This is a genomic window from Pseudorhodoferax aquiterrae (genome assembly GCF_014652235.1).
Classification (GTDB): Bacteria; Pseudomonadota; Gammaproteobacteria; order Burkholderiales; family Burkholderiaceae_C; genus Pseudorhodoferax; species Pseudorhodoferax aquiterrae.
In genome coordinates this window covers 1-56167 of record NZ_BMYK01000031.1, presented here as the reverse complement: position 1 = coordinate 56167, position 56167 = coordinate 1, and the positions used below count along the sequence as shown (strand labels likewise).

Here is a 56167-nt window from a genome sequence, read left to right as displayed (position 1 = left end):
GGCCGCGATCAGCCTGCTCGCCCTGCAGCACGGCTTCATGCCCGGTGGCCTGAACCGCCGGCAGCCCGACCCGGAACTGCACGTGCCCTACCTGGACCACAACCGCAATGCACCGCTGCGCCGCGTGCTGAGCAACTCCTTCGGCTTCGGCGGCACCAACGCCAGCCTGGTGCTTGGAAAGGACCGTGCATGAACCCGCTCTACGTCGAGGGCATCGGCCTGCTGGGCCCGGGCCTGCCGGACTGGGCCACGGCGCAAGCCGTGCTGCGCGGTGAGGCCGCCCATGCCTTTGCACCGACCCAACTGGTGCCGCCCGCGCGCCTGCCGCCGGCCGAACGCCGGCGCGCCGGGCCCGTGATGCGCCTGGCCATGGCCGTGGCCGATGCCGCCATCGCCCAGGCCGGCTCCGACCCGTCCACGCTTGCCACGGTGTTCACCTCCTCGGGCGGTGAAGGCGCGAACTGCCATTCGCTGTGCGAGGCGCTGGCCGTGCCCAACCCACTGATCTCGCCCACGCGCTTCACGAACTCGGTGCACAACGCCGCGGCCGGCTACTGGCACATCGCCGTGGCCAGCCGGGCCAGCTCCACCAGCCTGTGCGCCCACGACGGCAGCTTCGCCGCCGGCCTGCTCGAGGCCGCGGCCACGCAGCAGGCCGAGGCCCGGCCGCTGCTGCTGGTGGCCTACGACCTGCCCTATCCCGAGCCGCTGAACAGCAAGCGGCCGATTCCCGAGAACTTCGGTGTGGCGCTGCTGCTCGCACCCGAGCGCAGTGCCGCCAGCCTGGGCCAGCTGCGCGTGCGCCCGGTCGCGCCGGACGGCGGCCCGAGCGCGTGTGCCGACGCTTCGCTGGAAAGCCTGCGCTGCGCCATCCCCGCGGCTGCCGCGCTGCCGCTGCTCGAGGCGCTGGCCCGACAGTCCTCGGCCACGCTGCGTCTGCATTACCTGGACGATCTGGCCTTGCAGGTCGAGGTGGCGCCGTGTTAGATGCGGCCGGCATCGCGCGGCTGATCCCGCACAGCGGCCGCATGTGCCTGCTGGCGCGGCTGGAGCGCTGGGACGCGCACACCATCGTCTGCAGCGCCAGCAGCCACCGCGACGCCGACAACCCGCTGCGCACGGCCTCGGGCCTGCTCGCGCCCTGCGCGATCGAGTATGCGGCCCAGGCCATGGCCCTGCACGGCGCGCTGATCGGCCAGCAGGCCGACGACGCGGCAGACGCGGCCCGCCCGGGCTTCCTCGCCAGCGCGCGCGGCGTGCAGTTCCACCGGCTGCGGCTGGACGATCTGGCCGGCGCGCTGACCATCGAAGCGCAGCGCCAGGCCGGCGACGCGCAGCAGATCCTCTACCACTTCCGCGTGCAGCACGCGGGCCAGCCCGTGGCCGAAGGCCGGGCCGCCGTCGTGCTGAACACGCCGCTCGCTGCATGAACACTCCCACCCGAAAACGTGCCCTCGTGACCGGCGCCAGCGGCGGCCTCGGCCGCGCCATCGCGCTGCAGCTCGCGCGCGATGGCCACCACGTCATCGTCCACGCCAACCGGCGTCTGGCCGCGGCCCAGGCCCTGGCCGAGGAGATCGTTGCGGCCGGCGGCAGCGCCGAGGCCGTGGCCTTCGACGTGACGGACGCGCAGGCCAGCGCCGCGGCCTGCTCCCAGCTGCTCGCGGCCGGGCCGGTGCAGATCCTCGTCAACAACGCCGGCCTGCACGACGACGCGGCCTTCCCGGCGCTGCGGCCCACACAGTGGCAGCAGGTCATCGACGTCTCGCTGAACGGCTTCTTCCACGTCACGCAGCCGCTCACCATGCCCATGGTGCGCACGCGCTGGGGCCGCATCGTCAACATTTCGTCGATGTCGGCCGTGGCCGGCAACCGCGGCCAGGTCAACTACGCGGCGGCCAAGGGCGCGCTGAACAGCGCCACCAAGTCGCTGGCGCTGGAGCTGGCCAGCCGCGGCATCACGGTCAACGCGGTGGCGCCCGGCATCATCGACACGGGTATGGCGCAGGACTTCGACAAGGCCACCATCGAGCGCATCGTGCCCATGAAGCGGGCCGGCACGGGCGAGGAAGTCGCGGCGCTGGTCGGTTTCCTGGCCTCGGACGCGGCCGGCTACATCAGCGGCCAGGTCATTTCCATCAACGGAGGGATGGTCTGAACATGCACCACGACGTCGTGATCCTGGGCGGCGGGCTGGCCGGCCTGACACTGGCCCTGCAGCTGCGCCGCCGCATGCAGCACCTCAATGTGCTGGTGCTGGAGCGCCGCACCCACCCCTTGCCCGAGGCCGCGCACAAGGTCGGCGAATCCTCGGTCGAGATCCAGGCCCACTACCTGTCGCAGGTGCTGGGCCTGAAGGACTACCTCGCAGAGCGCCAGCTCAAGAAGTTCGGCTTTCGCTTCTTCTGGAGCGATGGCGCGCCCGACCTCACCGAAGTCACCGAGCTGGGCGCCAGCACCTTCCTGCCCACGCAGAGCTACCAGCTCGACCGCGGCATGCTGGAGAACGACCTCGCGCAGATGGTGCAGGCCGCCGGCGTGCAGCACCGCGACGGCGCACTGGTGCGCGACTTCACGCTGGGCCGCAAGGGCGAGCGGCATGCGGTGCGCTTCGACCATGGCGGCCAGGCGCACGAAGCCACGGCCGACTGGCTCGTGGACGCGAGCGGCCGCGCCGGCCTCCTCAAGCGTCGGCTCGATCTGGCCCAGACCAACGACCACGCGGCCCACGCCGTCTGGTTCCGCATCGACCGGCGCATCGACGTGGCCGCCTGGACGCAGGACGCCGAATGGCTGGCGCGCTGCAATCCGCCGAACCGCTGGCTCTCCACCAACCACCTGGTCGGCGCGGGTTACTGGGTCTGGCTGATCCCGCTGGCCTCGGGCTCGCATTCGGTGGGCATCGTGGCCGACCCGGCACTGCATCCGCTGGAGGGCATGAACAGCTTCGACAAGGCCATGGACTGGCTGCGCGTGCACCAGCCGCAGCTGCACGCCGACCTGGACACCAAGCGCGACGGCCTGCAGGACTTCGCGTTCTTCAAGCGCTTCTCCTACGGTTGCAAGAAGGTCTGGAGCGGCAGCGACCGCTGGGCGCTGACGGGCGAGGCCGGGCTGTTCCTGGACCCCTTCTACTCGCCGGGCGGCGACTTCATCGCCATCTCCAACAGCTTCGTGACCGAGCTCGTCGCGCAGGACCGCGCCAAAGCACCCGTGGGCATGCTGGCCCCCTTGTACGAGCGCATCTACTTCTCGCTGTACGAGGCCATGCTGCCGATCTACACGGGCCAGTACCCGCTGTTCGCCAGCGCCGAGGTGATGCCGCTCAAGGTGCTGTGGGACTACACCTTCTACTGGGGTGTGATGTGCCAGCTGTTCTTCCAGGGCAAGCTGGTGGAGGTGCAGACCATGGCGCGGTTGCAGGACGACCTGGCCTGGTCGCACCGCCTGAACGTGGCCGTGCAGCACTTCCTGCGGGCCTGGGGTGCCGTGGACGGCGGTGCACGGCCGCGCCGCATGCTGGACCAGGCCAAGCTCGCATGGTTCGCCGAAATGAACCGTGGCCTCGCCGACCGGCTGGACCAGGCCGCCTTCGATGCGCGGCTGCAGGCCAACCTGCAGCTGCTGCACCAGCTCGCCGAGCAGCTCATAGACCGCGCGCTGCGCCAGCACCCAGGCCTGCCGGCCGAGCCCCTGCGCGCCGTGATGGCGCAGCGGCCGGCCGCGCCTGCGGCGCAGAACCTCCTGTTTCCGAACCTCAGTCCCGCGTGAACAGCAGCACCGCATTGGTGCCGCCGAACGCGAAGGAGTTGCTGATCGCGGCCGCCAGCTGCGGCGCTGCCGCGCCCTCGGCAGGCACCAGCGGCACGCGGCATTCCGGATCCGGCGCGCTGCAATGGGCGTTGGGCGGCAGCCGGCGCTGCGCCAGCGCCTGCACCGTGACCACGGCCTCCAGCGCGCCGGCCGCGCCCAGCAGGTGGCCGTGCAAGGCCTTGGTGGAACTGACGGCCAGACCGGGGAGTGCATCGCCGAACACCTGGGCCAGCGCCTCGCATTCGACGAGATCGCCGGCCTTGGTGGCCGTGCCATGCGCGTTGCAGTAGCCCACGTCGCGCGGTGCCAGGTCGGCGCGGCGCAGTGCGGCATTCAAGGCGCGGGCCTGGCCGGCCGCGTCGGGTTTGGTGAGGTGAGCCGCGTCGCTGCTGATGCCCCAGCCGGCCAGCCGGGCGTGGATGCGCGCGCCGCGCGCGCGGGCACGTTCGGCCGACTCGAGCACCACGAAGGCCGCGCCCTCGCCCAGCGCGAAGCCGCTGCGGTCGGCCGCGAAGGGCCGCACGCTGGTGGCCGCCATGCCCTCGTCGAAGGCGGCCAGCGTGTGCATGGCCTGCCAGGCCAGCACCACGCCAGGCACGATCAGGGCCTCGCTGCCACCGGCGATCGCCACGTCGAGATCGCCGCGCTGCACGGCGGCGGCGGCCTCGGCGATGGCCACGGCGGACGAGGCGCAGGCCACGGAATAGGTCAGCACCGGCCCCAACACCTTGTGGCGCATCGCCACATGGGCGGCCGGCGCGTTGGGCATGAAGGCCGGGATGGTCAGCGGCGGCACGCGGCCTCCGCCGCGGTAGGCGGCCTCCAGCGCGGCGGCGCCGCCCATGCCGCAACCGGCATAGACGCCCAGGCGTTCCGGGGCCACATCGCCCGGCACGCCGGCGTCGCGCAGCGCCAGGTCGGCGGCGGCCACGGCCAGCTGGCTCACGCGGTCCACGCCGGTCAGCTGCATCTTGGTGAACCACTGCAGCGGGTCGAAGGCGACGGTGGCGGCACAGGCCGGCTTGGGCAGTTCGGGGAACACGGGCGCGATGGCCGAGCGGCCCTGCAGCAGGGCTTCGAACATGGCGGCGGCGTCCGAGCCATGGGGCGAGACCACGCCCAGGCCGGTGACGGCGACCGCCTGCATGCTCACGCGGCGGCCTGCTTGGCGGCGACGAGCTGGTCGACCAGGGCCGCGAATTCGGCCAGGGTGTCGATGCTGGTGTTGTCGTCCGGCACGGAGATGTGGAACTGGTCCTCCACCGCGAACACGAACTCGACCAGGGCCAGCGAATCGAAGCCCGACTCGCGCATCGAGGTTTCGGGCGTCAGGGTGGCGGCGTCGATGCCGAACTTGCTGTGGATCAGCTCCTGGAGAGCGGGCAGGGAACTCATGGTGGACGGTGTTCTACGGGCGGGGCGCATGATAGCCCGGCCTCGGGCGCCAGCGCAGCGAGGCCAGCGCGACCGCCAGCCCCAGGGCTGCGCCGCCCAGCACGTCCAGCGCCACGTGCTGGCGCACGGCCATGGTCGACCAGGCGATGAGCAGCGCCCAGACCCCGTTGGCCAGTCGCAGCGCAAGCGGCGCACCGGTCTCGCGCAGCACGGCGTGCAGCCGGATGCCCGTGAACACGGCCGAGGCCACGTGCATGGACGGGCTGGCGTTGCCGGCGGCGTCCACGCCTTCGAGCAGCGCAAAGCCCGGGTGGCCGCTGCGATCCAGCGTCAGCGGCGGCACCGCGGTCGGCCAGAAGTAGAAGATGAGCAGGCCGCCGCCCATGAGCACCACGGTCCACAGCCCGTAGACCAGCAGCTGCGCGAAGCCGCGCTGCAGCCCGGGCGCGATGCCGATGTAGAACCACAGCGACAGGTAGGGCCACAGCATGAGGGGCTGGAACGGCACCAGCGCGTCGACCCAGGTCAGCGGCATCACGGTGACCGGGTGCACCGGATTGCGCAGCAGCGCGAAATAGCCCACGAAAAAGGCCGTGGTCCACAGCGCGGTGCCGAGCAGCTTGAGCCAGAACAGCTCGCGCGCGCGGGACCAGAGCTCGGCCCGCCAGCCGGGGCGCGTGGGGCCGTGCATCAGGCTTGGAACGGCGGGCGCCGCGTGGCACGGCGCCAGGCCAGGAGCGGCAGGCGCAGCACGAACTCGAGCATGAGCCGAAAGTGCATCCAGCTCAGCAAGGCGTTGTCGCGGCCGTAGCGGAAGTGCGAGACGCCGCCCTCCTCGGCCGTCAGGTACTTGACGGGCGCGTCCAGGTTGACGGGCTTGACGCCACGCCAGGCCAGGCGCACGACGGCCTCGGTGTCGAAGTCGAAACGGCGCATCCAGGGCTGGCGCCGCATCAGGGCCACGAGCTCGGCGATCGGGTAGACGCGAAAGCCGTACAGCGAGTCGGCGATGCCGGCGCCCAGCGTCTCCAGGTTGGTCCACCAGTTCGACACGCGCCGGCCGCGCACGCGCAGCAGCGGTGCCGAGGCGTCGAACACGGGCCGGCCCAGCACCATGGTCTCGGGCCGCGCGAGCGAGGCCTGCATGAAGGCCGGGATCAGCGCGGCCGGGTGCTGGCCGTCCGAATCCATGGTCAGCGCATGCGTGAAGCCGGCCGCCTGCGCGCGCTCCAGCCCGTGCAGCAGCGCCGCGCCCTTGCCCACGTTGGCCGGCAGCGCGATGACCACGAGGCCCGGGTCCTGCGCGGCCATGGCCTGCAGGCCGGCCGGCGTGCCGTCCGTGCTGCCGTCGGTCACGACCCAGACCGGGTTCCACTGCGCGCGCGCGGCGGCCACGGTCTCGTAGACCTTGGGGCCGGTGTTGTAGCTGGGGATCAGCAGCACATGGGTGCGCGATGGCGTTGTCATGGGCGCAGTTCTTCGGCGAAGTAGTGTTCCAGCCGCTGGAGCAGCCCGGCATGGTCGGCCTCGGGTGCGAAGCGCTCGCCGAGCCGCACCCTGAAGCCCATCGGGAACTGCGGCGCACGCCAGATCGGCCAGCCCTTGCGCAGGTAGTCGGTATCGGTCTCGATGAACACGGTCTGGATCGGCACCTGCGCCATGTGCGCCATCAGCGTGATGCCGGGGCGGAACGGGTTGATCGGCGGGGCCACCGTGCGCGTGCCCTCGGGGAACAGCACGAGCTGGCCGCCGGCACGCAGGTTCTCCACCGCGCTGCGGATCATGCCGCGCGGCGGATCGTTGCGGATGTAGCGCGCCATGCGGGCGCCGGCGCCGAGGAAGGGGTTGCGCATGAGACTGGCGCGCATGATGCAGATGCCGCGTGGCACGCGTGCGACGATCAGCAGCGCGTCCAGCATGCAGGGGTGGTTGGCCGCGATGATCAGACCCTCGTCGCGCGACAGCGCGTCCAGCGCCCGGTAGTCGATGCGCATGAGGCCCAGCCACTGCGCGCAGGTCCAGAAGCCGCGGTAGACCGAGGAGATCGCCGCGCGGCCGACCACCGTGCCCTGCGCGCGCGGCAGCAGCGGATAGAGCAGCATGCACACCAGGTTCCATGTCAGCGACATGGCGCCCAGGTGCGCGAGCAGCAGGTAGAACAGCGTGCATTGCCAGAGCCGGCGCAGCATGCTCATGCCGCCCCGCCCGCCTGCGGCCACAGCGACGCCCGGAGAATTCTCGACACTGGCCAGCTCAGCCCCTTCCCGCCACCCACGCGGATGGGGCGGCCAGGATCCACCGCACGCCGGGCATGGCGTCGGTGCGTCGTTTGTTGGGATGGGTCAATGCGAGTCTCCGGAGGGACGGTGGGCTCCCGGCCCGAAGCGCGTGATTCTCCACGGTTTTTCGCGGTGCCTTCGGGGGCCCGGCGCGGCCGGTCTGCTACCAAACGTCACCCCCTGCGCTGCCGCTCCTGGGAATAATGGCGCGATGCATCACACAGGACAGGCGCCTTCCGCGTTGGCGCCGCACGCACCCTTGCGTGCGTATTACGCAGACGAGTCCGAACGCGACCGCTATCTGCGCCGCATCTTCGACGCCACCGCGTCCGACTACGACCGCATCGAACGCCTGCTGGCACTGGGCACCGGCCCCTGGTACCGGCGCACGGCCTTGCAGCGTGCCGGCCTGGGCAGCGGCGCGCAGGTGCTGGACGTGGGCATCGGTACCGGCCTGGTCGCGCGCGAGGCGCTGCGCTTGATCGGCCTGGAGGGCCGCCTGGTCGGCGTGGACCCCAGCCCCGGCATGATGGGCGAGGTGCGCCTGCCCCAGGTGGAACTGCTGCAGGGCCGCGCCGAGGCCCTGCCCCGGCCCGATGCCAGCCACGACTTCCTGAGCATGGGCTATGCGCTGCGCCACATCGCCGACGTGCACGCGGCCTTCGCCGAGTTCCACCGCGTGCTGCGCCCGGGCGGGCGGCTGCTGGTGCTGGAGATCACACGGCCCGAACACCGCGTGGGCCGTGCGCTGCTGCGGGCCTACATGCGCGCCTTCGTGCCGCTGGTCGCGCGCGTTGTCGGTCGCCGGCGCGACACCGCCGAACTGTGGCGCTACTACTGGGACACCATCGATGCCTGCATCCCGCCGGCCTCGGTACTGGCCGCGCTGCGCGAGGCCGGCTTCGAGCAGGTGCAGCGGCACACGGAGCTCGGGGTGTTCTCCGAGTACACGGCGCGCAAGCCGGGCTGAAGCGGCGCCAATGACAAAGGGCGTCCAGCAGCTCTGCCGGACGCCCTTGGCCGTCTTGGATGGTCGGAGCGAAAGGATTCGAACCTTCGACCCTCTGGTCCCAAACCAGATGCGCTACCAGACTGCGCTACGCTCCGAAGGGCGGCATTCTAACCTCGGCACCGGGCCGTTTTTGCCGCAGGAGACAAACAACATGAGCATCCGCATCGTTCGCCTCGGTTCGCCACGCGCGGCCGACGAAGGCCTGCGCATCGGCACGGTCCGCCGTCCGCCGCGCGGCGTGCCCAAGGCCGAGTTCGCCACACAGAACTGGTACGACTGCTGGTACCCCAACCTCGCGCCCAGCGCCGAGACCATGGCCCTGGGCCAGGCGGCCCAGGCATCCGGCGACGCCAAGGCCTGGGCCGGCTTTCGCAAGCAGTACCTGCGCGAGATGAACACCCCCGAGGCCAGCCGCAACCTGGACCTGCTGGCCGCGCTGTCGCATGGCGCCAACCTGTCGGTGGGCTGCTACTGCGAACACGAGGAACGCTGCCACCGCTCGCTGCTGCGCGAACTGCTCGCCGCGCGCGGCGCCGCCATCGCTTGAAAACATCACGCCATGATAGAGTTGCGGGTTTTCCGGATGCGCCGCCCGCGTCGCCATCGCGTTTGAATTCCTCCCCGCTCCTCGCGCGCCTGAAAGCGCTGGCCCACGGCTTGTGGACCACCGGCCTGGTGGCTGGCGGCCGCGTGAGTTCGCGCGAGATCGGCCGCGCCGCGCTCGGCAGCGCCGTAGGGATCCTCGTCGCCTCGCTGGTCGCGCATGCGCTGGCGCCGGGCCTGCCCGCGCTGGGGCTGATCGCGCCCATGGGCGCCACGGCCGTGCTGGTGTTCGCGGTGCCGGCCAGCCCGCTGGCCCAGCCCTGGTCGGCCGTGGCGGGCAACACCGTGTCGGCCCTGGTCGGCGCACTGTGCGCGCGCTACGCCGGCGACCTGGGCCTGGCCGCGCCGCTGGCCGTGGGCCTGGCCATCGCCGCCATGTTCGCCTTGCGCTGCCTGCATCCGCCCGGTGGTGCCACGGCCTTGCTCGCGGCGCTGTCGGGCGTGGAACCCGGCTTCGCGCTGTCGCCCGTGCTCATGGACACGCTGGTCATCGTGCTGGTCGGCGTGGCCTACAACCGGCTGACGGGGCGGGCCTACCCGCACACCGTGCCCCCGCGTCCGGCGGCCGCCACGGCTGCGCCGGCCCGCTTCTCGGCGGCCGATCTGGACGCCGCGCTGGCCCACTACGACCAGGTGCTGGACATCAGCCGGCAGGACCTGGAGCAACTGCTGCAGTTCGCCGAGGCCGCGGCTTACGAGCGCAAGTTCGGCGAGCTGCGCTGCCGCGACGTGATGTCCACGCCGCCGCTGACCGTGCCCTTCGGCTGCACGCTGGACGAGGCCTGGCGCCTCATGCGCGAACGCCGCATCAAGGCCTTGCCCGTGGTCGACCGGGCCCAGCGCATCGTCGGCATCGTGACCGTGGCCGACTTCATGAAGCATGCGGACTTCACGTCCATCGAGGGCCTGGGCGCGCGGCTGCGCAGCCTGATCCGCGCCAGCGGCCTCACGCACGACGACAAGCCGCACGTGGTGGGCCAGATCATGACGCGCCAGGTGCGCATCGCCAGCGCCGACCGCTACATCAGCGAGCTGCTGCCGCTGTTCTCCGAGGCCGGCCACCACCACATTCCGGTGCTGGACGAAGAGCGGCGCGTGGTAGGCGTGATCACGCAGTCGGACCTGATCCGCGCGCTGCACCGCACCGTGCGGGTCGGCTGAGCCGCTGTGCGCGGCTATGCTTCGCGCATGCAATTGAAGATCCTCGTCGGCACCGTGACCGGCAACGCCTTGTCCGTGGCCCAGGCCATCGAACTGTCCTGTACCGACCTGGTGGCCGACATCGCCGTGCTGCCCATGGACGGGCTGGACATCGGCGTGTTCGACGAGGACGCGCTGTTCCTGGTCTGCACCTCCACCACCGGCGCGGGCGACCTGCCCGACAACGCCCAGGCGCTGTACGCCTCGCTGCTGAACGAGCCGCGCTACCTGGGTTCGGTGCGCTACGGCCTCATCGCGCTCGGCGACGCGGGCGCCCATGCCGCCACCTTCGTCGAAGGCGGGCTGAAGTTCGATGCCGCGCTGCAGGACCTGGGTGCCAAGCGCATCGGCGAGGTCTTCACGCACGACGCCAGTGGCGCCGAGGATGCCGAGACCGCCGGCGTCCAGTGGTGCCGCGCCTGGCTGGCGCAAGCTCTGTCCTGAGACGCCCAACCATGACCCTCTCCACCTACCTGCTCTACCTGGCCGCCGTGCTGCTGCTGGTCGTGACGCCTGGTCCCACCATGCTCATGTGCATGACGCGCGCGCTGCACCACGGTCCGCGTGCAGCGATGACCAGCGTGGCCGGGTCGGTGACGGCCGTGCTGTGCGTGATGCTGCTGTCGGCCATGGGCCTGGGCGCGCTGCTGGCCTCCTCGGAGACGGCCTTCACGGTCGCCAAGACGTTGGGCGCGGCCTACCTGGTCTGGCTGGGCATCAAGACGCTGCGCAGTCCGGCGCCCGCACTGCAGGTCGACGCCGCCGCACTCCCGTCGCGCCGCTCGTTCTATCTGCAGGGCTTTCTGGTCGGCGCCAGCAATCCCAAGGCCGTGCTGTTCTTCGCAGCCTTCTTCCCGCAGTTCCTGGACCCGGCCGCGCCCATGCTGCCGCAGTTCGCGCTGCTGGCACTGAGCTTCATGGCGCTGGAGTTCGGCGTGTTGACGGCCTGCGCGCTCGGCGTGGCCCGGCTCGCGCCCTGGCTGGTGCGCAGCGGCCCGGCGCGCTGGATCAACCGCGTCTGCGGCAGCCTGTTCGCGCTGATGGGTGGTCTGCTGCTGTTCGCGCGGCGCGGCGCCTGAAGTCACTGGGGCACCCTTCGGCCTACGGCCTGTCCCGCCAGGCGGGAGCGAGCTTGCTTGGGGCGGCCCGGCGCGGCGCTCAATCCAGCGCGTGCATGCGCCCCTGCGCATCGCGCCGCCAGCGCGCGAACGGCGGCAGCGCGGCCAGCAGCCGGCGGCCGAAGGCGGTGGACACGAGGCGCCGGTCGTAGCAGTGGATGCTGCACTGATCGTCCTCGGTGCGGATGGCACGGCCGGCCCATTGCGCCAGCCGCATCGCCGTGGCCGGCAACACGAGTTCGACGAAGGCGTCGCGGCCGTTGGCGCGCAGCCAGGCCGCGCGCGTCTCGCCGACCGGATCGTCGGGCGAGGCGAACGGCAGCTTGGTGATGAACAGCTGCTCGCACTGCGCGCCGGGCAGGTCCATGCCCTCGCCGAAGGACTGCAGGCCGAACACGATGGACGGCCCGCCCGCCGCCACGGCCGCGCGGTGGCGCTCCAGCAGCACGGTGCGCGGCAGCTCGCCCTGCACCAGCACCAGCGCGCGCAGCGCCGGCGCCAGCGCGGCCACGGCCTGGCGCATCTGCTCGCGCGAGGTGAACAGCACCAGCGCGCCACGCCGCACCTCGGCCAGGTCGGCCTGCAGCAGACCCACCATCTCGGGCGTGAAGCGGGCCGCGTCCTTGGGGTCGGCGCGCGTCTCCGCCACGATGAAGCGGCCCTGGCGCGGGTAGTCGAAGGGGCTGGGGACGGCCAGCGTGGCCACGGCCTCGTCGCCGGCCAGGCCGGCCTCGCGCAGGAAGAAGTCGAAGGCATCGCCCGCGCGCAGCGTGGCCGAACTCAGGACCACGGCGCGCGCGCCGCTCCACAGCTGGGCGCGCAGGCTGCCGCCCGGCAGCACGTGGCTGGCATGGGCGCGCACGCGCGGGCCGCGCACGCCGCCGCCGTGCAGGCTGAACCACTTGGCGACCGGAGCGGCGGTATCCACCGGCTCCTGCAGCAGCAGCTGGGCTGTGGCATGCACCTGCTCCAGCCGCGGCGTGAGCATGCCCAACTGGGCGTAGAGCACGGACAGGCGGCGCGCCTCGTCGGGCAGGTCGCGGATCTGCGCGCGCAAGGCCTTGGCCACGCCCGACAGCGCCGCCATAAAGCTGTCGGCCATGGCGCTGACCAGTTCCAGGGGCTCGACCAGCACCTGCGGCAGCTGGCTGTCAGGCACGCGCACGCGGCTGCCGTCCGGGCCCTCGCGGGCCTGCGCGAACTCGGCCGCGTAGACGTCCAGCACCAGGCGCTGCAGGTCGTGCAGGCTCTGCTGCAGCTGGGCGGCCTGGCGCGGCGCGTCGGCCGCCTCGGGCACCAGCATCAGGCCGCCGATGCGCTTGCAGCGCGCGCCCAGGGTCTCGATCCAGGCCGTGGCCGCCAGATCCATGCTGCAGGCGAAACGCTCCAGCGCCACCGCGGGCAGATGGTGGGCTTCGTCGAGCACGAGCAGGCTGTTGTCCAGTGCCGGCAGATTGCGCCCGCCCAGCGAGGCCAGCAGCAGGTCGTGGTTGACGACGATGACCTGGGCGCCGACCAGCTCGCGGCGCTTTTCGAAGTAGGTGCAGCCGTTGAAGGCCGGGCAGTGCTTGCCGGTGCAGGAACTGGCCTCGGCCGCCACCGGCCACCAGGCCTCGGGCGCGGGCGGCTGGGCCAGGTTGTCGCGGTCGCCGTCCCAGTCGCGGCCCAGGCTCTTGGACAGTGCGCCGTAGAACTGCAGGCGCGCCTGCCGCTCGGCATCCGAGCCGGGCGGCAGGCCGTTGCCGTCGTCGCCCCCCTCGTCGGCGAACAGGTCGTCCTCGCCACCGCCCTCCTCGCCCGCCAGGCGCGCGAGCTTGAGCTTGCAGACATAGCGGCCGCGGCCCTTGGCCAGCGCGAAGCGGAAGGGCTCGTCCATGGCCGCCGCCAATGCCGGCAGGTCCTTGAGCACCAGCTGTTCCTGCAGCGCCACGGTGGCCGTGGAAATCAGCACGCGGGTCTTGCGCGCCAGCGCCAGCGCGATGGCGGGCGCTGCGTAGGCCAGCGACTTGCCCACGCCCGTGCCGGCCTCGACCACGGCGATGGCGCGTTCAGGCTCCTCGCCCTCCTCGACCTGGCCCAGTTCGCCGGCCGCGAAGGTGCGGGCCACGCATTCGGCCATCTGGCGCTGGCCGGCACGCGCGCGCAGGCCGGTGGCCCGCGCGAGCACGCGGTCGAACGCCGCCAACGCGTCCTGCGCCAACCTGGCGGGTGCGGGAATGGGAGGATCTGTCAGGGGAGGCACGGACGGGGACTGCACAAGCGCTGCGCCGCCGCCAGGGGCTGCGGCCACAGGCGCGGGTCGCAAGTGTAGGGGGTACCCGACCCACGGTCGGTACGGACCTCGGCGCCGAGCCGCCGCACGCACCGCATCCCGTCCGCAAGTCCGCTTTTCGCAAGCCGGAATTTCAGCTGTTTTGCGGATAAAGTGCGCCGCAAGTTTTGCACCGGGTCAACCCGTTCGCAGCCGGTGCCCTGCTGAGAACGTGTGAACGAACCGCTCACACCCACGCGAGGCCCCCGATGAGCAGCCGTTTCCATCATGATCGTTGCGCCCGGGGCCTCGCCCTTCGGGCCGGGGCGCGCCAGGCCGCATGCGGGCGTTGCGGTCCTTGCCCGGGCACGAGCCCGGGCGGCGGCCCGCGCCTTCGCCTGCGGCCCGCCGCACCCCGTCGTGGGCGCGATCGGTTCATTCACACGTTCTGAGAGGAACCCGACGGTGGTAGACAGGCTGGTCCGGATGCCCACGCGTCCGCTGTGGCAGACCGCGGTGTGGACCGCCGTGGGCGCGCTGCTGATCGGCCTGGCCCTGTTCGCGGCGACCTGGGCCAGCCTGGACGCGGCCCGGCGCAGCGACCTGGCCCGTGCAAGGGATGCCGCCGACAACGTGGCCCATGCGCTCGGCATCGAGATCGCTTCCGAATTGCGCCTGGTGGAGAACGCGCTGACCAGCGTCGCCCTGGACTACCGGCACCAGACCGACACCCGTCCTGCGGCCGAGCGTCTGCGTGCCGCCGTCGCGGAGCAGCACGCGCTGGTGCCGTTCGCGAGCGCCCTGCGCGCCACGGATGCGGCAGGTGCCGTGGTGGTCGGCCTGCCGCAGGGCAGCGCGCCGGTCTTCGTGGGCGACCGCGACTACTTCGTGCAGGCGCGTGCTGCACCGGGCGCCATCGTCTCCGAGCCGGTGTTCAGCCGGCTCACGCAGGAATGGGGCATCGTCGTGGCATTGCGGCTGCAGTCCCGGTCCGGGGAGTTCGGTGGTGTGGTCTACGCGGTCCTGCTGGCCAGCCATTTCCAGCGCCTGTTCGCCCAGATGTCGGTCGGCGAAAGCGGCGCCATCTCGCTGCGCACGGACACGCTGGCTCTGGCAGCGCGCTACTCGGCCGCCGAGCCGCACTCCACACGCGGCCTGGGCGGGCGTGAGGTGTCAGCGGAACTGCAGCGTGCCTTCGCCCAGCGCCGCGAGGCCGGCTGGTACATCACGCCCACCGCGCTCGACCAGGTCGAGCGCATCACGGTCTACCGCCGGGTCGCGGGCTACCCCCTGACCGTGCTGGTCGGCCTGGGGACGGAGAACTACCTCGCGCCATGGGCCAGCAGCGCGCGGCGGCACTGGAGCATCGCCGGTGCCACCTTCGGCCTGGTGGTCGCGGTGTTCGGCTTCATGCTGCTGCAGCACCGCCGCCAAGCGGCGATCACCACCTACGCCTCGCGTCTGGCGCGCCAGCAGAGCCTGATCCTGGACAACGACATGATCGGCATGGTGCGCGCCCAGGACCGCCGGATCCTGTGGGCCAACCGCGCGGTGGAGCGCCTGCTCGGCCATGCGCCCGCCGGCCTGACCGGCCAGTCCACGCGCATCCTGTACCCCAGCGACGCCGCCTTCGAGGAGACCTGGCGCGCGGCCGAGCCCGCGCTGCGGCGCGACGGACGCTTTCGCACCCAGCTCAAGCTCGCGACCCGCACCGGCGGCGCACTGTGGGTCGATCTGAGCGGCGCGGCCCTCAACGACACCGAATCGATCTGGATGATCGTGGACATCGACGCGCTCAAGCACAGCGAGGAGCAGGCCCAGCACCTGGCCCTGCACGATGCACTGACCGGCCTGGCCAACCGGCGTCTGTTCGAGGACCACTTGCGGCGCAGCGCGGCCCAGGCCCGCCGGTCGGGCCAGGCCTTCGCGGTCTGCTACATGGACCTGGACGGCTTCAAGCCCGTCAACGACAGGCACGGCCACGAGGCCGGCGACGCGGTCTTGCGCGCGGTGGGCCTGCGCCTGCACAACGAACTGCGCGCCAACGACACCGTGGCCCGCCTGGGCGGTGACGAATTCGCCTGGATCCTCTCGGGCGTCACCGACGCGCAGGACGTGCGTCCGGTGCTGCAGCGTTGCATGGAAGCCGTGGAACGGCCCATCGCGCTCGAGGACGGGACACCGGTCACGGTGGGCTGCAGCATCGGCGTGGCGCTGAGCGCCGTGCTCGGCACGGACGAACAGGAACTCCTGGCCGCGGCCGACGCCGCCATGTACGAAGCCAAGGAGGCCGGGCGTCGGCGCTGTGCCTTCGCCGCCACGGGCATGGGACCGGAACGGCCCTGATGCGTCTTGTTCGCCGGCGCTGCACCAGCGCTGAAGCATCAGAGCTGCTCCTCCCCGACGAACAGCGAACTGAACCAGTTCCAGAGCTCGGCGATCCAGTTGGTCCCCGGGTTGTCGTGGTGCACGGTGAAGCCGCCGTCCTCGCGCGGCTCCAGCCACTCCACGCGGCCGCTGTCGGACAGCCGCAGCCGGTAGGCCGACTGGAAGCCGCGCGCCGGGATCAGCCGGCGGAATTCGCGCACGACCTCCGCGCTCTCGACCACCAAACCGATCTCGGTGTTGATGCGGGCCGAACGGCTGTCCAGGTTCATCGATCCGACGAAGATGCGGTCGTCGTCCACCACCGAGATCTTGGCGTGCAGCCGCGAGATCGAGGTGCCGAAGGCACCCAGGTGCGTGGTGTTGCCGCGGTGCGGCGCCACCTCGTAGAGCTCGAAGCCGAGCTTGAGCAGGTCGTCTCGGTAGCGCGCATAGCCCAGGTAGACCAGCGGCTCGTCGGTGGAACTCAGCGAGTTGGTGTAGATCGTCACGCGGATGCCGTTGCCCACCGCGCGGCCCAGGCGCTGCATGCCCAGCCGCCCGGGAATGAAGTACGGGGAGATGATGAGCAGCTGCGAGCGCGCCGAGTCCATGAGGTCCAGCACATGCTGCGTCACGCTGCCCGCGAGCCGCGCGTCGGCGTCGAGGCGCGTGATCTTGTCGGGGTCGTCGACGAGCACGCTGGCCTTGGCGAACATCAGGTCCAGCCGGCCCTCGGCGAGTTGCCGGTGCACGGGTGTCTTGCCCAGCACGTCGTGCGGACGCACTTCGAGCGGCGGCGCCTCGGGCCCGACGATGGCGTCGAAGCGCCGGCGCGCCTCCTCGGGCGCCAGCAGCGGTGGCACCACCTGCTCGATCGGCCAGACATGGGCGCTGTTCCAGTACAGGTCGAACGCGGCGGACTGTTCGCGCACCACGGGTCCGGTGGCCAGCACGTCGGCGTCGATGAAGTTCGCCGTCTCGCTCTGCATGAAGTACTCGTCGCCGATATTGCGCCCGCCCGCGACCGACATGCTGTTGTCGGCGATGAACAGCTTGTTGTGCATGCGGTGGTTGATGCGCGAGAAGACCGATGCGGAGCCGATGAAGCGGCCCACGAAGCTGCCCTTGCGCTCTGGCAGCGGGTTGAACAGACGGACCTCGACGTTGGGGTGGGCGGCCAGCGTGCCGAACAGTTCGTCCTGCCCCGCCGTGTAGAAGTCGTCCACGAGCAGGCGCACGCGCACGCCGCGCGCCGCCGCATCGCGCAGCGCGCGGAGCAACCGGAAGCCCACGCTGTCGCTCTGCAACTGGTAGTACTGCAGGTCCAGCGACTTCTCGGCGCTGGCCGCCAGCGCCAGCCGCGCATCGAGCGAGAACGGGCCTTCCGGCAGCATGCGCAGGCCGGACTTGCCCATGGCCTGCGCCGGTGTGCTGGCCGCCGCCACCCGCGCCAGCTGCGTGGCGCCCACCTCGGTCAGCGCGTGCGTCGGCGGCGGTGCCTGGCGCGCCGGCAGCACCGCACAGCCTGTGAGCCAGGCCACGCACCAGGCGAGCAGGCAGGCCAGCAGCAGCGATCTTGGGGTGGTCATGGTTCGGCTGCGCAGAAGGGGGCGGTGAGCATCCTAGCTTGACCGCGGTCAAGCGAACAAGCGCGCTACAACAGCCCGCGCAGCTCCCGCGCCGCCTCCAGCATGGCCGGCAGCAGTTCGCGCTCCATGGCCTCGCGCCCGGTGCGCGCGGGCGAGGCCACCACGTTGAGCGCGGCCACGGTGCGGCCCTGCATGTTGCGCAGCGGCACGGCCAGCGCGTGCACGGCAAGTTCGTGCTCCTCGATGGCCACGCAGTAGTCCTGGCGGCGCACCTCGTCGATGAGTTCGCGAAAGCGCCTGGCCTCGGTCACCGTGTGCACGGTCAGCCGGGCCAGCGCCCTGCCCTTCATCCAGGCGCTGAAGGCCGCGCGCGTCTCGGCCGCCAGCAGCACGCGGCCCGTGGAGGTGGCGTGCAGCGGCAGCCGCGCGCCCAGGTGCAGGCCATAGGCCAGCATGCGCAAGGTGCCGCTGCGCGCCACGATGACGACCTCGTCGCCGTCGCGCACCACCGCGGAGAAGGATTCGCCGGTCTGCGCCGCGAGCCGGTTCAGCGTGGGCTGGATCGCGCGCGGCAGCCGTGCCGAAGCCAGGTAGCTGCCCGAAAAGCGCAGCACCTTGGGCGCCAGCCAAAAGTAGCTGCCGTCCGTTTCCAGATAGCCCAGGTGGGCCAGCGTGAGCAGATGGCGCCTGGCCGCGGCGCGCGTGAGGCCGGCACGCTGCGCGGCCAGCGTGGCGTTCAGACGCTGGCGCTCGGTGTCGAAGCTCTCCAGCACGGCCATGCCCTTGGCCATGCCTTCGATGAGGTCTGCTTTGGCGATGCTCATGGAGGAGGCGGAAAGTTCCGCAGTACTGCGCGATGATCGCGCAGCCAGGCCGATGATCGCACAACGCCGTGGTGCCGCCGCCCCGTGCCGGGGCCGGCCGCCCTACGCTCGTGGCATTCCCATTCGCTCCAGCGGAGACATTCCATGCGCACCCAAGTCGCCATCATCGGCGCCGGCCCTTCCGGCCTGCTTCTCGGCCAGCTGCTGCACAAGGCCGGCATCGCCAACGTGATCCTCGAACGCCAGAGCGGCGACTACGTGCTGGGACGCATCCGCGCCGGCGTGCTCGAGCAGATCACCATGGACCTGCTGACGGCGGCCGGTGTGGACCAGCGCGCACGCGCCGAAGGTCTGCCGCACGACGGCATCGAGCTGCTGTTCAAGGGCCAGCGCCACCGCATCGACCTGCTGGGCCTGTCGGGCGGCAAGCGCGTGACGGTCTACGGCCAGACCGAGGTCACGCGCGACCTCATGGAGGCGCGCGCCGCGGCCGGCCTGCAAACCGTCTACGAGGCCAAGGACGTGGCGCTGCACGACTTCGACGGCGCGAGCCCCAGCGTGAGCTGGACGCAGAACGGCGAGCGCCGGACGCTGCAGTGCGACTTCATCGCCGGCTGCGACGGCTACCACGGCATCAGCCGCCAGAGCGTGCCCGCGGGCGCGGTCACCGAGTACGAGAAGGTCTACCCCTTCGGCTGGCTCGGCATCCTGGCCGACGTACCGCCGGTCTCGCACGAGCTGATCTACGCCAACACCGAACGCGGCTTCGCGCTGTGCAGCCAGCGCAGCGCCACCCGCAGCCGCTACTACGTGCAGTGCAGCCTCGATGAGAAAGTGGAGCACTGGAGCGACGAGGCCTTCTGGGCCGAACTGCGCAGCCGGCTCGACCCCGAGGCGGCCGACAAGCTCGTCACGGGCCCTTCGCTGGAAAAGAGCATCGCGCCGCTGCGCAGCTTCGTGGCCGAGCCCATGCGCTTCGGCCGGCTGTTCCTGGCCGGCGACGCGGCCCACATCGTGCCGCCCACGGGCGCCAAGGGCCTGAACCTGGCGGCCTCGGACGTTGGTTACCTCTGGCATGCGCTGCGCGAGTTCTATGCCGACAAGAGCACGAGCGGCATCGACCACTATTCCGCCACCTGCCTGCGCCGCGTCTGGAAGGCCGAGCGCTTCTCCTGGTGGTTCACCTCGCTCATGCACAAGTTCCCCGACACGGGCGCCTTCGGCCAGAAGATCCAGGAGGCCGAGCTCGACTACCTCGTGAAGTCGCATGCGGCCTCGACCGCGCTGGCCGAGAACTACGTGGGGCTGCCGGCCGCCTGGTGAGGCACCACTTAACACCCATCGATGAAAGGACTGCCAACGCACGAAACGCCACGCGCCACCGTCTGAGTCAGAACGCACAACCCACCAGGAGACAAGATGCAGACATTGCCATCGGCGCTGCCCGCGCAGCGCCAGACCCTCGCCGCCCTCGCCATCGCGGCGACCCTCACCGCCTGCGGCGGCAGCGACGACGACGACAGCTTCGCCACACCGCTGGTGGTGGCCAGTCCCGCCAGCGCCTGCGCGGCGATGGCCGGCCAGTCGGTGCAAGCCGGCAGCATCGGCGAGCCGACGACGGGCGCCACCGTCAAGTCCGCCACGCTCAAGGCCGCGGTGGCCGATGCGCCCAACGCTGGCGGCACCGCCACCGTGCTCGGCACGCCCGAGTACTGCGAACTGCTCATCGAGATCAAGCCCGTGGACCCCGCGGCCCCGCTGATCAACACCCAACTCAACCTGCCCAGCAGCTGGAACGGCAAGAAGCTGCAGTTCGGCGGCTCGGGCTACAACGGATCGCTGGTCACGGGCCTGGACGCCAGCCGCAACGCACCGCCCGACGTGCCGCGGCCCATCACGCGCGGCTACATGACCACGGGCACGGACTCGGGCCACCAGAACCAGGCCGGCGTGGAAGCCTACGCCTTCGCGTTGAACCAGGAGGCGCTGGTCAACTTCGCCTACGCGGCCTACAAGAAGACGCACGACGTGGCCGTCGAACTGGGCCAGCGCTACTACGGCAAGCGCCCCCTGCGCAGCTACTACATGGGCGGCTCCGAAGGCGGGCGCGAGGCCATGGTGATGGCGCAGCGCTACCCCGCCGACTACGACGGCATCGTCTCCATCGACCCGGTCATGAACTGGACCGGGCTGCAGACCTTCGGCAACTGGATCGGCGGCATCCGCCAGAGTGCGCCGGGCGCTTGGCTGGGCGGCAAGACGCAGCTCGTGCACGACACCGTCACGGCCGCCTGCGACAGCCTGGACGGCATCGCCGACGGCGTGGTCAGCCACTATGCGGCCTGCAAGCCCGTGGCCGAGGCCGCGCTGGCGGCCAAGGCCTGCGCGTCGGGCACCGACGAGGGCGCCAGCTGCTTCTCCACCGCCCAGCTGGCGGTGATCGCGTCCGCGCATGCGGGCTACCAGTTCAGCTTCCCGGTGGCCAACGGCATGCAGGCCTACGCCGGCTTCGCCTTCGGCGGCGAGGGCCTGGCCGGCAACTGGTCGAACTGGCTGGTGGGCACGGCGCCGCCGACCGACGGGCCCACGGCCAACGGCATCAACCAGGTCTACCGCTACGGCAATGGCTACGTGCGCTACTTCATCGCGCAGAACGCCGCCTTCGACCCGCTGACCTACGAGCCCGCCAATTTCCGCGAGCGCGTGCTGCAGGTCTCGCAGTGGATGGACGCCACCAACCCCGACCTGTCGGCCTTCCGTGCGCGCGGCGGCAAGCTCATCCTGCGCGAGGACATGAGCGACACGGCGCAAAGCCCGCTGACCGGCCTGAACTACTTCGACGCGGTGGTTGCGCGCATGGGCGCCGGCCAGGTCGGCGAGTTCTTCGCGGCCTACGCCGCCACCGGCCTGCCGCACACGTCGGGCGGCGTCGCGGCCGGTGCGGCCAACGCGCCCAGCTACGGCATCCCGGGCCGCGTGGACCTGCTGTCCGTGGTGGAAGACTGGGTGGAGAAAGGCGTCAAGCCGGCCACGCAGTACACGCTGAGCAACAGGAACGCGCTCGCGCCGTTCGCCGAGATCGCGTCCAAGCCCATGTGCCAGTACCCGCTGTACCCGCGCTACACCGGCACGGGCAGCGGCGCGGCGGCCGCCAGCTTCAGCTGCGTGGCCCACTGAGCGCCAGCGACGAAAAATAGTCGCTTTGGACGATGCCGTCTCCGAGCGGCGGTCACTACCGTGGCCGCTCCCAACGACAACGGAGACGACATGCACCACCCCATCCAGCGCCGCGTCCTGGTGCTCACGCTCGCCACGGCACCGCTGGCGGGCCGGGCACAGGCGAAGAAGTACGGCCCCGGCACCAGCGACACGGAGATCCGCATCGGCCAGACCCTGCCCTACAGCGGGCCGGCCTCGGCCTATGCCCAGCTGGGCCGTGCCGAAGCGGCGCACTTCAAGTTCCTCAACGACAACGGCGGCATCAACGGCCGCCGGATCACCTTCCTCTCGCTCGACGATGGCTACGCGCCGCCCAAGGCCGTGGAACTCACGCGCAAGCTCGTCGAGCAGGACGAGGTGGCACTGATCTTCGGCGTGCTGGGCACTTCGGTGAACGTGGGCACGCGGCGCTACCTGAACCAGAAGAAGGTGCCGCAGCTGTTCATCTCGGCCGGTTCGGACACCTTCGCCCAGCCCGCGCAGTACCCCTGGACCATGGGCTGGCAACCCACGCTGCGGGCCGAGGCGCGCTTTTACGCCCAGAGCATCCTGGCCGAACGCCCGGACGCGAAGATCGGCGTGCTCTACCAGGACGACGACTTCGGCAAGGAACTGCTGGCCGGCCTGACCGATGGCCTGGGCGACAAGGCCAGGCAGATCGTCGCGTCCCAGAGCTTCCAGGCCACCGACCCGACGGTGGACTCGCAGCTCATCACGATCAAGGAGAAAGGCGCGGACACGCTGATGCTGTTCGCCTATGCGCGCCACGCGGCCCAGAGCATCCGCAAGGCCGCCGACCTGCGCTGGCAGCCCGACATCTACCTGCACCTGGGCTCGGCCTCGGTCAGCGCCACGCTGGCGCCGGCAGGCCTGGAGAACGCGACCAAGGTGCGCACGGCCGGCTTCATCAAGGACATCACCGATCCGCAGTGGGCCAACGATCCGGACCTCGCGCCCTTCGTCGCCACGATGAAGAAGTACCAGCCCGACGCCGACCTCAACGATGCGCTCTACACCATGGGCTGGGCCATCGCGCTGACCCTGGAGCAGGTGCTGCGCCAGTGCGGCGACGACCTCACGCGCGAGAACATCATGCGCCAGGCCGCCAACCTCAAGGACTGGCGCAACCCCGCGCTGCTGCCCGGCAGCCTGATCACGACCTCGCCGACCGACTACCGCGTGGTCGAGTACATGAAGCTGCAGCGCTTCAACGGGAAGACCTGGCAGCTCGTCTAGACATGGCGCGGCGACCAGCCGGCCTCATTCGACGAGAGCTCAGAACGCGCGCCCGCCGTGGCCCTCCAGAGTGCGCAGCGCGGTGCCGGCGCATCCGCCGTCTCGGCGAATGAGGCAGGCCTTCGCCGGGCCGATTCGCGGCGGCACCCGGCAGAGCGCCAGGCCCCGCGCTTCGTCAACGGCCACGTCCCGTACCTGCACGGCGCGTGGCGGCCTCGCTCCGATCACGAGGGCGGCGCGGCCGCGCCGTCCAGCCACTGCAGCGCCTCGGGCGCCACGCCCGCGCTGCGCATCGCGTCGCGCAGCGGCCGCGGCGCGGCGAACAGGTAACCCTGGTAGCCGTGGCAGCCGATCCGGCGCAGGAAGGCGAACTGGCCTTCCGTCTCCACGCCCTCGGCCACCACGCGCAGGCGCAGGCTGCGTGCCAGCGAGACGATGGTGCGCGCGATGGCGGCATCGTCCCGGTTGCGGGTGATCTCCGCGACGAAGGACTTGTCGATCTTGAGCTGGTCCAGCGGCAGCCGCTTGAGGTAGCTCAGCGAGGAGTAGCCCGTGCCGAAATCGTCCAGCGCGAAGCGCACGCCGAGCCGGCGCAGGGCCGCGACGCGCGCGATGGTGGCGTCCAGGTCCTCGTGCAGCATGCTCTCGGTCAGCTCCAGGCGCAGCCGGTGCGGGTCGGCGCCGCTGCGGGCCAGCGCGCGCTGCACGCTGGGCACGAAGCCCTGGTCGCGGAACTGGCGCGCACTGACGTTGACGGCCAGCGTCCAGGCCCGCGTGGCCGGTCCGCGCGCCCAGCGCGCCAGCTGCGCGCAGGCCTGGTCCAGCACCCACTGCCCGATCGGCAGGATCAGGCCGGACTGCTCGGCCAGCGGGATGAATTCGGCCGGCGACACCAGGCCGCGCACCGGATGCACCCAGCGCAGCAGCGCCTCGAAGCCGCTGACCTGGCGCTCGGCCTGCACGATGGGCTGGAAGTACAGCTGCAGTTCACCGCGCGCCTGGGCCTGGCGCAGGTCGGCCAGCAGGCCGGCGCGCGCATTCACGTCGGCCTGCAGCGCCGGATCGAAGAAGCAGACCTGGTTGCCGCCCGCGCCCTTGGCCTTGTAGAGCGCCATGTCGGCCTGCTTGAGCACTTCGTCCGCACGCTCCTCGCCGCCCTGCAGCAGCACCACGCCGGCGCTCAGCGCGGCATGCACGCGCCCGCCGTCCAGGAAGTAGGGCTGCTCCAGGATGCGGCGCAGCTTCTCGCCGAGGTCGGCCGCACGCAGCGTGGCCGCGGGCAGGTCGGGCCCGAGGTCGCCCAGCAGCAGCACGAACTCGTCGCCGCCGAGCCGCGCCACGGTGTCGCTGTGGCGCACGCAGGACAGCAGGCGCTGCGCCACCAGCCGCAGCAGCGCGTCGCCCTGGCCGTGGCCCAGCGTGTCGTTGACTTCCTTGAAGTTGTCCAGGTCGATCAGCACCAGCGCGCCGGCCTGGCCGGGGCGGCGCGCCTGGCCCAGCAGCTGCTGCAGCCGGTCCTGCATGAGCCGCCGGTTGGGCAGGCCGGTGAGCGGATCGAAGAAGGCCATGCGCTGGGCCTCCTCCTCGGCCTGCTTGCGCTGGGTGATGTCGGTGCGGATGGCGACGTACTGCTCGGGCCGGCCATCGGCCCCCAGGAACGGCACGATGGTGGTCGAGACCCAGTACAGCGCACCGTCCTTGGCCCGGTTGCAGATCTCGCCGTTCCAGACCTGGCCGCGGGCGATGCAGCGCCACATGTCGGCGAAGAAGCCCTCGGGATGCCGGCCGGAGCAGACCACGCGGTGGGTGCGGCCGACCAGTTCCTCGCGGGCGTAGCGCGAGACGGCGCAGAACTTGTCGTTCACGCGGAGGATCACGCCGCGCGCGTCGGTCACGGCCACGATGGCGTGGGCGTCCAGCGCGGCATTGAGTCGGCCGACCTCGCGCACGGCGTCGGCCAGCGCGGCTTGTTCATGTGTGCAGTCCTCGTTCAAATGTTCAGCCCCCCAGCGGCCTGCGTTCGTTGCGTGGCACGCCTCGAAATGCGGTGCGCCCCGAGGATCGCCGCCCCGCGTTCTTCGATGCGACGGCGGCGCAGTGGGCGGCGCTGCAAATCATGCGTTGCAATCAACACAAATGTCTTGACCCTGCTCAAACTTGATCGGCGTCATGCGCGCGCCTGGCGCGCGGATGCGGCCCAGCCCTGCCGGACAATGCCGCGATGAACGACGAAGAGTTTTCCCCGAACGAGGACGGTCCGGTCCAGCAAGCCCGCTTGTGGCGCGACGAGCGCTGGACCGCCGAGATCATCAAGAACGAAGACGACGACGGCTGGGCCGTGTCCATGACGCTGCGCGGCGAGTCCGAGCCGGCCCTGGTCGGGCCCTGGACCATGGGCCGCGACAAGAAGAACCCCAAGCCGCTGGACGCACCGGCCTTCCACACGCTCGTGAAGACCGCCAGCGAGGTGCTGCGCCGGCACGAGCAGCAACTGCATGCGCGCCTGCACAAGGAGGTCGCCGTCGGCGCCGGCTCCGAGCGCATCCGCGTGGCCCTGACCATCGTGCCGGACGAGGAGTACCCCTATGCGGTGCTGACCGCGCAGGACGAATCGGGCGAGACGCTGGGCCAGGCCCGGGTGGCCGCCGACTTCAAGCTCAACCTGGACAAGGCCGAGGCCTGGATCGCCAGCGGCTACGCCGCGCGCGTGCGCTGAGCTTCAGCGCCGCAGCCCGCGCGCCAGCCGGCCCAGCGCCAGGCAGGCGGCCAGCGCGAGGCCGGCCGACAGCCACAGCGAACCCACGCCCAGGCGCTGCACCGCCAGGCCGAACAGGAAGGGCGCGCCGGCCTGCACGATGCGGGCCGGGACCATCAGAAAGCCCTGCCGCTCGCCATAGCCCGCGGCGCCGAAGAACAGCAGCGGCAGCGTCCCGATGGCGATGGTCAGGATGCCGTTGCCCAGGCCGTGCAGCACCGCGAACACCGCCGCGGCCGGGCTGCCGAGCAGCACGAGGCACAGCACGCCCAGCGGATGGGCCAGCGTGGCCAGGCGTGCCGACAGCAAGGGATGCGCCCGGCTCAGGAACGCGAACTCGATCAGCCGGCCCGCGACCTGCGCCGGCCCCACCAGCGCCGCCGTGCCCACCGCCGCCGCCATGCCGGCACCCGCGGCCAGCAGCAGCTGTGGCAGGTGCGCCGCCATGGCGGTGCTGATGAACCAGGCCACGGCGAACACGAAGGCCAGCAGCCAGGCCGCCATGGCCTGCTGCCGCGGGGCCGGGGCAGCCTGCGGGTCGAGCGGGCCCGCGGGCTCCACGGGGGCCGCCGGCGCGCGCCCGGCCGCGGGCAGCAGCGCATTGAGCGGCAGGCCCACCAGCAGGTGCAGGCCGGCCCACACCAGGCAGGCACCACGCCAGCCCAGGCTGCTTTCCAGCCAGGCCGTGAGCGGCCAGCCCACGGTGCTGGCGAAGCCCGCGAACAGCGTGATGCCCGTGATGGTGCGCCTGGCCTGCCGGCCGTGCAGGCGCACCGCGGTGGCGAACGCGGCTTCGTAGAGGCCGCTGCCCATCGCCAGCCCCATCACGGCCCAGGCCATGAAGACATGCAGCGGCTGCTGCGCCAGGCCCAGCGCCGCCAGACCCGCCGCGAACACGAGGTTGCTGGCCAGCAGCACGGGCCGGCCACCGCGCAGGTCGATCCAGCGGCCGGCGAATGGCCCCGTCGCCGCCGCCACCAGCAAGGCCACGGAGAACGCAGCGAACACGGAGGCGCGCGCCATGCCCAGGTCGCGGCCGATGGCGCCCGCCAGGATGGCCGGCAGGTAGTACGACGAGGCCCAGGCCAGGGTCTGCGCCAGGCCCAGCAGCACGGTCGTCGTGGTCCGGCCTTGCGCCGGCGCGCCAGCGCTCAGCGGCGGCACCGCTGCACCGGCATGAACTGCATGGTCTGGCCCATGCACGCATGGTACGGGCTGGACCATGGCGCCCGGCCGCCTGTCTCAAACCACGATCCGCGGCCTTGGCCGGCAGCCACGCCGCAGTCGTGGTTTGACGCACGGTGGCACCACGCGCCTGTCGTGGCATGAAGCAGGCCGGGCCGAACGTCAGTTCGTGGTTTGAAGCATGGCAGTGCAGGCCATGTATCGGGTCTTGAATCACATGCCTGCCGAAAGCGCCCATCGGCGCGTGAATCAGTCGCTGACGTGGCATGACACCGCCCGCCTCGCGGAATGAAACCGGTCCATTCGTCGCTTGAAGCGCCGCGACTCGGGGAATGAGTCTGCAGGCTTTCTGAAAAACGCTTTCCGATCAATGACTTGAAGAAGAAACGGCGCCCCCCTAATCACTCTCTAATCGGTCTCTAATCCTGTTCATTAATCAAATTCCTAATCCACAAACGCAGCCGCCGTCGGTTCCGGCTTGCCGGAATCGATGGCGGAAGGGGTCCGGGGCTGGCCCCGGTGGTTTCCTGGCGCGCGGGGACCCGCGTGCACGCGCACAAGATGCTGTTTCAAACCACGAATGCGCCCGGCGCGCGAGCCGGTGTCAAACCACGACTGGAGCGCTGCCTCAAACCACGATGCAAACCAGCCCCGCGCACCATGGCCTGTCTCAAACCACGACAGCCGGCGTCCCCCAGTCCTGTCAGAGCGGGACGGCCCGCAGTGTCAAGACACGAACAGCTTGATTCAAACCACGAGACTTCTGATTCAAGCGACGACAGCCGGCTGCTATCGTCGCGGCCCGATGACCGACCTCGCCATCCTTCCCAAGTCCAAACGCAAGTCCCACGGCATGCTGCTCGCCGGGCCGACCCAGCTGCCCCTGTGGGGCGAGCGCGTGCGCGGCGCGCCCAACGCCCTGGCCCGCTCGGCCCTGTTCACCTGCGCCGACAAGCGCAAGCCACGCCGCAGCTTCGACCGCCAGGTCATCGTCTCGGTGGCCGGGCAGGAGATCCGCTACACGGGCAAGGAGCTGCGCCAGGACGACCTGACCGTGTGGCTGCAGGTCGTCCACCTCGCGCGCATGCAGCCCATCGGCGACCAGGTCGAGGTCTCGGCCAGTTCGCTCGGCGTGGCCATCGGCTGGGGCAACAGCGGCGACACCTACAAGCGCCTGCGCGACTCCATCGCCCGCATGCGCGAAGGCTCGGTCTGGGTCGACAAGCCCAACGGCAAGGGCTTCTCGGGCAACCTGATCATGCGGCTGGAGTGGTCGGACGCGGGCTCCAAGTCGCGCGAGAAGTGGAAGCTCTACCTCGATCCCAACATCCTGGAGCTGTTCCAGCCCGATGCCTTCACGCTGCTCAACGGCGAAGAGCGCCTGGGCCTGACGCCGCTCGCGCAGTGGATCTACGGCTTCTTCAGCACGCACGAGACACCGTTCCCGTACAAGGTCGAGACCCTGTTCGGCCTCAGCGGGTCGACGGCCACCTGCCTGTCGGGCTTTCGCCGCAACCTGCTGGAGGCGCTGGACGTGCTCAAGGAGCGCCGGCTGATCTCCGACTTCATCTACGACACCAAGACCAAGACCGTGCATGTGCTGCGCCGCCCGCACATGCCGGCGGTCGAGGGCCCGCTGGCGGCCTGAGTACGGTGATGTGCTTCAAACCACGAGCGGCAATCGTGGTTTGAGGCAGCGCCCCGCGCGCCGGCCTCGCGGCGGCGACCGCACTCGGGGTTTGAGGCAGGCTGCGGCTAGGAGCGCCGACGCGCCAGATGCCGGTACACCGTGCTGCGGTGCACGCCCAGCAGACGGGCGGCTTGCGCCACGTCGTTGCCGGTGGCCTGCAGTGCCTGCGCGATCGCCGAGCGCGTGGCATCGCGCAGCGACTCGGCCGCCGCGACCGGCCGATCGCTCGCAGCAGCGGCCGTGGCCGGCATGGCAGGCACCGGCGTCGCACCCCGCAAGGCCATCGGGAGTTCGTCCAGGCCGACCACAGCGCCCTCTTCGGCCAGCGCCACCAGCGACTTCAACACGCTGCGCAGCTCGCGCACATTGCCGGGCCAGCTGTGCGCGGCGAGCCGGTCCAGTGCCTCCTCCTGCAGGTGCAGGCCACGCTGGCGGCCGCCGAGGTCGTCGAACAGCCGCGCGATCAACGCGCGCCGATCCGCACGCTCGCGCAGCGCCGGCAGGCTGGCCGTGAAGCCGGCCAGGCGGTACATGAGGTCGGCACGGAAGCGGCCGGCCTGCACCATGGCCGCAAGGCTCTGGTGCGTGGCACACACCAGGTCGAAGTCCACGGGCACCGGCTTGCCGCCGCCCAGGGGGACGACCACGCGGTTCTCCAGCACGCGCAGCAGCCGGCTCTGCAGGCCGATCGGCATCTCGCCGATCTCGTCCAGAAACAGGATGCCGCCGTCGGCCTCGCGCACGCGGCCCGGACTGCCGCGCTTGCGCGCGCCCGTGAAGGCCCCGTCCTCGTAGCCGAACAGTTCGGCCTCGATCAGGTTCTCGGGCAGCGAGGCGCAGTCGAGCGCGACGAAGGGGCCGGCACTGCGCCGGCTGGCGGCATGCAGGCGGCGCGCGAACACGTCCTTGCCGCTGCCGGTCTCGCCCGTCACGAGAACGGGCACGCCCTGGTCCAGCACGCGCCGCGCCTGGGCCAGCAGCGGTGCCACGGGGTCGGACTCGGGCTGGGCCTCCTGCGCGGCGTCGGCACGTGGGCGCGGCGCCGCATGCAGCGGTGCGCCCAGACGCTCGACCACGCCGGCGATCTGGCGGCCGCCGGGCAGGGTCAGCAGGCCGCGCTGGTGTTCCAGCCTGCCCCAGTCGCGGCCCAGCAGGCCGCGGATGTCGCGGTCCAGCAGGCCGGCCCAGTCGCTGTCGAAGAATTCCAGCGCGAGCCGGTTGGCGGCCGCGATGCGGCCGTCGGTGATGACCAGCACGGCCTCGCGCGGCGTGCCGATCAGGCCGGGCCGGGCGTGAAAGCGCAGCACGTGGCCCTCGGCCCCGGCCAGCAGCATGCGGTGCTCGACCTGCTGGGCCGACATGCGCACCAGGCCCAGCGCATGCTGGTTCACGCGCTGCGTGTCGCCCGAGATGTCCAGCACGCCGGCCACGGCGCCGCGGCCGTCCAGGATGGGCGCGGCGGCGCAGCCCAGCTGGGCATAAGGGGCCAGGTAATGCTCGCCGCCCAGCACCATGATGGCGTGGCGCTCGACCAGCGCCGTGCCGATGGCGTTCGTGCCGCGCAGGCCTTCGGACCACTCCACGCCGGGCTTGAGCGCGATGCGCTCGGCCTTGGGCAGGAACTCCGGGCTGCCGATCTCGTGCAGGATCAGCCCGCTCGGGTCGGTCAGGATCACCACGCAGCCGTTGCCGGCCGCATGCTCGGCCAGGCCGTCGAGCTCGGGCTGGGCGCAGGCCAGCAGGCGCAGCGACTGCTCGCGCCGCTCGTCGAGTTCGCCCAGCGTGATCGGCTCCAGCTGATGCTGCTGCCAGGGGAGGTGCCGGCTGCGTTGCCAGGAGCGTGCGATGGGCTCGGCCACGCCGGCGGCCTCGCGGCCCTCGCGGAAGAACAGTTCGCGGGCCAGGGCGATCGGATCGTGCCCGTCAAGCGGGTGTGCCGGTGCAGTGGCATCCGTCATGGCTTGTCTCCGTGGTGCAGGTCCGGCGCGGATCGTAGCGGGCCGGCCGCCGGCCGGTCTGTCGCAAATTGCGAATTTTCCTGTCGCTTTCCCCGGGTCGCTGCGCCGGCGCGTTGCGGCTAGGCTGGCGCCATGGGCATGGATCTTCAGCGGCGGCGCGCCCTGCTCCAGGCGGCCGCGCTGTGCAGCGCTGCGCCGGTCTGGAGCCGGGCCGCCTCCCCCGCCGCACGCGTGGTGGTGGTCGGCGGCGGCTTCGCCGGGGCCAGTTGCGCAGCGGCGCTCAAGCGGCTGCAGCCGCAGCTGCAGGTGCTGTTGTTCGAGCCGCGCCAGCGCTTCATCGCCGGGCCCATGGCCAACGCCATGCTGGCCGGCCTGCGCGACCCGGCCGCGGTCTGCGCCACGCCGGCCGGCCTGGCTGCGCTGGGCGTGGACTGGCGCGCCGAGGCCGTGGCAGAGGTCGACCCCGTGCGGCTGCGGGTGCGCGACGGCACGGGCCGCTGGCATGCGGCCGACCGGCTCGTGCTGGCACCCGGCATCGACCTGGTCTGGGACGGCATCGCGGGCCTGGATGCCGGCAACAGCGCGCAGATGCCGCATGGCTGGCTCGGCGATGCCTCGATGCAGAGCCTGCGCCGGCGCTTCGCGGCCTTGCGCGACGGCGCCACCGTGCTGATCGGCGTGCCGGCCCATCCCTACCGCTGCCCGCCCGGGCCCTACGAGCGGGCCAGCCTGTTCGCCTGGGCGCTGCGCGGGCGGCGCGCCAAGGTGCTGATCGCCGACGCCAAGGACGACTTCAGCCTGCGTCCGCTGTTCCAGCGGGCCTGGGAAGGTCTGCCTGGCAGCGTGGAATGGTGGCCGCGGTCCCAGGGCGGCGAGGTGGTGGCCGTGGACACCGCACGCGGCGAGGTGCGCCTGGCCGGCGGCGAACGCCTGCGGCCTGACCTGGCCTGCGTCATCCCGGACCAGCAGGCCGCTGCGCTGTGCCATGCGGCCGACCTCGTGGACGAGAGCGGCTGGTGCCCGGTGCAGGCCGACAGCTTCGCCTCGCTGCGCCACGCCGGCGTGCACGTGCTGGGCGATGCCGCGGCGGCCTACCCGCTGCCCAAGTCGGCCATGGCGGCCCGCGGCGCGGCGCAGGCCTGTGCTGCGGCCATCTGCGCCGCGCTCGGCGGCCGGCCTGCACCAGCCCCACCGGTCTTGCAAAGCCAGTGCTACAGCCTGCTCGCGCCCGATGCCGCCATCGCGCTGCACGGCGACTACGCCGCCGTGGCCGGCCGCATGTCGGCCCTGCGGCAGCTGCGCAGCCCGGCCGACGCCGATGCCGCGCAGCGGGCGCGCGAGGCGCGCGCGGCCGAGGCTTGGTGGGGCCGCCTGCTGCGCGACAGCTTCGCGCTTCAGTGAGACGGCCGCGGCAGGCTGCCGGCTTCGATCGCCGGGTACAGGTGCATGACCGTGCGCTGCCACTCGGCCTGCAGCACGGCCAGGCGACGCAGCCGCTCGGGGGCCTGCAGGCGCATCGCCTCGTTCATGTCCAGCCCCTGCGCCGCCGCCTCGGTCAGCGTGCGCTGCACCCAGCGCAGGTAGTCGCGCGTCTGCGCGATGGCCTCGGCGCCACGCACCACGGGCCCATGGCCCGGCACCAGCACGCGCACGGGCAGCCGGGCCAGCCGGTCGAGTGCCGCCAGCCAGGTTGGCAGGTCGGCATCGGGCGTGGTCGGGGCGCGCTCGAAGAACACCAGGTCGCCCGCGAACAGGGTGCCCGTGGCCTCGTCGAACACGGCGAGGTCGGCCGCGCTGTGCCCTTGCAGCGCGATCAGCTGCAGGCGGCGCCCACCGAACACCACCGTGTCGGGCATCGGCACCGGCAGCGCGCCGGGCGCCTGCACGGCGGTGCCGGCCATGGCGCTGCCCACGAGCAGGTAGAGGTTCTGCGCCAGTTGGTCACCGCGCTGCGCGATGCGCTCGGCCGCGGCCGGCAGGGCCTGCACGGGCACATCGGCATAGGCCTGGTTGCCGAGGAAATGGTCCGGGTGCGCATGCGTGATGTAGACCTGCACCGCATCCGGGCCCGTCGTGGCGCGCACGGCTGCGCGTTGCGCCTGGCCATAGCGCAGCGAGGCCCCGGTGTCGATCACCACGGCACCGGCCGGCGTGGCGATGAAGCCGGTGTTGGCGATGTCGCCCGCATTGGCGCGGCTGAAATGCTCGCGCGCGCCTTCCAGCACGTAGACCCCGTCTGCCACGCGCTGCGGCTGCGGAAAGTCGCGCGCCGTTGCCGCGGCAGCGAGCAGCAACAGCAGCAGCCCGGCCCGCCTCGCCTGCCTCATGGCACGACCCGCGCGGCGATCCGGTTGCCCTGGGTGTCGCGCCCGTCGATGTGCACCGGGCCGCGGTGCTGCAGGTCCAGGCTCAGCACCGGGTTCTCGGCCACGGGCTCGTGCAGTTGCAGCCGCGCCAGCGCGCGGCCCGCCGCATCGCGCAGCGTGAGCTGGTCCACATGGAACACCGGGATGCCGCCGGCCAGGCCGGTGTCCATCGGATGCACGACGCGCAGCCGCAGCCGGCTCGCGCCCGCGGGCCGCGGCCACAGCCGCGCCGAGACCTCGCCCAGGCGCTCCTGCCAGGCGGCGTTGCCGCTGCCCTGGCTGGGCATGGTGCAGCCGCCGCCCGCGGCCGCCACCCAGGCGCCGCCCACATGCCAGGTGCCGCCACGCGTGCGCACGGCTGCGCGCACGGGCGTCGACTGCTCCACCTTGATGCGCAGGGCCAGCGCCCCGCCTGCGCGGTCCGGCCAGTAGTCCAGCACCAGCGGGATCGGGTTCAGGTCGGCGAACACGCGCACCTGCTCCACATCGGCGAGACCGTCGAAGCGCAGCTCCACGGGCACGGCCAGCGGGTCTTCGGCGCTGGGCGGAACGGCCACGCGCACGCGCGCATCGAAGACCACGGCAGCGTCGCCCAGCAGGCGCGCACGCACGCCGTTCCACAAGGGCGAGCGCAGCGGATCGCCCGCGGCGCGCACGGGCAGCAGCGGGTGGAGCAGGCACAGCAGCAACAACAGCGGACGCATCGGGACCTTTCCAATGGGTGCCGCATGCTAGGGCGCTGCAGCGCGCGTGGCGTGTCGCAAAGCGCGAATCTTCTCGGCGCTTTCCCCGGGATGCGGGCCGGCTGCGACTACAGTCGCGGCCTGATCCACAGTCCCGTGCGCCTGGCACGGACGCCCACAGAGCACGTGCCGGTCCCCGCGCATTCCCCCTCCATCGCCCCGCAGCCGCCGCGCTGGCCCCGGCGCCATCCCGGCGCAGGGCTGGTGCGTGGCGTGCTGGGGTCGCTGCTGGTCCATGGCCTGCTGCTGAGCCTGACCTTCGGCAGCGCCGAGTTCGGCCTGCCGGGCCTGGGCCTGCCCTGGCAGGAGCGGCGCGGCGAAGTGCCGACGCTGCGCGTGGTGCTTGCACCGGACGCGGCGCCGCGCCAGGAGGCCCCGGCCGCGACGGCGCCGGCCGTTTCGGACACGGGTGCGGCGGCGGCCGTGGACCGCCCGCCGCCCCGCCCTGCACCTGCCGCGCCCGCCACGCCGGCGCCCGGTGCCGCCGTGCTGGCAATGCCCTCCGTGGACGCCGCGGAGCAGCAAGCCGCGCAGCGCGCCGAGGCGCACCAGCAAGCCGAGCGCGAGGCCCGCCTCGCTGCGGCGCGCGCCCAGGTCGCGCAGGCCGAGGCCGAGCGGGCGCAAGCCAGCCGCGAGGCGGCCCTGCGTGCCGAAGCCGCGCGCCAACAGGCCGCACAGGCCGAAGCGCAACGCCTGGAACAGGAGCGCCATGCGGCGGACCGAGCGGCTGCGGCACGGCAGGAGGCGGCGCGCCAGGAAGCCGCCGCACGGGAGGCCGCGCACAGGGCGGAACAGGAGGCGGAGCAAGAGCGCCAGCAAGCCGAACGCCAGGCAGCAACCCGGGCCGAGGCGGCACGGCTGGAAGCCGCCCGCCAGCAAGCGGCGCAGGCCGAGGCGGACCGCCTGGCGATCGAACGCGAGGCGGCCGAACAGTCGCTCGCCGCAGAACAGGCGTCCCGGACCGCCGCAGCGGCACGGCTGCAGGCCGCGCGAGAGGCCGCCGCGGAAGAAGCCGCACGCCAGGCCGCTGCGCTGGATGCGGCACGCCAGCAGCGCGCCAGGGCCGAGGCCGAGCGGCAGGACGCCTTGCGCCAGGAGGCGGAGCGCGCCGAGACCGCGCGCCAGGAGGCCTCGCGGCAGGAAGCCGCACGACAGGCCGCCGCGCAGCAAGAAGCCGCACGCCAGGAAAGCGCCAAGGCTGAAGCCGCGCGCCAGGAGGCGGCGCGGACCGAAGCGGCCCGGCAGGAGGCCGAGCGCCAGGAGGCCCAACGCGCCGAAGCCGCACGGCAAGCCGCTGCGCAGCAGGAGGCAGCACGCCAGGAACGCGCCAGGGCCGAAGCCGCGCGGCAAGAGGCCGCACGCGCCGAAGCGGCCCGGCAGGAGGCCGAGCGCCAGGAGGCCCAACGCGCCGAGGCCGCACGGCAAGCCGCTGCGCAGCAGGAGGCAGCACGCCAGGAACGCGCCAGGGCCGAAGCCGCGCGGCAGGAGGCCGCACGCGCCGAAGCGGCCAGACAGGAGGCCGAGCGCCAAGAGACCCAACGTGCCGAGACCGCACGGCAAGCCGCCGCGCAGCAGGAAGCCGCACGCCAGGAAGCGGCGCGTCAGGAAGCGGCCCGCGCCCAGGCCGCCCAGGAAGCCGTGGCCCGCCAGCAGGCCGAAGCGCAGCGCCAGGCCTCGGCCGGCAACGAAGCGGCCCAGCGCGAAGCCGCCAAACGCGAGGCGGAGCGCGCCTACGAGGCGCAGCGCGAGGAGCGCCTGCGTGCGATCGGCCGCCAGCTCAACGCCGAGGCCGACCAGCGCGCCGCCGCCGAGGCCGCCGCGCGGTCTTCGCCCGACCTGCCCTCGTCCTGGAGCAACGCCAGGCGCGGCCGCAACCTCGCGCGCGGCGATCCGAACGAGGACCTGCGCCTGTACGGCGACGCCTGGAGCCGCAAGATCGAGCTCAACATGCCCACCGAGCAAGTGCGCGCACTGCTGCAGCAGCCGCACCAGCCGCCCGTCGTGACGGTCGCGGTACGCCGCGACGGCTCGGTGGAATCCATCACCTTCGTGCGCTCCAGCGGCGTGGCAGCCATCGACGAAGCCGTGCGCGGCATCGTGCAGGGCCAGGCCAACTACCCGGCGTTCCCGCCCCGGCTCGCGCGCGACTTCGACGTGGTCGAGATCCGACGCACCTGGCACTTCGACGTGGCGATCCGCCTGTACTAGGAGCGGGGCGGGATCTCCGCCGCCCACGCTCCCAGGCAAACCCGCAGGCTGTCGCAAGCCGCGACATCCGCGTCGCCGCCTGCGCACCGCAGCTGTCGCAATTCGCGGCACGCCGCCCTGCTCCGCGCACCCCTCCCTCTGGACGCCGCCTCGGTGTTTGTCCCAGTCCCGCCGGGCCTGGCCTTTGCACTGCTCCAGGCCAGCCACCGCATGTCGCGGGGCCCAACACCAGACGGACGGAGTCAACAATGGACATGCTCGAACCCGGCAAATTCGGCACCACGGTGCATTTCAAGAAGCGCTACGGCAACTACATCGGCGGCCAGTGGATCGCGCCGGCCGAGGGCCAGTACTTCGAGAACATCACGCCGGTGACCGGCAAGGCCTTCTGCGAAGTGCCGCGCTCCACGGCCGCCGACATCGAGCGCGCGCTCGACGCCGCCCATGCCGCGAAAGTCGCCTGGGGCAAGACCTCCACGACGGAGCGCGCCAACATCCTGAACAAGATCGCCGACCGCATGCAGGACAACCTGGCCGTGCTGGCCACGGCCGAGACCTGGGACAACGGCAAGCCGATCCGCGAGACCACGGCCGCCGACCTGCCGCTGGCCATCGACCACTTCCGCTACTTCGCGGCCTGCGTGCGCGCCCAGGAAGGCGGCATCAGCCAGATCGACCACGACACCTACGCCTACCACTTCCACGAGCCCGTCGGCGTGGTCGGCCAGATCATTCCCTGGAACTTCCCGCTGCTGATGGCGGTGTGGAAGCTGGCGCCCGCGCTGGCGGCCGGCAACTGCGTGGTCCTGAAGCCCGCCGAGCAGACGCCGGTGTCCATCCTCGTGCTGATGGAGATCATCGGCGACCTGCTGCCGCCCGGTGTGCTGAACGTGGTCAACGGCTTCGGCGTGGAGGCCGGCAAGCCGCTGGCCTCGTCCAACCGCATCGGCAAGATCGCGTTCACGGGCGAGACCACCACGGGCCGGCTGATCTCGCAGTACGCGAGCCAGAACCTGATCCCCGTCACGCTGGAACTCGGCGGCAAGAGCCCCAACATCTTCTTCGCCGACGTGCTGGACAAGGACGACGCCTTCTTCGACAAGGCGCTCGAAGGCTTCGCGATGTTCGCGCTGAACCAGGGCGAGGTCTGCACCTGCCCGAGCCGTGCGCTGATCCAGGAATCCATCTACGACCGCTTCATGGAACGCGCGCTCAAGCGCGTCAAGGCCATCCAGCAAGGCAGCCCGCTGGACCCGACCACCATGATCGGTGCCCAGGCCTCGGGCGAACAGCTCGAGAAGATCCTGTCCTACCTGGACATCGGCCGCCAGGAAGGCGCGGCCGTGTTGACCGGCGGCGCGCGTGCCGCACTCGACGGCGAACTGGCCGGCGGCTACTACGTGCAGCCCACGGTGTTCCTGGGCCACAACAAGATGCGCATCTTCCAGGAAGAGATCTTCGGCCCCGTGGTCTCGGTCACGACCTTCAAGGACGAAGAGGAGGCCCTGGCGATCGCCAACGACACGCTGTACGGCCTGGGCGCCGGCGTCTGGAGCCGCGACATGAACCGCGCCTTCCACATGGGCCGCGGCATCCAGGCCGGGCGCGTATGGACCAACTGCTACCACCAGTACCCGGCCCACGCCGCCTTCGGTGGCTACAAGCAGTCCGGCATCGGCCGCGAGAACCACAAGATGATGCTGGACCACTACCAGCAGACCAAGAACCTGCTCGTGAGCTACAGCGAGAACAAGCTGGGCTTCTTCTGATCCCCGACGCCACACCGGCCGGCCTGGCGCGCCAGGCCGGGCCGCCGCATGCCCGACCGATGAGACCGACACCGATGAAGACCACACGCCCCCTCCTGGCCGCACTGGCCCTGGCCATCGCCGGCGGCGCATTCGCCCACGGCGACATGGCCCCGCAGGCCGTGGACACCCACACCCTGCCCCCGCTCGGCGACAAGCCGCTGGACGACAACCCCTACAGCCCGACCGGCAGCAAGGCGGCTGCCAATGGCGAGGCCGTGCGCATCGGCAGCTCGGCCTACAACGCCAACTGCGCGCGCTGCCATGGGCTGGAGGCCAAGTCCGGCGGCATCGCGCCCGACCTGCGCAAGCTCAACGCGGACTGCGGCGACGCGAAGAAGCCCGACAAGGCCTGCATGGCCGAGATGGACCAGTACTTCTTCAGCACCGTGATGCAGGGACGCACGCGCGACGGCCGCGTCTACATGCCACCGTTCAAGGAGATCTTCACGCAGGAGGCCATCTGGGCCATCCGCAGCTACGTCGACACCAAGAAGCCCGACTGACAACACACCCACCACCGAGGAGACCTTCCATGCACAAGACCACCATCGCCATCGCCGCCGCTCTGCTGCTGGCCTCAGGCGCCCACGCGCAGCCCGACAGCCCCACCGTCAGCTGGGATGAGATCGCCAACGACCACGCCAGCACCAAGGACGTGCTGTCCTACGGCATGGGCCTGAAGGGCCAGCGCTTCTCCCCGCTCAAGCAGATCGACCGCAGCAACGTGGCCAAGCTCACGCCGGCCTGGAGCTTCTCGTTCGGCGGCGAGAAGCAGCGCGGCCAGGAGACGCAAGCCCTGGTGCATGCCGGCGTGGTCTACGTGACGGCCTCGTACTCGCGCATGTTCGCGCTCGACGCCAAGACCGGCAAACAGCTCTGGGCCTACGAGCACCGCCTGCCCGACGACATCCGCCCCTGCTGCGACGTGGTCAACCGCGGTGCCGCGATCTATGGCGACAAGGTCTACTTCGGCACGCTGGACGCACGCGTGGTGGCTCTGAACAAGGACACCGGCAAGGTGGTCTGGAACAAGAAGTTCGGCGACCACAAGGTCGGCTACACCATGACCGGCGCGCCCACGCTCGTGAAGGAGAAGAACGGCCGCGTGCTGCTGATCCACGGCAGCTCGGGCGACGAGTTCGGCGTGGTCGGCTGGCTGTTCGCACGCGACCCGGAGACCGGCGAGGAGGTCTGGGCCCGTCCGCTGGTCGAAGGCCACCAGGGCCGGCTCAACGGCCAGCCGGGCACCCACACGGGCGACCCCAAGGCGCCGTCCTGGCCCAGCGATCCCAAGAGCGCCACGGGCAAGGTCCAGCCCTGGAGCCAGGGCGGCGGCGCGCCCTGGCAGAGCGCCACCTACGACCCGGAGACCAACACCATCGTGATCGGCGCGGGCAACCCCGCGCCCTGGAACGGCAACCTGCGCACCGCGCCCGGCGCCGACGCGTCCAAGTACGACAGCCTGTTCACCTCGGGCCAGGCCTATGTGGACGCGACGACCGGCGAGCTCAAGGGCTTCTTCCAGCACACGCCCAACGACACCTGGGACTTCTCGGGCAACAACGAGATCGTGCTGTTCGACTACAAGGACAAGAACGGCAAGACCATCAAGGCCGGCGCCCACGCCGACCGCAACGGCTTCTTCTTCGTGACCGACGTGAACAAGCTGGCCACAGGCGCGGGCTACCCGAACAAGCCCACGGCGCTGCTGGCGGCCTACCCCTTCGTGGACGGCATCACCTGGGCCAAGGGCTTCGACCTCAAGACCGGCCGGCCGATCGAGAACCCAAACCAGCGGCCCAAGCAGCCGGCCGAGGGCCAGGACAAGGGCGAGGCCGTGTTCGTCTCGCCGCCCTTCCTGGGTGGCAAGAACTGGAACCCGATGAGCTACAGCCCGGAGACTGGCCTGTTCTACATCGCCGCCAACCACTGGGGCATGGACTACTGGGCCGAGCACCTGGCCTACAAGCCGGGTTCGGCCTACCTGGGCATGGGCTTTCGCATCAAGCGCCTGCACGAGGACCATGTGGGCACGCTGCGCGCGCTCGACCCGCAGACCGGCAAGATCGCCTGGGAGAAAAAGGAGGTCTACCCGCTGTGGGCCGGCACGCTGGCCACGGCCGGCGGCCTGGTGGTGACGGGAACGTCCAACGGCTACGTGAAGATCTTCGACGCGAAGAACGGCGACGAGCTCTGGAAGTTCCAGACCGGCTCGGGCATCGTCGCCATCCCGACCACCTGGGAGCAGGACGGCGAGCAGTACATCGGCATCGCCTCGGGCTACGGCGGCGCCGTGCCGCTGTGGGGCGGCGACATGGCCGACCTGACCAAGACCGTCACGCAGGGCGGCTCGTTCTGGGTGTTCAAGCTTCCGAAGAGCTGAACATGCGGCCGCTTCGCATCCTCGTGGGCGCGGCGGCGCTGGCCGCATCGCTGGGTGCTGCCGCGCAAACACCCGCGGCCACCTGCACGCCCGGCCCGCGCGCGCAATGCGCCGGTGCGGACCTGCGCTTCGCCAACCTCGTGGGCAAGGACCTGCAGGGCGCGAACTTCCGCGGCGCGAACCTGGACCGCGCCGACCTGCGCGCGGCCAACCTGGTCGGCGCGGACTTCACGGACGCCAGCGCGCTGGCCGCGCAGTTCGGCAAGGCCTACCTGGCGCAGGCGCGCTTCGTGCGCGCCCGCCTCGTGGGCGCGGATTTCGAGTCGGCGCGCATGAGCAAGTCCGACTTCACGCAGGCCGACCTCACGGCCGCCAACCTCTCGGGCGCCTGGTCCATCGGCACGCGCTACGAGGGTGCGCGGCTGGACAGCGCCGACGTGCAGGAGACCAAGTTCAGCACGTCGACCTTCCGCAATGCCTCGATGCGCGGCACCAAGCTGCGCTTCGCGGTGTTCTCCGATGTGGAGTTCGAGGGCTGCACGGGCTGCCCCGTCGATTGGTGAACAGGCTCTCCCCCGTTTGGCCGGCCTCACTTCGTGTAGGCCGCCCATACCCCCCAGGGGGCGCCGCCAGCGGCCGGGCAGAGCCCGTTCCGCGGCGTCTGCTGGCATGGCCTGCTCCGCGGCCACCCGTTCCGCGACACGCAAGCCACCTCGTGCGAGACGGGTGGCGCGCAACAACATGGATCACTGACATGCATCGAAGCTCTCACATTCTTCTCGTCGCCGGCCTGCTGCTGGCCGGCGCCGCCCAGGCCAAGACCTGCGCGCTCACGATCGCCTCCACCGACCAGATGCAGTTCGACCAGTCCGAGCTCAAGGTCGCGGCCGACTGCACCACGGTCGAGCTCACGCTCAAGCACACGGGCCAGCTGCCGGCCACGGCCATGGGCCACAACTGGGTGCTGACCGAGACATCGGCCATGCGCTCGGTGGCGCTGGCCGGCATGAACGCCGGTGTCGGGGCGAACTACGTGAAGCCGGGCGACGAGCGCGTCATCGCGGCCACACCGGTCATCGGCGGCGGCGCCAGCACCAGGATCAGCTTCTCGACCGCCAAGCTGGCCAAGGGCGGCGACTACAGCTTCTTCTGCTCCTTCCCCGGCCACTGGTCGGTGATGAAGGGCAAGCTGGTCTTCGGCTGAGGCCATGGTCGACCGCGTCACCGCCACGCCGGCCGCGCTGGTGCTCATCGAGCAGCTGCGCACGCGGCACGGCCCGTTGATGTTCCACCAGTCGGGCGGCTGCTGCGACGGCAGCGCGCCCATGTGCTATGCCCAGGGCGAGTTCATCGTGGGCGACCACGACCGGCTGCTGGGCAGCATCGGCGGCATGCCCTTCTACATCAGCGGCCCGCAGTTCGAATACTGGCAGCACACGCAGCTCATCATCGACGTGGTGCCGGGCCGCGGCGGCATGTTCTCGCTGGAGGGGCCGACGGGCCGGCGCTTCCTCACGCGCTCGCGGCTGTTCACGGACGCCGAGTGGGCCGCACTGCAGGCTACAGAAAGCACGGGAAAAGCCGATACCGCGTGAACGGGCCGCCATCCGGGCGCCCCGCCCCGACCGAGGTGCCCGACCCGCATGACCACCGTATCCGCCGTCGGCAGCACGCCATGGACCGCCAGCGCGGCCCTGGCGCGCCAGCCCGTGGCCGAGGCCACCGCCACGCCACCGTCCACCGTGCTGCAACTCGGGCGCAGCGAGCCCCCGTCCACGGTCTACGACCGCCCGACCGGCCCGACCCGCAGCTGGGCCAGCGCGCCCGGCGATGCGATCAGCAGCCTGATGCAGCGCAACGCCGCCAGCGGCACGGGCAGCCTCGCCTCGCAATGGCGCGGCCTGGGCGGCGCCCTGCTCACGCGGCTGGCCGAGCAAGGCGGCGACTACCGGCAGACGCTGGTGCAGCACGCCAGCGGTGTGGCCGCCAGCGACGCGCTGGCCAGCGCGCGCGACAGCGCCGTGACGCTGCAGCTGCGCATCCGCACGCAGTCGGGCACGACCGTGGAGCTGTCCATCGCCGTCAACCGCGGATCGGGGACCGTGCAGAACGGCCTGCAGGTGGACATGCGCAGCAACGGCGCGCTGAGCGATGCCGAGCGCCAGGCCCTGGGCGCGCTGGCCGAGGGCTTCGACAAGGCCCTGGCCGGCCTGGGCCGCGCGGATGCGCCGCAGCTGGACCTCTCCGGCCTGCTGGCCTACGACGACGAGCAGCTGTCGTCGCTCGAACTCACGGTGCGCAGCCCGCAGGCGGACGATCCGCTGCGCAGCTTCAGCCTGCAGGCCAACGCGCGCGAGAAGCGCATCGACGTGCAGGGCTCGGCCGGCGATGTGTCGCTGCGCCTGGACGCCGCCGCGCCCTTGGCCGCCGCTGCCGAAGATGTGCGCCAGGCCAGCATCGCGCAGTACCTCGCGCAGTTCGATGCGGCCGCAGACCGCGGCCACATCGGCGCCGAACTCGTGGCGCAGCTGCGCCAGGCCTTCGCGCAGTTGCACGGCGCCAACGGCGATCAGGCGCAGCCGCTGGACGGCACGCCCTCCGCGGTGCAGAACCAGGTGGCGCCGCTGCTGAACGGGCTGGCCGATTTCGAACTGCGCATCGAAGGCGAGTCGCGCAAGACCAACCAGAACGGCTACCTCACCGAGGTCAGCCAGGCCCGCTACGCCGTGGCGCAGCAGACCAGCGTGCAGCGCACGGGTGCGACGGGCGACATCACGGTCACACAGACGCGCAGCGCCGTGCTGCAGGCGCAAGTCCTGCGCGCGCTCGGCGAGGCCGAGATCGATCTGAAGGGCGGCAACTACCACCGCACCGACATCGACGACGAGAGCCGTGGCAAGACCACGGTGGCGACCGTCCAAGGCCGGATCGTGCGCGCCGATGCCGAGCGGGCAGACCGGCAGCTGCTGACCTACGCCAAGCTGCTGAACCACCGCGCCGTGGAAACGCACAGCGAGCCGCGTGAGCGACACCAGCGCGAGGATCTGCTGCCCGGCCTGCGGTAGATTGCGGCCCTTTCGGCCGCCCTCCTCCGCATGACCAGCACGACCTCCCGACCCGCCCGTGCGCCGCGCCCTCTGGCCGGCGTGCGCATCCTGAGCCTGGCGCTCAACCTGCCCGGCCCCGCCGCGCTGATGCGCTGCCGCGCCATGGGTGCGACCTGCGTCAAGCTGGAACCGCCCGCGCCCGACGGCGGCCCGGGTGACCCCATGGCCGTCTATGCGCAGGGCGCCTATGCGGCGTTGCATATAGGGGTGCGGGTGCTGCAGGCCAACTTGAAAACCGATGCGGGCCAGGATGCGCTGCACCGCGAACTGGCCCGTACCGACGTGCTGCTGACCTCGTTCCGCCCCTCGGCGCTGGCCAAGCTCGAACTCTCCTGGCGCAAGCTGCACCGGCTGTATCCGCAGCTGTCGCAGGTGGCCATCGTCGGCGCCGGCGACGCGCGTGCCGAGGAGCCCGGCCACGACCTGACCTACGTGGCCGAGCACGGCCTGGTCAACGGCCTCGAACTGCCGCCCACGCTGTACGCCGACATGGGCGGCTCGCTGGCCGCCAGCGAGGCCGTGCTGCAGGCCCAGCTGCTGCGCGCGGCCAAGGGCAAGGGCCATTTCCTCGAGGTCGCGCTGGCCGACGCGGCGGGCTATTTGGCCCTGCCGCGTGCTTGGGGCCTCACCACGCCACAGGGCTCGGTCGGCGGTGCGCATGCGGGTTACCGTGTCTACCCCTGCAAAGACGGCCGCGTGGCCGTGGCCGCGCTGGAGCCGCACTTCGCCAAGGCGCTGTGCGCGGCGGCCGGCGTGGCCGACGCCTCGCGCAAGACCATGCTGGCCGCCTCCACGCACGCCGCCGTGGCGGCCTTCTTCGCCACGCGCACGCGCAAGCAGCTCGAAAAGCTCGGCCACGAACGCGACATTCCGTTGCACGGCCTGCCGCGCTGACCGCCCGTTGCACAGCGCGCGGGTGGCGCCCTACTTCCTGGCTTTGTCCAGCTCCTCCCGGTAGAGCTTGACCAACGCCGGGTCGTAGCTCGCCGCGAACTTGTCGGCCACAGGGGCGGTCAGTTCGCGCATGCGCGCCAGCACGGGCGCGGGCACGTCGTTGACCTGCATCTTGCCTTCCAGCTCCTTGCGCGCGGCGACCGAGGTGTCGCGGCTCAGCTTGCGCTGGTAGGCGCCGGCCTCGGTGGCGGCATCCTGCAGGAGCTTGCGCTCGGCGGCGCTGAGCTTGTCCCAGAAGCGCTTGCTGACCAGCACCGGGCTCGCGGTGTAGACATGGTTGGTCACGCTGAGGTACTTCTGCACCTCGTAGAACTTGGCGGAGAGCGTGATCGCGAACGGGTTCTCCTGCGCGTCCATGGCCCGCGATTCGAGCGCGCCGTAGAGCTCCGGAAACGCCATGGGCACGGGGTTGGTGCCCAGCGCAGCGAAGCTCTCGACGAACATCGGGTTCGGGATCACGCGGACCTTCAGGCCCTTCAAGTCCTCCACGGTCTGGATCGGGCGGCGGCTGTTCGTGAACTGGCGGAAGCCGGCCTCCCAGAAGCCCAGGCCGATGAGGCCCTTGTCGGGCAGGCGTTGCAGCAGCGCCTGGCCGAACGGGCCCTGCAGCAGCGTGTCGACCTGTTCGCCGCGCGCGAACGAGAACGGGATGTCCAGCAACGTGAACTCCTTGACCACGGCGCCCGTGACCGTGGCCGACAGCACCACCATCTCCTGGACGCCGCCCTGCGTGGCGCTGAACTGCTGCTGCTCGCCGCCCAGCGTGCTGGCGGCGAACTCCTTGACCGTGATCTTGCCGCCGCTGCGCGCCGCGACGAGCTCGGCGAACTTCTGCACGCCCATGGACAGATGGTGGCCCTGCGGGTTCACATGGCCGAACTTGATCACGCGTTCCTGGATGTCCTGGGCCGTGGCCGCGGTCCAGGCCGCCAGCAGCGCGAGCGCCACGGTGTGCTTGTTCATGCGCAAAACAGTCTCCTCCGAAAGTCTGGCGGGGATTCTAGGCGGCAGAATTGAACGTCGTTCAATCCAGAAAACACTTTCCAGGAGATTCCATGCAGACCAGCGAAGGCGTGCGCTGCGCCGTGCCAGGCAGCGACGTGCTCGGCGAAACCCCGCTGTGGTGCGAACAGACCCAGAGCCTGCTGTGGCTGGACATCGAGCAGGCGCGGTTGCAGCGCTTTCACCCCGCCAGCGGGCGGCACGACGTGTGGCAATTCGACGAGCGCTACCTTGGCACGCTGGCGCTGCTGCGCCGCCCCGGCCGCGTGTTGCTGGGCATCGATCTCGCGCTGGAGACCTTCGATCTGGGCACCGGCGCGCGCGAGAAGCTGTGCCAGGTCGAACCCGTGGGCACGGACACCCGGCTCAACGACGGGCGCTGTGACAGCCGGGGGCGGCTGTGGGTGGGCACCATGGACAACCAGCTCGCGCGCGGCAGCGGCAGCTTCTACCGCGTCGACCCGGACGGCCGCGTGCACCGCCAGTTCGGCGACGTGATCGTCTCCAACACGGTGGCCCTGTCGCCGGCCGAAGACCGTCTGTACTTCTCCGACACGCGGCGCTACATCACCTGGCGCTTCGGGCTCGACGTGGCGGCCGGCACGCTGGGGCCGCGCGAGGTCTTCGTGGACTACGGCGGCCGCGGACGCCCTGACGGTGCCTGCGTGGACAGCCAGGGCTATCTGTGGAACGCCATCTTCGCGGGCGGCCGCGTGGTGCGCTACGCGCCCGACGGTACGGTGGACCGCGTGCTCACGCTGCCCGTCAGCAACCCGACCTGCGTGTGCTTCGGCGGGCCGGACCTGCGCACGCTGTACATCACGACCGCGCAGCGCTTCCTCACGCGGGCGCAGTTGCGCGCGCAGCCCTGGGCAGGGTCGCTGCTGGCGGTCTATCTGGAGGTGCCAGGGCTGGCGGAGCGGCGGTTTGGGCGGGATTGATGGCGCCCGCCAATCCATTCGGTGTGCTGGACCACGATGTCAAGCTGCCCAATGGCGTCAGCGTCCACAACGCATTCCGGGTCACGCCTTGTGCGCAGGGCTGCCTGCTCAGCTTCGTGGTGCCGCGACCGGCCGGCGCCAGCCAGGAAAGCTTCGCGTCGGACGTCGCGCATGTCCAAAAAGACCTCGCGACCTTGAAGAAGCTGCTTGGACAGAGCGCTCCGTGAGCGATGCGGTGGAACGGCCGTCCTGGTAGAGGGTGGTGGGATGGTCCCAGCGTGCGCCAGCTACCAGCGGTATCAGTCCGTGTTCGGCGCTGAATCGGTTTCAGGCGGTCGGCCCGCACCCGGAATCCCCTTGGCGATGTGCGGCTCAGCTTGGGCTGCGGCATCCTGCTTCCGCTCCAGCACTTCGCCATCCTGACGCGGGTGGTGATCACCGTCAGCCCGGTACTCATGCTCTTTGCCGCTGATCGGCGTGCTGTCCATGGCCTGCGTGGCCGCAGCCCGTTCACCGTCCGGATCGAGCTTCTTGCTGTCGGGCATGGCACGCCTCCTGTGAAGTGTGCTGACAGATTAGGCCGTCCGCGCGGCCCCCGTGTCGGATGGCAGCCCGAATGTCGATCAGCTTGCAACCCAGGGCGCCGTGGCCATGCGCATCAGTAGCTCAGTTCCAGGACCGACACGTGGTTGTCGGCCAGCGGCCAGCTCCGCCCCACGACACGTTCGCCGTTGAATTCGGCCACGAGGGCGCGCGGCAGGCCGGTGGGCTTGATGCGCGAGACCGCGACACCGGCGCCCAGCACTGCGCCCGGCGGTGGCGACTGGCCGTCGAAGGCCATCTTGTCGCGGCCCGGGTCGAAGTAGCCGCGTGGCCGCGTCATCAAGGCCAGCGCAGCTGCGTTCCTGTCGGCCTCGGGCACACGCTCTGGCCGGAAATTGAGCACCGTCGTCGAGCGCGGAAACGGGCTGCGGTAGAAGTGCGTGGTGGCGTAGCCGGACGCGCTGACCACGAACTCGTGGCGAGCCTGCGCGTCTGTCGCCAGCGGGCCCCAGGCCCCAGCAGCGGACACCACAGCGGTGTAGAGAGCGGGGCCCAGGCGCTCGCCCGTGTGCGGGTCGATGGCGAAGGCCTCGATGCGGGCACCCGCCAAGCCGATGTTGGTGCCAGCGCCACTCACCTTGCCAGACAAGGACACCAGCGGCTCGGGGGCGACGTCGCTGCGCGCGGGTCTGCTCCCGGTGATGAAGCGGTAGGCCGCCTCGAAGGCAGCAGCAGAGTAAGAGGTCTCCCGGTGGTCGATGCGCGGGATGACGACGTTGGTGGCGCCCTGGAGTTCGGGGCCTGCGGCCGTGACGCCGGTGGCCACGCCGCGCTTGCCCACCCACAGGCCATCCGCTTGGGCGAACTTGTCGTTGCCGTCGGAGCGCACCGTCATCCAGCGCACCGGGCCGGTGACCTCGTCGCCAGAGGCATTCTTGGGCGCATTCAGCGCACTGAGAAAGGGGCCGTGGCCCGCGAACTCGCTGCGGTCCGACAGGCCCTCGATGGGAACCGCCCAGACGCCGTGGTTGGGCGTGCCACCGAGGATGGCGTGCGACACCGTTTGTTCGCCGCCGCCGTTGGCGATGTAGTTGCGGATGGCGTTGCCGCCGCGCGAATTGCCCATCAGCACGACCTGGCGCGCGCCGGTGCGGGCCAGCACCTTGTCGACTTCGGCGCGCAAGTAGTCACGGTGCTCGGCCGTCGACGAACGACCAGGCTGTTCGCGCGTGTCGTCGTCGCGCGCGGTGGGCAGCGGCATGTCGATGGCGTGCAGCCGCTCGCGCGGCCAGCCGTTGGACTCGAAGCGCCACATCGTCGTCAACCACGACCCGGCGGTGTCGCCGTTGCCGTGCACGAAGACGATGGGCGGACGTGCGTCGGCGCCGTCGGGAACAGGGCCGGTGGCGCAGGAAGACAGCAGCAACGCAGCCGCGGTCAGCACCAGGCGCCGGGTCAGATGGGTCATGGGGATCTCCAGGAACGCGGGACGCGGGCGACGGGGCTTCGGTGGACTGAGGAGGATACGCGGACGAGGCGGTGTCTGTACCGGGGGGTTGCCCGTCCGGCAGGCCATGGGGCGGATGACGGCAGGGGGCGCCAGCGCCACCCTCATCCTTGCCTGGTGAGCACCGCGAAAGCCCAGGTCGCGGCCAGCAGCACGGCACCCAGGAACACCATGACCGCCGAAAGGCCCCATGCGGCAGCGATCGGGCTGGTGGCAGCCTGCACGACGGCCGCGCCCGCGAAGAACGAGAGATTGATGGCGGCCAGGGCCTTGCCGGCATGCTCTGGCGCCACCACCGCGCGCCCCATCGCGAACAGCAGCGGCTGCACGGCGATGGCGGCGCCGAACAGCAGGAACGCCGAGACGTCGAAGCCCACCGGCAACACGCCGCCGCCGAGCGACTGCGACAGCCAGCCGCCCGGCCGCGCAGATGCGACGGCAAGCAGCGCCAGTGCGGCGACCAGGTGGCCGACGACCAGCAGATGGCGGCGGCTGCCGCTGCGGCGGTCCAGCACGCCGTAGAGCATCGGCCCGACCACCAGGGCGACGGTCAACGGCAGCAGCGCGTTGCCCGCCTCGATGCGCCCGAGGTGCCGCACGTCCATGAGCCAGGGACCGCCCCACAGGCCTCGCACGGCGATGGCTGCCGCAAAGGACGAGAACGCCAGCACGACGATGCCACGCAGCTGCGGCGACAGCCCGATCCGCACCACCTCGCGCGCCTCCGATCGGATGGTCCGCCCGGTCGCCGCAGGGCCGGGGCCCTCGTTGGAGACGAAGGGCATGACCAGCACTGCGATGCCCACCGCGAAGATGGCCGCGGCCCAGAAGCCGGCGCGCCAGCCATGGTGCTCGATCAGCCACGCCAGCGGACTGGCGGACAGCAGCATGCCCGCGTTGCCGACGCCCTGGATCAGCCCGGACCACAAGCCGAACTGCTGGGGCGTCAGCAGCTTGGCGGCCAGCGTCATCGGGCACAGCAGCATGCCGCAGCAGCCGATGCCCAGCACGACCTGGGCGAGCAGAAAGCCGCTGGCGCCGCCGACCGTCGCGGCCAGCACGGCGCCGACCGTCACGATGGAAAGCAGCGTCAGCGCCACGGTGCGCACGCCGTAGCGGTCCAGCGCCACGCCGACCGGAATCTGGCCTGCCGCGAACGCGATGTGGTAGGCGCCGGTGAGGCTGGCGAGGCGCGCCGCTGTCACACCGATGTCCGCGCCGATCACATCGATCGCCACCGCGGGCAGGGTCCGCAGCAGGTTCGACAGCATGTGCCCCAGGGCCAGCACCAACAGCGGAACGCCGAACAGCAAGACCGCGCGGTACGGCGTCGCCGGGCGCCGATGCGCCATGGTTGAAGCAGCCTTGCTCACGCGGTGTCCCCTGTTCCGTTCTGTGTTGTGCGTCCGTGCCGCTCCTGCGATGCGGCGCGTACGATTCTAGGAAGGCGCGCGGCGTGGCCCGTCTCTCTTCAGTTTTACCTACGGCCAGCCCAAGGACCACACTGCATTCCGGCAGCCCCCTCCTTGTTCCGCCCCCTGCCCTATCCTTGGCTGGCCCGCCGCGCCAGCCAGGCCGCCGCCGCGGGCGCCAGCGCGAAGCTGGCGAACAGCCAGACCGCGGCCGACTGCGCACCCACCACCCCGCCCGGCGCCGTGAGCCCCGCGGCATTCGCCACCAGGCCAGCGATGGCCGCACCGATCGCCATGCCGTACAGCTGCACGGTGGTGATGGCGGCCGACGCCAGGCCGCCCTCGCCGCTGGGCGCCAGCCGCAGCACGCGTGTGAGCAGGTGCGGCCAGCCCACGCCCACACCGGCCCCCACGCCGGCCAGCGCGAGCCCGCTCAGCAGCAGGTGCGCGCCCGCAGCGAAGCCGCCGTGCAGCGGGATCAGAACCGCCAACGCAAGCAGGCTGATCGCGCACAGCACCGGGCCGCCCCGCAGCAGGCGCGCCGCAGCGGTGCCGGCGCGTCCCGAGGACAGCAGCGAGCCCGCGCTCCAGCCGGCGGCCATCGCCGCCGTCAGGTAACCGGCCGCCAGCGGCGTGTAGCCGTGCAGGGTCTGCAGGAAGTACGGCACGTAGATCTCGGTCGTGGTTCCGACCAGCAGCAGCGCCACGCAGCCGTAGACCGCGCCCAGCGGCGAGGCCAGCGCCGTGGCGCCGCGCGGCAGCAGGCGCACGGCCGCGCGCCGGTCCAGCGCGATGGCGGCCGCGCCCAGCGCTAGGCCCAGCAGCACCCCCGCGCCCTGCCAGGCCAGCTGCGGCGACAGGCTGGCCGCCGCGACGGCCAACACCGAGGCGGCCAGCAGCGCGATCTGGCGCAGGGCGATGGCCGGCCTGTCCTCGGCCACGCCCTTGCCGCGCAACTGCACCGCCACCAGCGCGGCCTGCAGCGCCGACACCGGCAACAGCGTCCAGAACGCCCAGCGCCAGTGCCCGGCCTGCGCGAACAGCCCGCCCACGGCCGGCCCACACAGCGTGGCCACGCCCCACATGCCCGAGACCAGCGCCACGGCGCGCGGCCACAGCGGCGGTGCGAACACCACACGGATCAGCGCATAGCTCAGCGCGGCCAGCATGCCGCCACCCAGCCCCTGCACGCTGCGACCGGCCAGCATCCACGGCATGGACGGCGCAGCCGCGCAGGCGGCCGAGCCCAGCGCGAACAATGCCAGCGCCGCCAGGCAGGCACCGCGCGGCCCGCGCGCGGCCAGCAGCCGCACCGACACGGCCGCGCCGACGATGGAGGCGACGACGAACAGCGTGGTGTTCCAGGCGTACCAGTCCAGGCCGCCGATGTCCTGCACGACCGAGGGCAGCACGGTGGTCACGATGTGCACGTTGATGGCGTGCAAGGCCACGCCGCCGGTCAGCGCGACGGCCAGCAGGCCGTTGCGGCCGCGCAGCAGGTCGCCCCAGGAGGCGGTGACGGAAGAAGGGCTGGAGGAAGAAGCGACAGCGGACATGGGGATTCTCGACAGCGCGACGGGCGCGCCTTATTATCCAAGCAGTTGTTTGGATATTAGCGCGAACCCCATGACTTCCACAAGCAATGACTTGGATAACCCCGTTGCCGCATCGGCAGCCGAGCGCATGCTGTTCCAGGTCAAGACGCGCGGGCCGGTTTCCACGGCGCAACTGGCGCAGCTGCTGGACATGACGCCCGAGGCCGCGCGCCAGCAGGTGCACAAGCTGCTGGCCGGCGGCCTGGTCGCGGGCCAGCAGGAGGCGGCCGCGGGCGTGGGCCGGCCGCGCCAGAACTGGGTGCTGACGGAGGCGGGCCACCGCCGCTTTCCGGACACGCATGCGCAGCTCAGCGTGCAGCTGATCGGGTCGATCCGCCAGCTGTTCGGCGAGGCCGGGCTCGACCGGCTCATCGCGCAGCGCGAGGACGAGGCGCGTGCGGCCTACCGCCGCGCCTGCACGGCCAAGACCTTGGGCAGGCGGCTCGAACAGCTGGCCGCCGTGCGCAGCGCGGAGGGCTACATGGCGCGCGTGGAGCGGCAGGACGATGGCGCGTGGCTGCTGTCCGAGGACCACTGCCCGATCTGCGCCGCGGCGCGCAGCTGCCAGGGCTTTTGCCGCTCGGAACTGCAGCTGTTCCAGGAGATCGCGGGCCCCGGCGCCAGCGTCACGCGCGAGCAGCATGTGCTGGCGGGCGCGTCGCGCTGCGTGTACCGCGTCGCGCCGCAGCGCTGACGCTCATGCCGCGGGCAGGTCCGGCCGCGGCAGATCGGGCCATGCGGCAGGCACCGTGACCGGGGCGCGCAGCACCTGCCCCAGGCAGGCCCGCAGCCAGGCGTGGGCCGGGTCGCTCGCGTGGCGTCGGTGCCAGAGCATGCGCACGGGCTGCGGCGGCAGTGCCAGCGGCAGCGCGAAGGTCTGCAGTCGCAGCGGACCGGCCAGGCTGCGCGCCATGCGTTCGCTGACGCAGGCCACGAGCTCCGACTGCGCGGCGGCCAGCAGCGCCGCGTAGCTGTTGGGCACGCTCAGTTCCACGCGGCGCTGCAGGCCGCGCGCGGCCAGGGCCTGGTCCGCCACCGAAGCTTCGCCCGGCCGCAGCACCACGTCCACATGCCGGGCGGCGGCCCAGCGCCGTGTCGTGAGGCGCGCGGCCAGCAGCGGGTGGCCGGCGCGCGCGGCGCCCAGCAAGGGCTGCTGCGACACCACGCGCGCCTCGGTCTCGCCGTCGGCGGCCAGGCCGGTGCCGATGTCCACGTCGATGCGGCCTTCGCGCAGCGCCATGGCGTCCACATAGGTGGCGGGCAGGATCTGCAGGTTGGCCAGCGGCATGCGCGCCTGCAGGGCCTGCAGCCAGGCGGTGCCGAACACCACGGCGTAGCCTTCGGGCGCACGCACGACGAAGCTGCGCGCGCGTTCGGCCCACTGCGCCGTGTCGGCGCCTGCGCGCAGCGCCTGGGCTTCTTCCAGCAGGCGACGCACCGGCCCGGCCAGCGCCTGGGCGCGCGCCGTCGGAACCATGGCCCGGCCCGCGCGCACGAGGATGGGGTCGCCGAACACCTCGCGGATGCGGGCCAGCGCATGGCTCATGGCGGGCGTGCTCAGGTGCACCCGCCCGGCCGCAGCGGTCACGCTGCCGGTGGCCAGCAGCGCGTCGAGCGCGGTCAGCAGGTTCAGGTCGTAGGTTTTCATTTCGTGCAATCCACGCTTGAATCGATTGCACTGTACAGAACACTGGCCTCGCCGCAGACTGCGCCGCCATGACCGCCCCGGCCTCGCCCCGACTGCCCTTCGCCATGCTGATGCTGCTGCTCGTGCTGGGCGCGCTGGACCAGACCATCCTGGCCACCGCCGCACCCGTGATGGCGCGCGAGCTGGCCGGCAACTGGCCGATCGCCTGGGTGTTCTCGGCCTACCTGCTGGCCGCCACCGTGGTCATCACGCTGTACGGCCGGCTGGCCGACGTGCGCGGTCGCAAGCCCGTGCTGCTGCTCGCGCTGGGGCTGTTCCTGCTCGGCTCGCTGGCCTGCGCACTGGCCACCGACCTGCGCCAGATCGTGCTGGCGCGCGCGCTCCAGGGTGCCGGTGGCGGCGGCTTCATGACGCTGAGCATGCTGGCGGTCACCGACCTGTTCCCGGCCGATGAGCAAGGCGCGCGCAAGGCCTCGCTCGGCGCGGCCTACGGCCTGGCCACCATGTTCGGCCCGCTGGCGGGCAGCTGGCTGGTGCAGGCCCTGTCCTGGCACTGGGCGTTTCTGGTCAACGTGCCGCTGGGCGCGCTGGCCTGGGTCGTGCTGGCGCGCACCCTGCCCGCGGCGCCGCCGGCCCGGACCACCGACGGGCGGGCCTCGATCGACCACGCCGGTGCGCTGCTGCTGGCTGCGGCGCTGGCGGCGTCGCTGCTGGCCACGCAGCATGCGCGCCTGGGCCTGCCGGCCTGGATCACGGCCGGCCTGCTCGTGGCCCTGGGCGCCGCGTGCACGCTGGGTTTCCTGTGGCGCCAGCGCCGGGCCCGGCAGCCGCTGCTGCCGCTGTCCCTGTTCGCACGCAAGGCCTACGCGGCGGCGAGCCTGCTGGCCGTGGCCTCAGGCGTGGCGCTCTACGCGGCCGTGGCCTTTGTGCCGCAGTACCTGCAGGCCGGACTGCAGCTGGCGCCTACGCGCGCGGCCTGGCATCTGGCACCGCTGATGGCCGGGCTGACGGCGGCGGCCATCGCGAGCGGCCGGCTGCTGCGCGCCCAGTGGCCTGTGGCGCGGCTCGCACGCCTGGCCAGCGCGGCCATGCTGCTGGCCTTCGCGTCGCTGGCGGCGGCGGTGCGCTGGTGGCCGCAGCAGCCGCTGGCCCTGTCGGCGGCCCTGGCGCCGCTGGGCCTGGGTCTGGGTGGGATGTTCCCGGTCGTCAGCATGGTCGCGCAGCGCGCGGCGCCGGCCCAGCACACCGGCGTGGCGACGGCCGTGCCGGTCATGCTGCGCAGCCTGGGCGGGGCCTTCGGTGTCGCGCTGCTGGCCCTGCTGCTGGGCCAGGACGTGGCGGCCCAGATGCGGGCGCTGCACGGCGCGGCCGAAGCCTACGCGCACGGCCTGCAGCAGGTGTTCGCTGGTGGCATGGCGGCTGCGCTGCTGGGCTTCGGCGCCGCCGGCTGGCTGCCGGCGCGGCCGCGCGCGGCGCCCGCTGGCCCTTGACGGCCGCAGGCGGTGCTTCTTCAGCCCAGCCGCAGCCAGTGGTTGTCGAGCCGCAACGCCGGCACGGGCCGCGCGGCGACGGTGGCGGCGTCGGCCACCAGCGCCTCTTCGCGGCCCCCGGCCCAGAGCCGGCCGGGCTCGGCCGCGAGCGCACAGGCCTCGGCCAGCGCCGTGAAGCCCTGCCAGCGGCCATCTGCTCCCCAGCGCGCGAAACCGTCGACCTTGGGCGTGCTGACGGCAAAGCCGCCGTTGGCCCAGGTGATGTCGCCGCCGTAGCCGGCCAGCGGCTGCGGCGCCGCGGCCGTGCGCAGCGTCTTGCCGTCGAACAGGGCCAGCAGCGGCGCAGCCTGCTTGGCGGCCGCGTCGCTGTGCTCGGCCTGCAGCGCGATGCCGAGCAGGCGGCCGTCCCGGCCGCCCCAGGCGATGTGGCGCAGGCTCAGGCGCGGGTCGGCCAGGCGCCACTGGCCCAGTACGGTGCCGCCCTGCGTGTCCAGCCGCACGAGCGAGGCGTCCATGCGTTCCAGGCCGATCTTGAGCCGGCCGGTCTCGGGCAGCGTGGGAATGCCGCCGTTGGCCACGAGCAGGCTGCCATCGGCATCGAGCAGCAGCTCGTGCGGGTCCATGCCGTGCGTGGGCCATTCCTCCTGCTTTTCCAGCGTGGCCGCATCGCGCACGCCGACCAGGCCGGCGCCGGTTTCCAGGTCGGTCTCGGTGGTGTACAGGCGCTGGCCGTCGCGGCTGGCGATCACGTGGCCGTTGAAGGCGCGGTCGGGCTCGATCCAGGCGATCTGCGGCTCCGCATCCCCGGGCTTCCAGCGCAGCAGCCAGTCGCCCGGGCGGCGCGCCACGGCCAGCACCGTGCCGCCGGCCTCGGCCAGCAGGCCGTGGGCGCGCGTGGGCACGTCGAGCGCGCGGGCCACGACCAGCGCGTCGGCCTGGGCGGCCAGCAGGCCGATCTGGTAGCGCGCGGCCTCGGCGTTGTCCTGCGGTTCGCACTGCCAGGCGGCGAGCAGCCGCGGCGTGGCCGCCGACCATGCCGGCGCGGCGAGCGCGGCGGCGCCCAGGGCCAGGCAATGGCGGCGTGTCAGCATGGCTTCAGTCTCCGTCGGCATCGGAGAAACCGATCCGGATGTCGAGCGCCGGCGCCAGTTCGGCCTCGGCCAGCTGCTTGAGGCCGGCCACGGCCCTGGCGGCGGCCTGCACGCTGGCCGGCGCGTCGGGCTGCGCGGCGCCCATGGCCTCGTCGACCCGGCGCACGGTGGCGGCCCAGCGGTCGGCCAGCGGGTTCAGGCCGCGGCCGCGCATGTAGGTCTCCAGCGCCACGAGGTCCTTGCCCGGCTCGGGCACGGTGTCGTCGGGCGCCACGGCCAGCGTGCGCAGCCCCTGCCATTGCGCGGCCCAGGCCTCGCGCGCGAGGCCGCTCGCGGCCCGCGGATAGGCCGGCGGCTTGCCCTTGGGCGCGCTCTTGAGCGGCTTGTCCATGAACGGCCAGCGCAGGCGCTCGACGCCGCCCACCCACTGGTTCACGAGCTCGGACATGGCGACGGCAGCGGCTTCGTTGGCCTCCTCGTCGTCGGGATCGGGCTGGGCGTTGGCCAGGGCCGTGAAGGCCTGGGCCAACGCCTGCGCCTCGGCCAACACGTTCTCGGCCAGCAGCTGGGCGTAGCGGCAGGCCGCCGTGCCGGGCGCGGGCGGCTGCGTCCAGAGCAGCCATTCGAGCGCGGGCAGGCCCTTGGCCGGCGTGCCGATGCGCTCCAGCGCGGCGGCATCCGCGGGCGCGGCGGCGATGGCCCGGCGGATCAGCTCGGGCCGCGTGGGCGCGAAATCGATCTGGCGCAGCGTGCGCCGCTGCAGCAGCGGGCCGACCGACACCGCCGACAGCCGGCCCAGCGCGAGCGCGGCGTCGCCCCAAGCCCGGCGCGCCGTGGCCAGCGGCGCGCCTTCACCGGTCGGCGCCGCGGCC

51 protein-coding genes and 1 tRNA gene (1 of these 52 cut by a window edge) are annotated in these 56167 nt (G+C 71.8%); 30 read left to right on the top strand and 22 right to left on the bottom strand.

Annotation, left to right across the window (positions count from 1 at the left end; translation table 11 throughout):
* The 5 genes in view from IE209_RS28890 to IE209_RS28870 are tightly spaced (at most 2 nt apart) and all read left to right on the top strand, a layout consistent with a single transcriptional unit that may run on beyond the window.
* Window positions 1-193: the 3' end of a beta-ketoacyl-[acyl-carrier-protein] synthase family protein gene (locus tag IE209_RS28890; protein WP_189690339.1), read on the top strand. Its footprint begins 995 nt before the window's first position; 193 of the gene's 1188 nt are visible here — the last part of the coding sequence; its start codon lies off the left edge, out of view; its stop codon occupies window positions 191-193.
* Window positions 190-987, top strand: a complete 798-nt coding sequence (locus IE209_RS28885; RefSeq protein ID WP_189690338.1) for a beta-ketoacyl synthase chain length factor — start codon at window positions 190-192, stop codon at window positions 985-987. The genes IE209_RS28890 and IE209_RS28885 overlap by 4 nt, the downstream gene beginning before the upstream one ends.
* On the top strand, window positions 981-1430 hold the full coding sequence (locus IE209_RS28880; RefSeq protein ID WP_189690337.1) for a hotdog family protein: 450 nt from the start codon (window positions 981-983) through the stop codon (window positions 1428-1430). The genes IE209_RS28885 and IE209_RS28880 overlap by 7 nt, the downstream gene beginning before the upstream one ends.
* A complete protein-coding gene (fabG, locus tag IE209_RS28875) occupies window positions 1427-2158 on the top strand; it encodes a 3-oxoacyl-ACP reductase FabG (protein ID WP_189690336.1) in 732 nt (243 codons plus the stop codon). Before IE209_RS28880 ends, fabG begins: the two co-directional genes overlap by 4 nt.
* 2 nt (window positions 2159-2160) lie before the next feature.
* On the top strand, window positions 2161-3771 hold the full coding sequence (locus IE209_RS28870) for an NAD(P)/FAD-dependent oxidoreductase (protein ID WP_189690335.1): 1611 nt from the start codon (window positions 2161-2163) through the stop codon (window positions 3769-3771).
* On the opposite strand, the gene IE209_RS28865 is transcribed toward IE209_RS28870, so the two are convergent.
* The 5 genes from IE209_RS28865 to IE209_RS28845 are packed head-to-tail and all read right to left on the bottom strand — an operon-like array spanning window position 3758 to window position 7403.
* Window positions 3758-4960, bottom strand: coding sequence for a beta-ketoacyl-[acyl-carrier-protein] synthase family protein (locus IE209_RS28865; RefSeq protein ID WP_189690344.1), 1203 nt, complete (start codon window positions 4958-4960; stop codon window positions 3758-3760). The genes IE209_RS28870 and IE209_RS28865 overlap by 14 nt on opposite strands.
* A gap of 2 nt (window positions 4961-4962) precedes the next feature.
* Window positions 4963-5208 (bottom strand): acyl carrier protein, encoded by a 246-nt coding sequence (locus IE209_RS28860; RefSeq protein ID WP_145548064.1) that lies wholly within the window; start codon window positions 5206-5208, stop codon window positions 4963-4965.
* A 13-nt stretch (window positions 5209-5221) separates the two neighbouring features.
* Complete coding sequence (locus tag IE209_RS28855) at window positions 5222-5899, bottom strand: phosphatase PAP2 family protein (RefSeq protein WP_189690334.1); 678 nt, start codon at window positions 5897-5899, stop codon at window positions 5222-5224.
* The gene (locus tag IE209_RS28850; RefSeq protein ID WP_189690333.1) at window positions 5899-6675 is read right to left on the bottom strand and encodes a glycosyltransferase family 2 protein; all 777 of its coding nucleotides are present in this window, start codon (window positions 6673-6675) and stop codon (window positions 5899-5901) included. The genes IE209_RS28855 and IE209_RS28850 overlap by 1 nt, the downstream gene beginning before the upstream one ends.
* Window positions 6672-7403 carry a lysophospholipid acyltransferase family protein gene (locus tag IE209_RS28845; protein WP_189690332.1) on the bottom strand — a complete coding sequence of 244 codons (732 nt, stop codon included), beginning with the start codon at window positions 7401-7403 and terminating at the stop codon, window positions 6672-6674. The genes IE209_RS28850 and IE209_RS28845 overlap by 4 nt, the downstream gene beginning before the upstream one ends.
* A 295-nt stretch (window positions 7404-7698) precedes the next feature.
* Between IE209_RS28845 and IE209_RS28840 the strand changes: the two genes are divergently transcribed.
* Window positions 7699-8457, top strand: a complete 759-nt coding sequence (locus IE209_RS28840; RefSeq protein WP_189690331.1) for a class I SAM-dependent methyltransferase — start codon at window positions 7699-7701, stop codon at window positions 8455-8457.
* Between the two features lie 60 nt (window positions 8458-8517).
* On the opposite strand, the gene IE209_RS28835 is transcribed toward IE209_RS28840, so the two are convergent.
* A tRNA-Pro gene (locus tag IE209_RS28835) sits at window positions 8518-8594 on the bottom strand.
* A 56-nt stretch (window positions 8595-8650) separates the two neighbouring features.
* Between IE209_RS28835 and IE209_RS28830 the strand changes: the two genes are divergently transcribed.
* The 4 genes from IE209_RS28830 to IE209_RS28815 all read left to right on the top strand — a co-directional run bounded on the left by IE209_RS28830 (window position 8651) and on the right by IE209_RS28815 (window position 11381).
* A complete protein-coding gene (locus IE209_RS28830; RefSeq protein WP_189690330.1) occupies window positions 8651-9046 on the top strand; it encodes a DUF488 domain-containing protein in 396 nt (131 codons plus the stop codon).
* Between the two features lie 62 nt (window positions 9047-9108).
* A complete protein-coding gene (locus IE209_RS28825; RefSeq protein WP_229883109.1) occupies window positions 9109-10263 on the top strand; it encodes an HPP family protein in 1155 nt (384 codons plus the stop codon).
* 27 nt (window positions 10264-10290) lie between these two features.
* Complete coding sequence (locus tag IE209_RS28820; protein WP_189690329.1) at window positions 10291-10746, top strand: flavodoxin domain-containing protein; 456 nt, start codon at window positions 10291-10293, stop codon at window positions 10744-10746.
* 11 nt (window positions 10747-10757) lie between these two features.
* Window positions 10758-11381: a LysE family translocator gene (locus tag IE209_RS28815; protein WP_189690328.1), complete on the top strand. Its 624-nt coding sequence runs from the start codon at window positions 10758-10760 to the stop codon at window positions 11379-11381.
* A 79-nt stretch (window positions 11382-11460) separates the two neighbouring features.
* Here IE209_RS28815 and dinG read toward each other — a convergent pair whose 3' ends face one another.
* Window positions 11461-13662 (bottom strand): ATP-dependent DNA helicase DinG, encoded by a 2202-nt coding sequence (dinG, locus tag IE209_RS28810; protein WP_229883108.1) that lies wholly within the window; start codon window positions 13660-13662, stop codon window positions 11461-11463.
* Between the two features lie 495 nt (window positions 13663-14157).
* On the opposite strand from dinG, the gene IE209_RS28805 reads away from it, so the two are divergent.
* Window positions 14158-16017 carry a sensor domain-containing diguanylate cyclase gene (locus IE209_RS28805; protein ID WP_189690327.1) on the top strand — a complete coding sequence of 620 codons (1860 nt, stop codon included), beginning with the start codon at window positions 14158-14160 and terminating at the stop codon, window positions 16015-16017.
* A gap of 38 nt (window positions 16018-16055) precedes the next feature.
* Here IE209_RS28805 and IE209_RS28800 read toward each other — a convergent pair whose 3' ends face one another.
* Entirely contained in the window at window positions 16056-17627 is a 1572-nt protein-coding gene (locus IE209_RS28800) for a phospholipase D-like domain-containing protein (RefSeq protein WP_189690326.1), read from the bottom strand.
* 65 nt (window positions 17628-17692) lie between these two features.
* The gene (locus IE209_RS28795) at window positions 17693-18451 is read right to left on the bottom strand and encodes an IclR family transcriptional regulator domain-containing protein (RefSeq protein ID WP_189690325.1); all 759 of its coding nucleotides are present in this window, start codon (window positions 18449-18451) and stop codon (window positions 17693-17695) included.
* A 144-nt stretch (window positions 18452-18595) separates the two neighbouring features.
* Here IE209_RS28795 and pobA point away from each other — a divergent pair, with 144 nt between their 5' ends.
* The 3 genes from pobA to IE209_RS28780 all read left to right on the top strand — a co-directional run bounded on the left by pobA (window position 18596) and on the right by IE209_RS28780 (window position 22906).
* Window positions 18596-19774 carry a 4-hydroxybenzoate 3-monooxygenase gene (gene pobA, locus IE209_RS28790; RefSeq protein WP_189690324.1) on the top strand — a complete coding sequence of 393 codons (1179 nt, stop codon included), beginning with the start codon at window positions 18596-18598 and terminating at the stop codon, window positions 19772-19774.
* Window positions 19775-19870: 96 nt separating this feature from the next.
* Entirely contained in the window at window positions 19871-21628 is a 1758-nt protein-coding gene (locus IE209_RS28785) for a tannase/feruloyl esterase family alpha/beta hydrolase (protein WP_189690323.1), read from the top strand.
* A gap of 90 nt (window positions 21629-21718) precedes the next feature.
* Window positions 21719-22906 carry an ABC transporter substrate-binding protein gene (locus tag IE209_RS28780; protein ID WP_189690322.1) on the top strand — a complete coding sequence of 396 codons (1188 nt, stop codon included), beginning with the start codon at window positions 21719-21721 and terminating at the stop codon, window positions 22904-22906.
* 224 nt (window positions 22907-23130) lie between these two features.
* Here the strand turns inward: IE209_RS28780 and IE209_RS28775 are convergent, their stop codons facing one another.
* Entirely contained in the window at window positions 23131-24900 is a 1770-nt protein-coding gene (locus IE209_RS28775) for a putative bifunctional diguanylate cyclase/phosphodiesterase (protein WP_189690321.1), read from the bottom strand.
* Window positions 24901-25127: 227 nt separating this feature from the next.
* Here IE209_RS28775 and IE209_RS28770 point away from each other — a divergent pair, with 227 nt between their 5' ends.
* Window positions 25128-25622: a hypothetical protein gene (locus IE209_RS28770; RefSeq protein WP_189690320.1), complete on the top strand. Its 495-nt coding sequence runs from the start codon at window positions 25128-25130 to the stop codon at window positions 25620-25622.
* Between the two features lie 3 nt (window positions 25623-25625).
* On the opposite strand, the gene IE209_RS28765 is transcribed toward IE209_RS28770, so the two are convergent.
* Window positions 25626-26825, bottom strand: a complete 1200-nt coding sequence (locus IE209_RS28765) for an MFS transporter (RefSeq protein WP_229883107.1) — start codon at window positions 26823-26825, stop codon at window positions 25626-25628.
* Between the two features lie 826 nt (window positions 26826-27651).
* Here IE209_RS28765 and trfA point away from each other — a divergent pair.
* The gene (trfA, locus tag IE209_RS28760; protein ID WP_189690318.1) at window positions 27652-28494 is read left to right on the top strand and encodes a plasmid replication initiator TrfA; all 843 of its coding nucleotides are present in this window, start codon (window positions 27652-27654) and stop codon (window positions 28492-28494) included.
* Between the two features lie 107 nt (window positions 28495-28601).
* Here the strand turns inward: trfA and IE209_RS28755 are convergent, their stop codons facing one another.
* On the bottom strand, window positions 28602-30494 hold the full coding sequence (locus IE209_RS28755; protein ID WP_189690317.1) for a sigma-54-dependent Fis family transcriptional regulator: 1893 nt from the start codon (window positions 30492-30494) through the stop codon (window positions 28602-28604).
* A gap of 132 nt (window positions 30495-30626) precedes the next feature.
* On the opposite strand from IE209_RS28755, the gene IE209_RS28750 reads away from it, so the two are divergent.
* Window positions 30627-31895 (top strand): FCSD flavin-binding domain-containing protein, encoded by a 1269-nt coding sequence (locus IE209_RS28750; RefSeq protein ID WP_189690316.1) that lies wholly within the window; start codon window positions 30627-30629, stop codon window positions 31893-31895.
* Here the strand turns inward: IE209_RS28750 and IE209_RS28745 are convergent.
* Together IE209_RS28745 and IE209_RS28740 are read right to left on the bottom strand one after the other, a co-directional pair.
* Window positions 31889-32821, bottom strand: coding sequence for a quinoprotein relay system zinc metallohydrolase 1 (locus IE209_RS28745; RefSeq protein WP_189690315.1), 933 nt, complete (start codon window positions 32819-32821; stop codon window positions 31889-31891). The genes IE209_RS28750 and IE209_RS28745 overlap by 7 nt on opposite strands.
* Window positions 32818-33564, bottom strand: coding sequence for a quinoprotein dehydrogenase-associated SoxYZ-like carrier (locus tag IE209_RS28740; RefSeq protein WP_189690314.1), 747 nt, complete (start codon window positions 33562-33564; stop codon window positions 32818-32820). The genes IE209_RS28745 and IE209_RS28740 overlap by 4 nt, the downstream gene beginning before the upstream one ends.
* Before the next feature lie 165 nt (window positions 33565-33729).
* On the opposite strand from IE209_RS28740, the gene IE209_RS34265 reads away from it, so the two are divergent.
* The 9 genes from IE209_RS34265 to IE209_RS28695 all read left to right on the top strand — a co-directional run bounded on the left by IE209_RS34265 (window position 33730) and on the right by IE209_RS28695 (window position 44006).
* Entirely contained in the window at window positions 33730-35811 is a 2082-nt protein-coding gene (locus IE209_RS34265) for a TonB C-terminal domain-containing protein (RefSeq protein WP_189690313.1), read from the top strand.
* 248 nt (window positions 35812-36059) lie between these two features.
* The gene (gene adh, locus IE209_RS28730) at window positions 36060-37580 is read left to right on the top strand and encodes an aldehyde dehydrogenase (RefSeq protein ID WP_189690312.1); all 1521 of its coding nucleotides are present in this window, start codon (window positions 36060-36062) and stop codon (window positions 37578-37580) included.
* Window positions 37581-37654: 74 nt separating this feature from the next.
* Complete coding sequence (gene pedF, locus IE209_RS28725) at window positions 37655-38125, top strand: cytochrome c-550 PedF (protein ID WP_189690311.1); 471 nt, start codon at window positions 37655-37657, stop codon at window positions 38123-38125.
* Window positions 38126-38154: 29 nt separating this feature from the next.
* Complete coding sequence (locus IE209_RS28720; RefSeq protein ID WP_189690310.1) at window positions 38155-40005, top strand: methanol/ethanol family PQQ-dependent dehydrogenase; 1851 nt, start codon at window positions 38155-38157, stop codon at window positions 40003-40005.
* Window positions 40006-40007: 2 nt separating this feature from the next.
* Window positions 40008-40568 carry a pentapeptide repeat-containing protein gene (locus tag IE209_RS28715; protein ID WP_189690309.1) on the top strand — a complete coding sequence of 187 codons (561 nt, stop codon included), beginning with the start codon at window positions 40008-40010 and terminating at the stop codon, window positions 40566-40568.
* A 191-nt stretch (window positions 40569-40759) separates the two neighbouring features.
* Window positions 40760-41209 carry an azurin gene (azu, locus tag IE209_RS28710; RefSeq protein WP_189690308.1) on the top strand — a complete coding sequence of 150 codons (450 nt, stop codon included), beginning with the start codon at window positions 40760-40762 and terminating at the stop codon, window positions 41207-41209.
* Window positions 41210-41213: 4 nt separating this feature from the next.
* On the top strand, window positions 41214-41600 hold the full coding sequence (locus IE209_RS28705) for a DUF779 domain-containing protein (RefSeq protein WP_189690307.1): 387 nt from the start codon (window positions 41214-41216) through the stop codon (window positions 41598-41600).
* Between the two features lie 48 nt (window positions 41601-41648).
* Window positions 41649-43070 carry a hypothetical protein gene (locus tag IE209_RS28700; protein ID WP_189690306.1) on the top strand — a complete coding sequence of 474 codons (1422 nt, stop codon included), beginning with the start codon at window positions 41649-41651 and terminating at the stop codon, window positions 43068-43070.
* Window positions 43071-43100: 30 nt separating this feature from the next.
* Window positions 43101-44006, top strand: coding sequence for a CoA transferase (locus IE209_RS28695; RefSeq protein ID WP_189690305.1), 906 nt, complete (start codon window positions 43101-43103; stop codon window positions 44004-44006).
* Between the two features lie 30 nt (window positions 44007-44036).
* Here the strand turns inward: IE209_RS28695 and IE209_RS28690 are convergent, their stop codons facing one another.
* Window positions 44037-45029 carry a TRAP transporter substrate-binding protein gene (locus IE209_RS28690; protein ID WP_189690304.1) on the bottom strand — a complete coding sequence of 331 codons (993 nt, stop codon included), beginning with the start codon at window positions 45027-45029 and terminating at the stop codon, window positions 44037-44039.
* Between the two features lie 92 nt (window positions 45030-45121).
* On the opposite strand from IE209_RS28690, the gene IE209_RS28685 reads away from it, so the two are divergent.
* On the top strand, window positions 45122-46009 hold the full coding sequence (locus IE209_RS28685; protein ID WP_189690303.1) for an SMP-30/gluconolactonase/LRE family protein: 888 nt from the start codon (window positions 45122-45124) through the stop codon (window positions 46007-46009).
* Window positions 46009-46236: a hypothetical protein gene (locus tag IE209_RS34055; RefSeq protein ID WP_229883106.1), complete on the top strand. Its 228-nt coding sequence runs from the start codon at window positions 46009-46011 to the stop codon at window positions 46234-46236. The genes IE209_RS28685 and IE209_RS34055 overlap by 1 nt, the downstream gene beginning before the upstream one ends.
* A gap of 72 nt (window positions 46237-46308) precedes the next feature.
* Here the strand turns inward: IE209_RS34055 and IE209_RS28675 are convergent, their stop codons facing one another.
* From IE209_RS28675 to IE209_RS28660, 4 genes are all read right to left on the bottom strand, one after another.
* Window positions 46309-46554 carry a hypothetical protein gene (locus tag IE209_RS28675; RefSeq protein WP_189690302.1) on the bottom strand — a complete coding sequence of 82 codons (246 nt, stop codon included), beginning with the start codon at window positions 46552-46554 and terminating at the stop codon, window positions 46309-46311.
* Window positions 46555-46667: 113 nt separating this feature from the next.
* Complete coding sequence (locus IE209_RS28670) at window positions 46668-48020, bottom strand: alpha/beta fold hydrolase (protein WP_189690301.1); 1353 nt, start codon at window positions 48018-48020, stop codon at window positions 46668-46670.
* Between the two features lie 143 nt (window positions 48021-48163).
* On the bottom strand, window positions 48164-49411 hold the full coding sequence (locus IE209_RS28665; RefSeq protein WP_189690300.1) for an MFS transporter: 1248 nt from the start codon (window positions 49409-49411) through the stop codon (window positions 48164-48166).
* 191 nt (window positions 49412-49602) lie between these two features.
* Window positions 49603-51027 carry an MFS transporter gene (locus IE209_RS28660; protein WP_189690299.1) on the bottom strand — a complete coding sequence of 475 codons (1425 nt, stop codon included), beginning with the start codon at window positions 51025-51027 and terminating at the stop codon, window positions 49603-49605.
* Between the two features lie 70 nt (window positions 51028-51097).
* On the opposite strand from IE209_RS28660, the gene IE209_RS28655 reads away from it, so the two are divergent.
* Window positions 51098-51760: a helix-turn-helix transcriptional regulator gene (locus tag IE209_RS28655; protein WP_189690298.1), complete on the top strand. Its 663-nt coding sequence runs from the start codon at window positions 51098-51100 to the stop codon at window positions 51758-51760.
* Between the two features lie 3 nt (window positions 51761-51763).
* Here the strand turns inward: IE209_RS28655 and IE209_RS28650 are convergent, their stop codons facing one another.
* On the bottom strand, window positions 51764-52714 hold the full coding sequence (locus IE209_RS28650) for a LysR family transcriptional regulator (protein ID WP_189690297.1): 951 nt from the start codon (window positions 52712-52714) through the stop codon (window positions 51764-51766).
* Window positions 52715-52782: 68 nt separating this feature from the next.
* Here IE209_RS28650 and IE209_RS28645 point away from each other — a divergent pair, with 68 nt between their 5' ends.
* Window positions 52783-54204, top strand: a complete 1422-nt coding sequence (locus IE209_RS28645) for an MFS transporter (protein ID WP_189690296.1) — start codon at window positions 52783-52785, stop codon at window positions 54202-54204.
* Between the two features lie 20 nt (window positions 54205-54224).
* Here IE209_RS28645 and IE209_RS28640 read toward each other — a convergent pair whose 3' ends face one another.
* Both IE209_RS28640 and IE209_RS28635 read right to left on the bottom strand, forming a co-directional pair.
* Window positions 54225-55295: a DUF1513 domain-containing protein gene (locus tag IE209_RS28640; RefSeq protein ID WP_229883105.1), complete on the bottom strand. Its 1071-nt coding sequence runs from the start codon at window positions 55293-55295 to the stop codon at window positions 54225-54227.
* A gap of 4 nt (window positions 55296-55299) precedes the next feature.
* Window positions 55300-56167: imelysin family protein (locus tag IE209_RS28635; protein WP_189690294.1), on the bottom strand; the 868-nt coding region annotated here is incomplete at its 5' end.

Coding starts and splice junctions, on each gene's coding strand:
- IE209_RS28885 (WP_189690338.1), top strand. CDS start 190: ATGAACCCGCTCTACGTCGAGGGCATCGGCCTGCTGGGCCCGGGCCTG.
- fabG (WP_189690336.1), top strand. CDS start 1,427: ATGAACACTCCCACCCGAAAACGTGCCCTCGTGACCGGCGCCAGCGGC.
- IE209_RS28870 (WP_189690335.1), top strand. CDS start 2,161: ATGCACCACGACGTCGTGATCCTGGGCGGCGGGCTGGCCGGCCTGACA.
- IE209_RS28865 (WP_189690344.1), bottom strand. CDS start 4,960: ATGCAGGCGGTCGCCGTCACCGGCCTGGGCGTGGTCTCGCCCCATGGC.
- IE209_RS28860 (WP_145548064.1), bottom strand. CDS start 5,208: ATGAGTTCCCTGCCCGCTCTCCAGGAGCTGATCCACAGCAAGTTCGGC.
- IE209_RS28855 (WP_189690334.1), bottom strand. CDS start 5,899: ATGCACGGCCCCACGCGCCCCGGCTGGCGGGCCGAGCTCTGGTCCCGC.
- IE209_RS28850 (WP_189690333.1), bottom strand. CDS start 6,675: ATGACAACGCCATCGCGCACCCATGTGCTGCTGATCCCCAGCTACAAC.
- IE209_RS28845 (WP_189690332.1), bottom strand. CDS start 7,403: ATGAGCATGCTGCGCCGGCTCTGGCAATGCACGCTGTTCTACCTGCTG.
- IE209_RS28840 (WP_189690331.1), top strand. CDS start 7,699: ATGCATCACACAGGACAGGCGCCTTCCGCGTTGGCGCCGCACGCACCC.
- IE209_RS28830 (WP_189690330.1), top strand. CDS start 8,651: ATGAGCATCCGCATCGTTCGCCTCGGTTCGCCACGCGCGGCCGACGAA.
- IE209_RS28820 (WP_189690329.1), top strand. CDS start 10,291: ATGCAATTGAAGATCCTCGTCGGCACCGTGACCGGCAACGCCTTGTCC.
- IE209_RS28815 (WP_189690328.1), top strand. CDS start 10,758: ATGACCCTCTCCACCTACCTGCTCTACCTGGCCGCCGTGCTGCTGCTG.
- IE209_RS28805 (WP_189690327.1), top strand. CDS start 14,158: ATGCCCACGCGTCCGCTGTGGCAGACCGCGGTGTGGACCGCCGTGGGC.
- IE209_RS28800 (WP_189690326.1), bottom strand. CDS start 17,627: ATGACCACCCCAAGATCGCTGCTGCTGGCCTGCCTGCTCGCCTGGTGC.
- IE209_RS28795 (WP_189690325.1), bottom strand. CDS start 18,451: ATGAGCATCGCCAAAGCAGACCTCATCGAAGGCATGGCCAAGGGCATG.
- pobA (WP_189690324.1), top strand. CDS start 18,596: ATGCGCACCCAAGTCGCCATCATCGGCGCCGGCCCTTCCGGCCTGCTT.
- IE209_RS28785 (WP_189690323.1), top strand. CDS start 19,871: ATGCAGACATTGCCATCGGCGCTGCCCGCGCAGCGCCAGACCCTCGCC.
- IE209_RS28780 (WP_189690322.1), top strand. CDS start 21,719: ATGCACCACCCCATCCAGCGCCGCGTCCTGGTGCTCACGCTCGCCACG.
- IE209_RS28770 (WP_189690320.1), top strand. CDS start 25,128: ATGAACGACGAAGAGTTTTCCCCGAACGAGGACGGTCCGGTCCAGCAA.
- trfA (WP_189690318.1), top strand. CDS start 27,652: ATGACCGACCTCGCCATCCTTCCCAAGTCCAAACGCAAGTCCCACGGC.
- IE209_RS28755 (WP_189690317.1), bottom strand. CDS start 30,494: ATGACGGATGCCACTGCACCGGCACACCCGCTTGACGGGCACGATCCG.
- IE209_RS28750 (WP_189690316.1), top strand. CDS start 30,627: ATGGGCATGGATCTTCAGCGGCGGCGCGCCCTGCTCCAGGCGGCCGCG.
- IE209_RS28745 (WP_189690315.1), bottom strand. CDS start 32,821: ATGAGGCAGGCGAGGCGGGCCGGGCTGCTGCTGTTGCTGCTCGCTGCC.
- IE209_RS28740 (WP_189690314.1), bottom strand. CDS start 33,564: ATGCGTCCGCTGTTGTTGCTGCTGTGCCTGCTCCACCCGCTGCTGCCC.
- adh (WP_189690312.1), top strand. CDS start 36,060: ATGGACATGCTCGAACCCGGCAAATTCGGCACCACGGTGCATTTCAAG.
- pedF (WP_189690311.1), top strand. CDS start 37,655: ATGAAGACCACACGCCCCCTCCTGGCCGCACTGGCCCTGGCCATCGCC.
- IE209_RS28720 (WP_189690310.1), top strand. CDS start 38,155: ATGCACAAGACCACCATCGCCATCGCCGCCGCTCTGCTGCTGGCCTCA.
- IE209_RS28715 (WP_189690309.1), top strand. CDS start 40,008: ATGCGGCCGCTTCGCATCCTCGTGGGCGCGGCGGCGCTGGCCGCATCG.
- azu (WP_189690308.1), top strand. CDS start 40,760: ATGCATCGAAGCTCTCACATTCTTCTCGTCGCCGGCCTGCTGCTGGCC.
- IE209_RS28705 (WP_189690307.1), top strand. CDS start 41,214: ATGGTCGACCGCGTCACCGCCACGCCGGCCGCGCTGGTGCTCATCGAG.
- IE209_RS28700 (WP_189690306.1), top strand. CDS start 41,649: ATGACCACCGTATCCGCCGTCGGCAGCACGCCATGGACCGCCAGCGCG.
- IE209_RS28695 (WP_189690305.1), top strand. CDS start 43,101: ATGACCAGCACGACCTCCCGACCCGCCCGTGCGCCGCGCCCTCTGGCC.
- IE209_RS28690 (WP_189690304.1), bottom strand. CDS start 45,029: ATGAACAAGCACACCGTGGCGCTCGCGCTGCTGGCGGCCTGGACCGCG.
- IE209_RS28685 (WP_189690303.1), top strand. CDS start 45,122: ATGCAGACCAGCGAAGGCGTGCGCTGCGCCGTGCCAGGCAGCGACGTG.
- IE209_RS34055 (WP_229883106.1), top strand. CDS start 46,009: ATGGCGCCCGCCAATCCATTCGGTGTGCTGGACCACGATGTCAAGCTG.
- IE209_RS28675 (WP_189690302.1), bottom strand. CDS start 46,554: ATGCCCGACAGCAAGAAGCTCGATCCGGACGGTGAACGGGCTGCGGCC.
- IE209_RS28670 (WP_189690301.1), bottom strand. CDS start 48,020: ATGACCCATCTGACCCGGCGCCTGGTGCTGACCGCGGCTGCGTTGCTG.
- IE209_RS28665 (WP_189690300.1), bottom strand. CDS start 49,411: ATGGCGCATCGGCGCCCGGCGACGCCGTACCGCGCGGTCTTGCTGTTC.
- IE209_RS28660 (WP_189690299.1), bottom strand. CDS start 51,027: ATGTCCGCTGTCGCTTCTTCCTCCAGCCCTTCTTCCGTCACCGCCTCC.
- IE209_RS28655 (WP_189690298.1), top strand. CDS start 51,098: ATGACTTCCACAAGCAATGACTTGGATAACCCCGTTGCCGCATCGGCA.
- IE209_RS28650 (WP_189690297.1), bottom strand. CDS start 52,714: ATGAAAACCTACGACCTGAACCTGCTGACCGCGCTCGACGCGCTGCTG.
- IE209_RS28645 (WP_189690296.1), top strand. CDS start 52,783: ATGACCGCCCCGGCCTCGCCCCGACTGCCCTTCGCCATGCTGATGCTG.
- IE209_RS28640 (WP_229883105.1), bottom strand. CDS start 55,295: ATGCTGACACGCCGCCATTGCCTGGCCCTGGGCGCCGCCGCGCTCGCC.